Below are 57671 nucleotides of genomic sequence, written 5' to 3' on the forward strand. Positions count from 1 at the left end.
CCATTGCCCCTGTGCGGGATTTGAACCGCCCGGAACGCCTCCGCCGGCATATAGGTAACCGGTACCGTCATCATCTACGAATACTGCCGGATCAAAAAGCCATACAACACCGGACATTCCTGGCGTATTTGGCGTTACCAGCGCTTTTCCGATCGGATCGGTCCATGGGCCGGTCGGGCTGTCTGCGGTGAGAACCCCGATACCTCCGCCGCCGTTTGCGAAATAAAGGAAAAATTTATCCTTACCATTGATCTTTTTCACCGCGGCTGACGGGGCCCATGATGCTCCTGCCCATTTGGCAATCCCCCGGCCGCCATTCGCCCCATTGGCACCCGCTGCGGGAATCGTTCCGTGATCTGTCCAGTTCACCATATCCGCTGAAGATATGACGGATATTTTATTCAAATTGGCAAATGAATTATCCTTAATCGTGCCGTCGCTATTATATTCATAGTCATCGCTTGACATATAGATGTAGACTCTTCCGTTATAAGTCAGCGCAAACGGATCTGCGCCCAGATGATGGTCAATAAGCGGATTTGAATTCCCAACATGTTTTGCAATTGGAGTGCTTACCGCATTCGCATATTCCCCAGGTAAACAGCTCAATAATAAAGCAAGGACCCATAGGCATACCCAACATTTTTTACACATAACTTAACGCTCCTCCTTTTTTTAAAAATTTAGGCAACTTTTACCATCTGAGAACAAATTGCAGTACCCGCAGTAAAAAGCAGACTCCGCAGTTAAGCAACTCAATAATAGAGCTAGTACCCATAAACATACGCTACACTTTTTTCTAATAACTTGACATCCTCCTTTTTCCTTAAAATGTATGATGATTTTTTTACCATTTGATGACAACTGGTCATGGAGAACGGCTCTGGAGTAAGCCTTGCGAACACAGGAGTATGACTCTCGCCTTTTTAATAAAAACGCCGCTGAGTGCCAGGCCAGCGGCGTTTTACACTTAATCATTTACATTTTGTCAAACTTTGCGTCTTCCGCAAACGATCCCATTGACAGTTGTTCTTCAAGAACAAGTCCGTGATGATGCCGTTCTTCAATCCGTTTAATAATAGATCGAATGGCTTCCGCATTTTCTTCGATATTGTGAGGTTCAAAGATCGTCACGTGATCTCCTTTTAATTTGTACTCAAGATAATGCTGTGCTGTTGATTGTGTCCAGCCCCTATCATCGGTTACATCGCCGCATAGCAAATGATGGATGTTGGCGTTAACGGCGCCGGAATTGATCACTTCATTGTGGTACGCAAGATAGCCTCTGATTTTATCCTTAATCGAAGGAATGGTTAATATTTCTCTGTAATAGTCCGGAATAATGTCCATATTCAGATGGACGATCTCTTCGATTTCCTCTTGCGATAAATGAGTTACAGAAGTGGTTATTTTAGAATCCAGCATAATCACATCAGATACGGTGCGGCCTCGCTTCTCCAAAGCTTTGGCAGCCTCAAAAGCCAAATTCGATCCCGAAGAGTAACCAAGCAAAACAAAAGGCCCTTGTTCCTGAATGCGTATCATGCTTTCTGCATATCGGTCAACGATTTCTTTCTCATGAGACGGCTCTTCTAAGAAATCAGCAGCATAGACGGTGCTGACGCCGTCAAGTCTTTTCGCCATTTCATTATAAACGAGTCCATATCCGATTAAAGGCGGGAAACAGAACACAGGGATTGAATCTTCCTGGTTCAGCTTGACGAATACGTTATGATCCGTCTCGGATTCGAAAACTGCCGCTTGAATGGCGCGTGCCATTGTTTCGATGGTAGGAAAATCGTATACGGCTTGATAATGCATGTTGAGTCCCATACCGGCGTTAATTTGATGAATGAGCTGCAATACTTTAAGTGAATGGCCGCCAACGTCAAAGAAGTGATCTTTAATCCCGGGGTCAGGCAGAGCTAAAATATCCTTCCATATATCGGCCAGCTGCTTTTCAATTAACGTTCCTGGCGCTGTGTATTCGGTTCCGGTAAGCCTATTTCCCTCAGGAGCCGGCAAAGCTTTTCGATCGATTTTTCCATTAGCAGTTATCGGCATCTTCTCTACTTGTACAAAATAAGCCGGAATCATATACGCAGGCAGTTTGTTCAGCAAATGACGCTTCAGCTGCGCCGTATTTAATGACTCGTCTCCTGACAAGTAAGCGCACAGCTGCTTTGAGCCCTCTTTTTCAATCGCGATGACGACCGCTTCTTTGACAGCATCGAGTTGTAATAAAGATGCTTCAATCTCGCCGAGTTCTATCCGGTAGCCTCGGATTTTCACTTGATGATCAATTCGTCCCAAATACTCGATATTTCCGTCCGGCAGCCATCTTGCCAAGTCGCCTGTCCGGTACATCCGCTTCCCTGCTTCAAATGGGTGAGCTGCAAACTTCTCAGCTGTCAGCTCCGGACGGTTCAAATAGCCCCGAGCGAGCCCGTCTCCGGCGATACACAGCTCTCCTGCCACACCGAGCGGCTGGAAATATTCCGATCCGGGCTGTACGATGTACAATTGAATGTTGGAAATCGGTTTACCTATCGGAACGGAGTTAAGCGTTTCTCCCGCTTCACATTCAAAATACGATACATCGATCGTCGCTTCGGTCGGTCCGTATAAATTAATGATTTGAGCCTCGCCCGCCGGTGTGATCATGCGATGAAACCCGGCAACGTGCGCAGGCGTCAAAGCCTCGCCGCTTGCAAATACATATTTTAATGACGCCAGCTTTCTCTTTAATTCCTCGTCGGATTTCTGCTCCATGGACTCAAGAAAAGCATGCAGCATCGCAGGCACAAAATGCATAATGGTGACATTTTTCTGCGCAATCGTATCTAAAATGACGTCAGGGTTCTTTTCTCCTCCGTTTGACAGCAATACCGCTTTAGAACCAGTCATCGACCACCAGAACAATTCCCACACCGATACATCAAAGGTGATTGGGGTTTTTTGCAGAATGACATCCTGCTTATCCAGCGGGTAATGTTCCTGCATCCAAACGAGACGGTTGATTACGGATCGGTGTTCCACCATAACCCCTTTCGGTCGGCCTGTTGATCCCGAAGTATAGATAACATAAGCTAAGTGATTCGGTCCGGCTGTCTGTTTCAAGTTTGAACCATCTTCCCAAGAGAATCGCGGATCTTCCAGGTCAAGCACTTTTCCCGTAAAAGGCACGCTTTTCCTCAAGTGACTCTGTGCTAACAACAGCTTCGTATCCGAATCCTCCAATATATAGTGAATCCGTTCTACCGGATAGCTCGGGTCGATCGGCACATACGCGCCGCCGGCTTTTAAGATTCCGAAGAGTCCTACGATCATTTCCAAGGAACGTTCGGCCATAATCCCGACCGGCTGATCCGGCTGCACGCCTTCTGATTGCAATGTCCGGGCAAGTTGATTCGCTCTTTCATTCAGTTCCCGGTATGTCAGCTGGCTTTCCCCGTATACGACAGCCGTTTGATCAGGCGTACGCTGTGCTTGTTCCTCAAACAATTGATGAAGCGTCTTTTCCTTTGGATAATCTGCTTCCGTATCATTAAATGCCTCTATAAGGAGCGAACGTTCAACTCCCGTAAGTATATCCAAGTCTTGGACGCGAATCGCCTGACTGTTCACCATCTGCTTAATGATTTGCATAAAATGCTCTTCCATCCGCTTGACACTTGCATGATCATAGACGTTGCTATTGTATACAAAATGAATGTCGATTTCTCCAGCCGGCATGACAATGAAATTGAAATCGTAATGGGTATGCTCTTCCATATGGAAATTGATAATGTCCAGCGCGTCACGATTCGGTTTCATATGCTCCATTTGTTTCTCGACCGGATAATTTTCAAATACCATGATATGACTGATCAGCTGCTGCTTTTGTTCGGTTTGAGCCTGAATTTCATACAACGGAAATGTATCATACGCCTGAGAAGCCAATGCCTGCTCCTGGCTCATTTTCAACACTTGTTCCACAGTCATTCCAGGCTGAGCGGTAATACGTACGGGAATGGTGTTGATAAATAAGCCGACCATGGATTCAATACCCGGAATTTCTGCCGGGCGTCCGGATACAACCGACCCGAAAACGACATCCTGACTGTTGTTGTATCTTTGCAGCAATAGCCCCCACGCACTTTGAATGAATGTATTCACGGTGACGTGATGCTTGCTTGCAGTCTGTCTGATTTCTTCTGACAGCTGCTTTCCGAGCCGGCATGCAAGCCTTTGTTTTTGATATTTCTTGGCTTGGTTTGAGACAGGTTCTTTCAGTAAAACGGTTTGTCCTTCATAACCGTCCAAATATTTTTGCCAATAGGCCAAAGCGTTCTGATGATCCTGGTCTTCCAGCCATTCGATATATCGGCTGTACGGGGTGACGGCTTCCCGCTCCGGTTGTCTTCTCTCAAGAAGCTCATAATAGGTTTCAAACACTTCTTTCGTAATAAGAGGCAGACACCAGCCATCCATTAAAATATGATGGAAGCTCCATATCAATCGGACTTGGTCGTCCTCTGTACGAAGGATTGATACGCGCATTAACGCATCTTGGGTAAGGTCGAATCCTCTTGCCTTATCTTTTTGTACAAAGCCGGCAATGAACTCGTTTCGTTGTTTATTCTTCATGCTTCGAATATCTTCAACAGTTATTTCGATCGGTTTTTTTCGGAATACGATCTGTAAAGGCTGATCTTTCCATTCCGTATAAAAATGAGTCCGGAGAATCTCGTGTCTTTCCGCCAGCTGCGACAAACTCATTGTAAATGCCTCAATATCCAAGTCGCCTTTGAGGTCAAAAGCGGCTTGTTCAAAGTAAGCTCTGGAAGCCGAATCGATTAAACTATGGAACAGCATACCTTTCTGCATGGGAGTTAAAGGATATATATTTTCAATGTCGCCGATATGCTGTGTTTGCTTAACAAATTGATCTAATTCCTCGATTGTTATGTCCTTCAGCGAAATATCGCTTGGCGTCAGGTGAATGTGTTCTTGAGCTGCGCAATGTTCGATGACTTCTTTTAGGCTGTTCTTTAAGAGAGCTGCACATGTTTCCATTGTTTTTCTTCGATATTGTTTACCGCTGTAACTGATGGCCAATGACAGCCGACCGTCTGAGATCATGCCGTTAATGTCAAGCGTATAGGCAATGGGGTGCCTGTCGCTCGCAATTTTCCCTCCGGAGTAAGGAGATACCTCGATTCCTCCATTTTCGAAATCTTGATCAAATTGTCCGAGGTAATTGAAGCTGATTTCCGGATGTCCGGTCCATTCTGATGCCTTCGGATGATCGGACAAATATTTCATCAGGCCATATCCTATTCCTTTTTGGGGAATCTGACGCAGCTGTTCTTTCACCGTCCTAATCCGCTGGGAGATGTCCCGGTCCGCCTGGATTTGAAGAGAAACCGGGTATTGGGTTGTGAACCAGCCCACCGTACGTGAAATATCAACGTCTTGAAAAACAGATTCCCTGCCGTGTCCTTCCAGATGAACATGAATTTCTTCATGCCCCGTCCAGCGATGAACAGCCATTCCGAGTCCGGTCAGCAATAAATCATTAATGTCAGTCGTATAGGCACGGTTCGATTTTTTTAATAAACGCTCGGTTTCTTCCTCTGTCCATTGGACGATGATCGTTTCCTGGTCTTCGGCCAGACCGGTCTCCTGCTCATTATCCTTTGGCAATTTGTGTTGCGAGATATGTTTCTGCTCAAGCCAATATTGATTTTTCGCTTCAAATTCCGGGCTTTCTGCATAACGTTTCAATCGTTCAGCCCATAACAGATAGGAATCCGTCTTCTTAGGGAGCGTGATCGCTTCTCCGTTTTGGAGCTGCTCATAAGCTGACGTTATATCCTCAAGTAAAATCCTCCACGATACGCCATCTACAACCAGATGATGAATCGCAATCAGCAAATGATCGCCATCCTGACATTGAAACAATCCCAGTTTCATGAGCGGACCATCGGCTAAATGGATGGATTGCTGAATGTCATTGGCTATCATTTCTATCGTTTCGGCAAGGTTGTTTTCTTCGAGTAAAGAGAATACGTCGAGGCTGAATAATTCTCCTTCACTGATCCCGCAGGTTCTGGCTTCGTATTCATGATCTCCCTGAACATAGACCATGCGCAAAGCATCGTGATGCTCGGCAATCTTCTTCATGACTTTCTGAAGCTTCGATTCGTCCAACCCCTCTTTAAAATAAAGCATGACAGATTGATTATAATGGTGCGGATCAGGGTATTGCCGGGCGAAAAACCAATGCTGAATCGGCGTCAATAAAGTACGGCCTTTGATTTCCCCTTGTTCTGCGATTCGGGTAACGGGCTTAATAAAAGGAGCAAGCCCGGAGATCGTCGGGTGTTTGAACAAGTGTTTGATGTCAAGCTTATACCCGGCTTGATATAAGCTTGAGGTTACCTGAATCGACTTAATCGAATCTCCTCCCAGCTCAAAGAAATGGTCATCGATTCCGACCTGTTCTGCGCCTAATACCGATTCCCACACCCCGGCCAGTATTTTTTCCAGTTCTGTCCGCGGAGCTGTATAAGGATTGCCGGTGAGATTTCCCGTTGGAGCAGGCAGCGCCTGACGATCTATTTTTCCGTTGGAAGTAAGCGGCATCGCTGCCAGCTGTACAAAATAAGCAGGGATCATATAGGACGGAAGCTGCCGGGACAGGTGCTCCCGAATTTCGCCTGCGGTTAAAGAATGCTGTGCGGTATAATAGGCGCACAAGGATGTTTCCCCGTTGGTTTCTTGTGCCGTAACGAGAGCTTCTTGAATCGGCGGTATTTGGAAAAATGCGGATTCGACTTCCCCGATTTCAATGCGGTAACCGCGGATTTTCACCTGGTGGTCGATCCGGCCTAAATATTCGATATTTCCGTCCGGCAGCCGCCTTGCTAAGTCTCCCGTCCGGTACATTTTCACCTCTGGTACAAAGGGGTGCTGCAAAAATCTTTCCGCCGTTAATTCCGCTCTGTTCAAGTATCCTCTGGCGATGCCGTCCCCGCTGATATATATTTCTCCCGGGACGCCGGCCGGCACCGGCTTCATGCTCTTATCCAGCACGAAAATGTTCATGTTGTCCGCGGCGGTTCCGATCGGCACTGATTCCCGTCTGTCGTTTTGCGGATCAAAGGAATAAATCATACAGCCGACGACTGTCTCTGTAGGCCCGTATTCGTTAAAAATTTCGATATTTCCGCCGAATTTCCCGCTGATGCTACGGGCGAGCCGCGTGCTTAAATTGTCACCGCCGACAATGAATTTCCGAATGGTGCACTCAGCAGGGATATTTATCTCTTTCAATAACTGTAAGTGCGCCGGGGTCAGCTTGATAATATCCGCCCTTGAATCCTGAATAATGGAATCAAGCAAGGCAGTACTGTTTTCTCCTCCGTAGACAATAATGGCATTTCCTGTAATGAGCGGAGTAAAAACAGACGTTATCGTCAGATCAAAAGCGATGGACGAATATAGGGGAAAGTTGGTTTTTTCCCCTTTGACATAGACCCGGCGGGCCCACCAAATATAATTGGTTAAGCCCTGATGCTCAATTGCCACTCCTTTAGGCTTGCCTGTGGAGCCTGACGTATAAATGACATAGGCCAAATCCTTCGTACTGCTGATCGGTTCCAGGTAAGAGCCGTCTTCGTGGTAAGAGCTTTCCTGATCGAGGAAAACCATTGTGCCCGCAAGTTCCAACTGTTTTTGAAGATGGCTCTGCGTCAGGACGATATCAGCTTGGGAGTCTTCTACTATATACTGTATGCGATGCTTCGGATAATCCGGATCAATTGGCACATAGGCCCCTCCCGCTTTTAAAACGGCCAGTATTCCCACGACCAGTTCGATCTCATGTTCGCAGATAATCGCAGTGAGCCGATCCGTCTTTACCCCCTTTTTCCTTAACGTTCGGGCTAATTGATTGGCACGTTCATTGAGCTGACGATATGTGAATTGCTTTTCTCCGTAAATAACGGCTGCTTGATCCGGTGTTCGTTTCATCTGTTCTTCGAATAACTGATAAACCGTCTTATCCCGCGGATATTCAGTTTTCGCAGTTTGATTGTCAACGAGAAGTGAATGTGTCTCCGATTCTGGCAAAATATTCACTTGACCGAGGGGGAGCTCAGGCTGAAATAATATGACAGAAAATAGCCGGTTTAAATGTCCGAGCACCTGCATCATATACTGACGATCATAGACTTGTTCATTAAAACATAACTTTATGTCAATCAAGTCTTCACCCATAGCAAACTGGAATAAAGCATCTGCAGCAGCCGTTTCTATGAAACCATCAGGATGAATTTGCTCTAGCGAAACGACTGTATCGATGATCGGCAAATGATTTGCATTGTAGTTCAGCCTCAGCTGTCCGGCCATTTTATCAAAGGGAACGTCCTGATATAAGATCGCTTCGTCCAGCGTATGTTTCAATTCATGGAAAATTGATTTAAACGTACTGCCGGAATTGATATGCTGTTTGATTAACATGAGCTGGTCTGAACGAAGATCTTCATCAGTTTCGTCTTCAAAGTTTGGAACCCCTGTAATCACGCCTTCTTCCCCCGTGTATTTGTACAAAAGGGATTCAATTCCGATCAGGAGAACCAGATAGACGGCCATTGGCGTTTGGTTCGTCATGGTCAGGATGCGCCGTGATACATCCGCACTCAATGAACTGTGAATACAGTCAGATCCACTTGTTATATCACGCTTTACTGTTGAGTCGGACATTTGAAACGAAGGGAATGCACTAGGACGGTCTTCCGTGTGAAACATTCGGCCCCAGAACAACTCCTGTTGTTTGAATTCTGACACTCATATCCCTCCAGTTGGTTTCATTCCTGTTTTCAGGCGACTGGCGGCAGCCGCGGCATTCATGCCGGGACAGCCACTGCCCCTGTGATTAGAAATCCAATTCGATTGTGCTTGCGAGATGTTTACTTTTGTTTACTTTTTCGCTTAATTGAATGTCTTTTAAAGGAATGGATGGGTTTCTCATAATCGCCGAAAGGATCATGACGTAATCCTTGGCCAATACAGCAATGGTTTTCTTTTTAAACAGTTTCGTACAGTAATCAAAACTGCCCTGAATCTCATCTTGGTCTATTAAGAAGTTCAGCTGTAAATCAAACTTGGCTGCCGTCTCTGTTTGTTCATAAGGCCTGACTGCGAGAGAGTCCACTTCAATATCTGTTTGTTCGGTATTTTGCAGGACAAACATCGTATCAAACAATGGATTGCGGCTTAAGTCCCGTTTCACACCCAGTTTTTCAACTAATTCTTCAAAAGGATACTCTTGATGTTCAAAAGCCTTCAGCATGGTTTCTTTCGTTTCCGTTATATAATCCAAAAATGTCTTTTCCGCCATCGGAGCGGTGCGGATGGCTAATGTATTGACAAACATTCCGATAATGGGTTCCAAATCCGCATGCGGTCTCCCTGCAATAGGTGTACCGACAACGATATCATCCTGACCGCTGTATTTTGCCAGCAGTATGGAATAGGCCGAGAATAGAATCATGTAAGCGGTCGTTCCGGTCAATTCTTCCAGCTGCTTTATCCCTTGGGTGACAGTCTTATCGAGCGTAAAATTGTGCCTTTTCCCATCAAAGCTTCTAACCGGCGGTCTCGCAAAATCTTTCGGCAGCTCGAATGACGGGAGCTCTTCATGAAATACACCAAGCCAATACTCTTCCTGGCTCTTGATTCGTTCTCTTTGTTCTTTTTGATGTTTCCATTCCGTAAAGTCTTTGTACTGAATACGGAGCGGAGCTAACTCTTTGCCGTCATACAATTGAATCAGTTCTTCGACAAAAATATTCATGGAGGCGCCGTCCGTGATAATGTGGTGCATGTCAAACATGAAAATATGCAGGTCTTGTTCTAACTCGATGAGTCCGGCCCTGAGTAATGGAGCTTGGCTGAGATCGAACGGCCGCACGAAGGTCCGGAAACATTCCTCAACCTCGTCGGCTGTTGCTTTGTATCTTTCCATCGAAAACTCCACTTGCGATTTGATCACCTGCACCGGTTCTCCGCGGACCATTTCAAAACCGGTACGCAGCGATTCATGGCGCTGGATCAGTCTTTGGAAAGCGGTTTGCAAGCGATTCATGTCGAGTTTTCCTTCTAATGTAAGAATTCCCGGCATATTGTAGCTCAGTTCTCCGCCTTCTATTTGTGTTGACAGGTAAACCATCTTCTGCACGGACGATACGGGATAGACATCTTTTGCTTTGGCTTTCGGAATATAGTCCGGTCCGTTGGTTTCAGCTTCTGCAATAGCTTGTGCCATTTCTTCAACTGTCGGACATTGAAAGACTTCTCTTAATGAAATGTTTTTGCTGAATTGCTTATGAATTTTGGCGATGAGCGTCATCCCCCGCAACGAGTGGCCGCCCAAATCGAAAAAGTTATCTTTTACACCTATTTCTTTTACCTTCAAAACGTCTTGCCAGATGCATATCAGCTGCTCTTCCATATTCGTCCGCGGAGCAACGTAGTCAGTCCCCGTTTGCAAACCTGCTTCAGGCATCGGTAATGCTCTTCGATTTACTTTTCCATTGCCGGTTAGCGGCAGTTTCTCCAGCTGGATGAAGTATGAAGGGATCATATATCCCGGTATTTGGCCAGCAAGTTTTTCTTTAAGCTGACTGATCGAGAGTGATTGCTCTGCTGTAAAATAGGCATACAAATCGCTTTGGCCATCGGTATTTTCTTTCGCTAGGACAACTGCTTCCTGTACGTGCTTGAGAAGAGCGGCTTCCACCTCACCGAGTTCAACCCGATAACCGCGGATTTTGACTTGATGGTCCCTCCTTCCCGCATATTCAATGTTTCCCTCGGGAAGGTAACGAGCCAGATCGCCTGTTTTATACATCCGTTGATTCGAGTCATATGGGTGCGGAACAAAAGTTTCGAGCGTCAAAGACTCCCTGTTATGATAGCCTCTGGCCAGGCTCACTCCTGAAATACAAAGTTCACCGACGATTCCGACAGGCTGAAGCGTTCCGGCTTCATTCAAAATGAAAATCTCCGTATTTGAAATCGGTTTTCCGATCGGCTGAAGCTCCTGATCTGTATCAGGATCGACGGTATACATGGTCACAACATGCGTCTCCGACGGACCGTAATGATTATGCAATGTGACTTGGTGTCGTGCCAGCATGTCACGCAGCATCCTTGTCGCGATGAGCTGTTCTCCCGCAGCGATGATGTGATCCACGCACTCGGCAAACGGTTCGAAATAGTGTTTCTCTGAGGCAAGGAGCTTAAGGAACGCTGTCGGGAGAAATGCTGTTTGTATCCCGTGCGTTCTGACAAAATCATTGAGCTGCCGTATGTCACGTTTTGCCTCATTGCCGATGATAAAGAGTGTTCCTCCGCTTGAAAGCGCAGAGAACATTTCTTGATAGCAGACATCAAAGCTCATTGCGGCAAATTGCAGCACTCTGTCAAAGCGAAGCTGCGTATGATCCTGCTCATAAGCGAGCAGATTCGTCATCGTCTTGTGCTCCAGCTGAACGCCTTTCGGCTGCCCTGTTGTGCCTGACGTGTAAATAACATACATTAAATCATTTTCCGAGCAGGAAAGATTAAGATTGTCTGTTCTGCCTTGATATAGTAACGGATCATCAAGCAGAAGCACTTCTCCTTCAAAGAGCGGCGGAATAGCGTGACCTGCACAAGTCAAAAGCACATCGGCACCGCTGTCTTTTAGCATAAAAGCCCGCCGTTTTTCGGGAAGCTCCGGATCGATAGGGAGAAATGCTGCGCCGGCCTTTAATATGGCTAAAATGCCGATGATCATATGTGCTGAGCGATCCGTGAGAACGGCAACAACCTGATCAGTGCAGGCACCCTTATCTTGAAGAACGCGCGCCAGCTGATTGGAACGTTCATTCAGCTGACGATAAGTCAGCGTCTGATTTCCAAACATGACGGCTTCATGATCCGGGTTACGCTCAGCCTGCTGCTCAAAAAGCTGATGAATCGTTGTCGGAATTCGTTTTTCCGCAACTGCAGTATCGTTAAAGAGTTGCTGAATGTCTCTTTCCTCTTCCTTGGTCATCATATTTAAACGAGCCAGCTCGGCCTCAGGCTGTTTAATAATCGAATCAACCAGCTGTTCAAAATGCCCCATCATCCGTTCGATCGTTTCCGGTTTAAACAGAGCCGTCAAGTATTCCAGCGTGAACTGAATACCCGCCCCTTCTTCCACAGCAGTTAAAGTTAGATCAAATTTCGCCATCGTATGTCCGTTTGGATATGGTTTGAAAGTGACGTCATTTATCTCTAACTGTTCCTGCTCCGTGTTTTGAAGCACAAACATGGTGTCAAACAATGGATTGCGGCTCAAGTCTCTGGCGATATTCAGTTGATCGATCAGCGCTTCGAACGGATAATCCTGATGTTCATAAGCTTTTAATGCATTCTCCTTCACTTCGGACAGATACTGAGAGAACGTCTTCCCTTTTTCAGGGTAATTTCTCATCGCCAATGTATTGACAAACATTCCGATAATCGGTTCCAAATCGGCGTGCGGTCTTCCCGCTATAGGACTGCCGACAATAATGTCTTCCTGGCCGCTGTATTTTGAAAGCAATAATGTATAAGACGCAAGGAGCACCATATATAAAGTCGATTCAGTTTGGGATGCCAGCTGCTTTAATCCGTCGCTTTTTTGCTTATCAAGCGTAAAATGCATTGTGGCTCCCGCAAAATCCCGTGCCGACGGCCGGATATAATCGGCCGGCAGATGAAGGACAGGAACGTCGCCGCTGTACAGCTCTAACCAATAGGCTTCTTGTTTTTGAATCTGCTGTAATCTCGCTTCGCCGGTCTGCCATACCGCGTAGTCCTTGTACTGGATGCGCAGGGGCGGTAATGTCTCTCCTTCATAAATCCGGATAAATTCTTTGATCAATACGCTCATGGATGTTCCGTCAGAAATAATGTGGTGCATATCAAACATCAGAATTCCGCGGTCAGGTTGAAGTTCAATCAGCCCTACGCGAAGCAGCGGCGGCTCATCCAGGTGAAAAGGACGAATAAATTGGCGGATATAAAGGTCCGCATCATCTTCTTCCCCTTGGTACCACTCTGCTTCAAACGCCGCGTGATCCAAGACATACTGAACAGGTTCTCCGTCAGCCATTTTAAAACCGGTGCGCAAAGATTCATGGCGCAAAATCAGCGTGCGGAAGGCTTGCTGCAGCTTGTCACGATCAAGCTTTCCTTCCACAGTCATCAGTCCCAGCATGTTGTAACTGAGTTCTCCGCCTTCCAAGTGATTCAGGATGTACAACCGTTTTTGTGCTGAGGATACCGGATAATAAGGTCTTTTTTCAATTGCAGGAATCGCGGCATACCCGGTCAGCTCCGTCTTCGTGATCGTCCGTGCGAGCTGTTCAATGGTTGGGAAACGGAAGACGTCCCGCAAAGGAATTTGGACATGCATTTGCTTTTGTATTTTTGCAATCAGCGCCGTTGCCCGCAGGGAGTGTCCGCCGATCTCAAAAAAGTGATCTCTGATCCCCACCTGCTCTAGTCCAAGGACATCCTCCCAAATTGCTGTCAGCTGGATTTCTGCCGAAGTTTGCGGCGGGACGTACTCTATGCCGCTGTCACGCTTTTTGACCGGAGCCGGCAATAACTGGCGATTCAACTTCCCGTTTGGCGTCAGCGGCATCTTATCCAGCTGCACAAAATGAGCGGGGATCATATATCCGGGTAAATGCCGGGCCATTCTTTCGCGAAGTTCACTGATCTGTATTGTCTTATCTGCTGCAAAGTATCCGCACAAGTAATATTCATCATCTGCATCTTTAAGGGCAGCTGCGGCGGCTTCTTGAATATCAGGAACGTTCAGCATCACCGATTCGATTTCACCGAGTTCAATCCGAAAACCTTGAATTTTCACCTGATGATCAATCCGGCCGATATATTCAATATTTCCATCCGGCAGAAGGCGGGCCAGATCACCGGTTCTGTACATTCGGTCCTCCGGTACAAACGGATCGGCAACAAATTTTTCGTCCGTCAGTTCCGGCAGGTTCAAGTAACCCCGCCCGACACCGTCCCCTGCAATATACAGCTCGCCGTGGACGCCCTTCGGCTGCAGCCGTTTTTTTGAATCAAGAATGTACATTCGGTTTCTGCCTAACGGCTTGCCTATAGGGACATAGTTTTGGCTGCGTGCCCAAGCATCGGAAGAACATTCAATGTTGAACAGAGACGCGTCTACGCAAGTCTCCGTAGGCCCATATACATTAGTAATCCCAGGCGCAGCGCCATGCTCGCCGAATAATTGCTTGAGCTTATTTACCGTCGTTTTGGAAAGAGCCTCTCCTCCGATTAAAAGATGCTGAAGCGTGACTCCCTGCAAATCACCTGCAGCTATCAAAAGCTTTAAGTGGGCAGGTGTTCCGTCAGTGATGTCAATCGAATGCTGCCGATAGTAACGGCATAAGGCAGCACCGTCTGACACTATCTCTTTCGGAACAATAAACAAGGTATGGCCTGACAGCAAGGAAGCATACATTTGCTGAACAGAAGCATCGAAATAATATGGAGCGAGCATGGCTATATTCAGCTCCGCATCATAGGCAGAGTATACTTGGCGGCTCAGCCCTTCTATCAGGTGGATGACCTGGCGATGTTCAATTAACGTGCCTTTAGGCTTGCCTGTCGTGCCGGAAGTATAAATGGCATAGGCCAGTTGACTGGACTGATAAGAGAGTGCAAGACTGCTGTCTTTTTCGTGATAGAAATGTTCCTCCATGAGATCGATACATGTTCCTGAGAAGCCGATGTCATCCTGCAGCTTCCCGCAGTAAAGCAATACGCTGATGCTTGAATCATTTAAAATATAACGGATGCGTTCAGACGGAGAATCAGGATCTATCGGCAAATATGCACCGCCCGCTTTTAAAACTCCCAAGATGCCTACAACCATCTCAAGCGAGCGTTCAGTCATAATGCCGACAAGCTGATCCGCCTGCACTCCTTTTGCCTGCAAGGTTCGAGCAAGCTGATTGGCACGCCGGTTCAGTTCTTCGTAGGTGAATTGTTTACCCTCAAATACAACCGCTGTATTGTCCGGAGTACGATGCGCCTGTTCCTCGAACAACTCATGAATCGTTTTTTCACGCGGGTAATGCATGTCATTAGACTGAAAGCGGCTGAGCAGATATTCTTTTTCTTGCTGAGAGAGAAGCTCCAAATCTTCTATTTTGACAGACGGCTGCCGCAATACTTGCTGCATGAGTTTTTCAAAATGACCTCGGAGCCGCTCCACTTCTGATTTTTCATATTCGTTTTCATTAAAACCGAAATGAACGGCCAGCTGTTTGCCAGGTATGACAACCACATTCAAATCATAGTGGGAGTGTTCCTGCATATGAAAATTCGTAATGTTCAGCTCCGTACCATGATGTCCCGTCTCTTCGGCTTGCTGCCCTATCGGATAATTTTCAAAGATCATGATATGATCAATTAAGTTTTGCTTTTGTTCCGTTTGGGCCTGAATTTCGTATAAAGGATAGGTATCGTACGATTGGGAAGCCAGCGCGTTTTGTTGAACCATTTGCATCGTATCAGCAAAAGTGCTGTCCTCATCGCAGCGGATGCGAACCGGAATCGTATTGATGAACAGGCCGATCATCTGTTCCACATCAGGAATTTCCGCCGGCCTTCCCGACACGACACTGCCGAAGACAACGTCTGCGGACCCGCTGTATTTCTGTAATAATACTCCCCATAACGTTTGGATGAACGTATTTAACGTAACCTGATGCTGATTTGCGATCTGCTGTAATTGTTTTGTCTGTTCGTGATCAAATCGGCAGATCAAATTGGCATAGGCGTATTCTTTTTGTTCATGCTGCGCTATTTTATGAAGAAGCGTGGTTTCACCTTTATATCCTTCAAGATACCCGCTCCAGTACCGCTTTGCCGCTCCCTGATCTTGGCGGTCAAGCCACTCGATATAGTCGCTGTAAGGAACTGCCGATAGCGGTTCTGGTTCCCTGCCTTCCTGTAAGGCGCTATAATGATCAAACACTTCCTTCGTGATAAGAGACAGGCACCAGCCATCCATCACAATATGATGGAAGCTCCAAATCAAATGATATTTGCGGTCTTCCATCCGGAAAATCGCTATGCGCATCAGCGGATCCCGAGCCAAGTCAAATCCTTTTGCCTTATCTTCTCTTTGATAGGCTGCGATTGCATCCTCTCTCAGGTGCTCCTCTATATCACGCAAATCTGCAAAATGAATTTGCGGTGTTTGCGTTTTATAGACAATTTGTAAAGGAGTATCGTTCCAGCCGCTGTAAAAACGGGTTCTGAGCACGGCGTATGTTTCAAATAATCGTTCAAGGCTTGCTTTAAACCAATCAATCTTTAACTCTCCCTGCAAATCGAACGATGCTTGTTCAAAATAAGAACTTGAGGCCTCGTCCAACAGGCTGTGGAAGAGCATTCCTTTCTGCATCGGAGTGAGCGGATACACGTTTTCAACCTCACCTGCATGCGGCAGTTGAATGAGGAGCTGATCCAATTCGCCAATGGACATGCCCTTTAACAAAATATCGCTTGGTGTCAGTTCCGATTGTTCTTTATGAACGCAATGCGTAATGATGGTCCGCAGGCGGCTTTGAATCGTTTCCGATAACCGCATGATCGTTTCTTTTGCGTACTGTTTGCTGCTGTAGCTGATCGTAAGCTTCAGCCGGCCCTCGGTGATCATTCCGTTTATATTCAATACATACGGTCTTTCTTGATTTCCGCTTGAGTCTGAACCGCAAGAATAAGAAGATAATTGAACCCCATGCTGCTGTAAATCTTGGTCAAACTGTCCCAGGTAGTTAAAGCTGATCTCGGGATTTAGTTTCGATGGCATTCCGCCGCTTAAGTACCTTGCTATTCCATATCCGATCCCTTTATGCGGAATTTGACGCAATCCTTCTTTGGTCGTCTTGATATAATCAGAGATTTCTTTGCCCGGCTGCGCGTGCAGCACAACCGGATACAGACTTGTAAACCACCCGACCGTGCGGGAGATATCTATATCCTGTATAATCTGTTCGCGGCCGTGTCCCTCTAAATGAATCGGAATTTGTTCCAGTCCTGACCAATGCGATATGGAAAGACCCAGAGAAGTTAAAAGCAAATCGTTTATTTCCGTGTGATAAGCGCGATTCGCTTGTTTTAATAAGAGCTCCGTTTCCTCTTTCGTCCATTCCACAGCTGCTGTTTCACTGTCTTTTGCAGTTGTATGGGTTTCATGAAAATCTTTAGGCAGCGGTTTGACTTCGGTTTGTTCGATCTTTGTCCAATATTCCTGTTCTTGTTTTATGGTTTCACTTTGCGCGTATTCTGACAGTCTCTTAGCCCATAATTGGAAGGAGTCTGTTTTTTGCGGCAGTTGAATCACTCGCCCGTTCTCGGCTTGCTTGTAGCCGCTAACGATATCTTCCAGTAAAATGCGCCATGAAATCCCGTCTATAATCAAATGATGGATGGCAATGAGCAGATGATCTCCATTTGCGCATTGAAACAACCCGGCTTTCATTAACGGCCCATCACTTAAACGCATACTGCTTTGTATCTCATCAGCCTTGGCTTCAATTGTACGCCCCGGATCGGAATCTTCTTTCAGATTCAGGACTTCTAAGCGGTACAGTCCGCTTTGGGCGATTTCTTCATTCTGTGCCTCACAGCCATTTTCCGTAGTCCGGAACGTCATGCGGAGCGCATCGTGATGTTCAGCAAGCTTTTGCAGGGTTTGACGAAGCTGCGTTTCCTGAAAACCTTCCGGCGCATGCAGCATGACGGCTTGATTGTAATAATGCTGATCTGTCGTTATATGATCAAAGAACCAATGCTGAATAGGAGTCAGGCTGACTTTTCCTTTGACCTCACCTTGATCGGCTATACGCAGATTCTGCTTGATATGCGGACTCAATTCTGCAATTGTTGCATATTGAAACAAGTCTTTGATTTCCATTTTGTATCCTTGCTGATTTAATCTGGAGGATACTTGAATGGATTTAATGGAATCTCCGCCAAGGTCAAAGAAATTATCAAGAATACTGACGTTTTCAGCGCCTAATACCGATTCCCAGGCAGAAACTAATATTTCTTCCGCTTTTGATCGGGGAGCTTTATACTCTGCTCTGTCCTGCAGCTCGAAATCCGGAGCCGGCAGCCCTTTTTTGTTTATTTTTCCGTTAGAAGTTAAAGGCATTTCATCAAGTTCGATAAAATAAGCCGGAACCATATAACCCGCCAGACTGTGTGACAATTGTTTCCGGAGCCGGGCTGCCGTTGTTTGCCCGCCGCTCACGTAATATGCACACAATTGTTTAAACCCGTGGACATCCTCTCTGGCTGTAACGACAGCTTCCTTGATCGCTTCTTCTTGAAGCAGTGCCGCCTCGATCTCGCCTAATTCGATACGATAGCCTCTGATTTTCACTTGTTCATCTATTCTGCCCGCATATTCAATGTTTCCGTCCGCCAGCCACTTCGCCAAATCTCCGGTCTTATACATCTTCGCTCCGGGTTCAAACGGGTCATCGACAAATTTCTCTGCCGTTAATTCGGGACGGTTCAAATATCCTCTTGCCACACCGGCGCCGCTGATATAGATCTCTCCCGGGACACCGATCGGCGCGGGTTTCATATTCTCATCAAGAACGTAAATGCTCGTGTTTGCCGCAGCGGTTCCGATCGGTACCGATTCCCGTCTGTCCTTTGCGGCATCGTAACGGTAAATCATGCAGCCGACAACAGTTTCCGTCGGTCCGTACTCATTGCATATTTCAATCCGGCCTTCGAACTGTTCATGAATGCTGCGGGCTAACCGGGTGCTTAAGTTTTCCCCGCCCACAATCATTCTTCGGACAGCCGTTTGATCGGCAATGTTCATTTCTTTCAAAACCTGCAAATGGGCCGGGGTCAATTTAATGATATCCACCCTCGGGTCCCGCACAATCGATTCAAGCAGAGCTGTTTTATCCTCTCCGTCATAGACGATGATTGCATTGCCTGTGACAAGCGGCGTGAAAATAGAAGTCACCGTCAGATCAAAAGAAATTGACGAATACAATGGGAAGTTGGCTTTCTCGCCTTTTACATAAACCTCTTTCGCCCACCAAATATAATTGGTCAAGCCTCGGTGCTCGATTAGTACGCCTTTTGGCCGGCCTGTGGAACCTGACGTATAAATGACATATGCCAAATGGCTCGCATCATTTATCGGAGCAAGGTCAGAGCCATCTTGGTGATAAGAACTTTCATCATCAAGTAAAACCGTGACGCCTTCATAGGCAAGCTGTTTCCTGACGTCCCGCTGCATTAAAACGATTCCGGCTTGGGAGTCATCCAGCATATACCGGATGCGGTCTTGCGGATATTCCGGATCTATAGGGACATAGGCTCCGCCTGATTTTAAAACGGCAAGGATTCCGACCACCGATTCGATGCTGTTTCTTGTGATGATGGCTACAGGCTGATCCGTCTGCACTCCTTTCGCTCTTAACGTTCGCGCCAGTCGGTTGGCCCGCTTATTGAGCTCTCCGTACGTGAGCTGCCTGTCCTTATCAATGACGGCTGCTTGATCGGGCGTACGCTGCGATTGCTCTTCAAATAATTGATGAACCGGCGTCTGCGGAAACGGCGCGGCCGTGTCGTTAAGCGTCTGCAGAAGGGTTCTTCTTTCGCCTTCCGTTAACAATTCCGCTTGATCCACCCGGATATCCGCATCTGTCACGACTTGATGCAGGATTTGCATGAAATGTTCCCGAACTCGCTCTATGCTTGCCCGCTCATACACATTTGCATTGTATTCAAAAGAGATGTTCATCTCGTCGCCCGGTATAACGGTCAAATTAAAATCGTAGTTGGTCTGTTCTTCCATTTGTACGTTGGAAATCGTGATGGATGTTCCGTTTTGGCGGCCTATACTTTCCATATACTGATCAACCGGATAATTTTCGAATATCATTAAATGTGTAATTAAATCTTGCTTTTGCGTTGTACGCGCTTGAATATCGTACAGTGGGTGCGTCTCAAATTGTTGAGACGCTACAGCCCTTTCCTGCGCCTCTTTCATAAGCCCGGCAAACGTTGTCCCGGCTTCACACCGAAACCGGACGGGAATGGTGTTAATGAATAAGCCGATCATGGTTTCCACGTTTGGAATTCCAGCGGGTCTTCCGGATACAACACTTCCAAACACAACGTCCCGGCTGCGGTTATATTTCTGCAGCAAAACCGCCCATGCCGTCTGCAGCAGCGTGTTCAGCGTGACATGATGCTTGCCTGCCGTCCGCTTCATTTTCGAAGTGAGATCGGAGCTTATGTCACACGTCACTTTTTCAGGAACGTATCGTCCGTCTTCCGCTGCATGGTGATCCTTAGGAAGGCCGGTTTGCTCCTCATATCCCTCCAAGTACTGATCCCAATAAGCCGTGGCCTCTTTCGCATCTTGCCGGCCGAGCCATTCAATATATTGACTGTACGGAGTAATTGACGATTGTTCAGGCTGTTTTTGCTGAAGCAAAGCAAAGTAATTCTCGAAAATTTCTTTTGTAATCAGCGGCAGACACCAGCCGTCCATCAAAATATGGTGGAAACTCCAGATAAAACGGTATGTCTTTTCATCCGTACGAAGGATGAATAACCGCATTAACGCGCCTTTTTCTAAGTCGAACCCCCGCATCTTATCTTCTCTGGCATACTGCTGAATCATCGCTTCTTTTTGAGATTCCTTCATCTCTCGTAAGTCATTGAATTGAAAACCGATTTTTTTCGTTTTGAATATGATTTGGAGCGGCTGATCCTTCCAGCCTCTGTAAAAATTCGTGCGGAAAATATCATATTTTTGCGATAAGCCGTCCAAGCTTTTTGAAAATGAATCAATTTCCAGATCTCCATGCAGATCAAACATCGTTTGCTGAAAATAAGCACCAGAATTCGGATCAAATAAGCTGTGAAACAGCATGCCCTTCTGCATCGGCGTTAATGGATAAATATTTTCCGCTTCGCCTAATTCACGCGTCTGCTCCAAAAGCTGTTCCAGTTCGTCGATTGAGATGTCTTTTAACAGGATGTCACTTGGTGTGAGAGAAGTCTGCTGCCGGCTTACGCAATGCGCAATGACTTCTTGCAGACTTTCTTTCAACCCCCGGGCAAATTGCGCCATAGTAGATCTTTCGTATTGTTTGCTGCTGTAGCTCAGTGTCAGTGATAATGTCCCTTCGGCAATCATGCCATTCAAATCAAGCACGGCCGTTCTCTCTTGGTTTTCGTTCATTGACAACCCTGTGGAAAAAGGCGAGATGCGCAAAGCCTGATGCTTCAGGTCTTGGTCAAATTGTCCCAAATAATTAAACGATATCTCCGGATTCAGCTGCAGGCTGTCGGCTTCCGAGTGCCCGGATATATATTTGATGATGCTGTAATTCATTCCTTTGTCAGGGATACGGCGCAGCCCTTCTTTTACGATCTTGATCCGCTGCGACAGGTTTTTTCCGGCTTCCATCCTCAGGACGACAGGGTACTGGCTTGTGAACCATCCTATCGTGCGGGAAATGTCAGCATCCGGAATAATCGGTTCTCTCCCGTGGCCTTCCAAATTCACGACAATGTCTTCCGTGCCTGTCCACTTGTGAACAGCCAGCCCTAACGAAGTCAGCAGCAGATCGTTGATATCCGTGTTGTAGGCGCGGTTCGCTTGTTTTAATAATTGCTCCGTTTCCTCTTTTGTCCATTGAATCGTCACTTCTTCGCTGTCTCTTAATAACGATCCTTCGCTGATAGTGTCCTTAGGCAATGGCTGAGGCTTTATACTTGAAAGCTCGGTCCAATACGCAATCTCCTCTTCCATATCGGTTTCCGCCGCATATTTGGACAATTGATCGGCCCAGGATGGAAACGAGTCTGTTTTTTGCGGGAGCTGGATCGTTTGTCCGCGTTCTGCCTGCTCATAACCGCTTGCAAAATCTTCGAGCAAAATACGCCAGGATACACCGTCAATCAGCAAATGATGAATTGCAATCAGCAAATGATCTCCGTCCGGACATTGGAACAAACCGAGCTTCATCAATGGCCCTTTGTCTAATACCATGCTGCTTTGAATCTCATTCGCTTTATCGGCAATCGCTTGAGCCGGATCGGTTTCCCCTTTATAATTCATCACTTCCAGATGGAATAGTTCACTTTCATCTGTTCCTGTAATTCGCGGAGCGTATCCATCCGGCGTTTTTTCAAAAATCATCCTCAAGGCATCGTGATGCGACGCGATCCGTTCCATCGTCCGGCGAAGCGGGCCCTCTTTAAAGCCTTCCGCCGAATATAACATGACGGCCTGATTGTAATGGTGTGCATGCGGCATTTTTTGCTCAAAAAACCAATGCTGTATCGGGGTCAGCTTGGTTCCGCCATTCACTTCTCCTTGATCAGCCACCCTGCTGACCGGTGCTGCAAACTGACTAAGTTCAGCAATCGAGGGGTGTTTAAACAAATGCTTCATATCAATCTTGTATCCGGCTTGATACAATCTGGATGACACCTGAATTGATTTAATCGAATCTCCGCCAAAATCAAAGAAATTATCCAAAATTCCTATACGTTCTGCCCCTAATACTTCTTGCCAGATAGACGCCAGCAGTTCTTCTATTGTGTTCCGCGGGGCTATGTATTCGTTTTCCGCCCGCGTATTTTCGTCAGCAGCAGGCAAAGCTTTCAGATCAATCTTCCCATTGGAAGTGAGCGGAATGCGTTCCAAAGGGATAAAGCGGGAGGGAATCATATAATTCGGCAGTTCCCGGGATAATTCTTCTCTGAACTGCGCAGCGGTCAAAGAAGGCTCGCCGACATAATAGGCATACAATTGTTTGGCCCCGTCTGCGTCTTCCCGCGCGACGACTGCGGCTTCACGAACGTTTTCCAGATTGAACATGGCTGCCTCTACCTCGCCGATCTCAATCCGGTAGCCGCGAATTTTCACTTGATGATCAATCCGCCCTAAATATTCGATTCTTCCATCCGGCAGCCATCTGGCGAGATCCCCCGTTTTATACATCTTTTGACCAGGGACATGCAGATGCTCCACAAATTTTTCCTCCGTCAATTCAGGCCGATTGAGGTAGCCGCGGGCCACTCCCGCTCCTCCGACATACAGCTCTCCCGGTACGCCGATCGGCTGGATTTGATGGTGCGCTCCTAAAATATAAGCTTGATGGTTGGCCACCGGGCTGCCGATTGTGATCTGTTCATCAGCGGACTGAACAGGGTGAAATGTAGATACCACGCTGTTTTCTGTCGGTCCGTATTCATTATTGATCCGAATGCGAGGCTGCAGAGAATGCAGCTTCTCAACTGTATCTGTTTCCAGCTGCTCACCGCCTACAACAACATGCTGAACATGGATGAAATCCTCTCTGTTCATCTGTTCGATCATCGTTTTCAGAAGACGGGGAGAAGTTGAGAAATGAGTAATTCTTTCTTGTTTTATGGCATTTTGAATGGCGAAAGTTTCTTTATTCTCTTCATTAGGCAATAGGTGCAAAGTTGCTCCTGAGATGAGCGGGCCGAAGAAATTTAAAATGAACGCATCAAAAACATACGGGTACAAGACAAGTACGCGATCCGCCGGAGAATGCTTGAAAAACGCCTTCTTCCACTGAAGCGAGTTCACAATGCCGCCGTGTTCAACCATGACCCCTTTCGGCTTTCCTGTTGTACCCGACGTATAAATGACATAGGCTAAATGGCTGTGTCCCGCTACTGGTGATAACAATGAGCAATCGGCATGGTATGATGTTTCATCATTCAAATCAATCACCGGGCCGTCAAAAGCGAGACTGTTTTTTAAATGATGCTGAACAAGGAGAACGTCTGCATCCGCATCATGAAGCAAATATTGAAGCCGCTCTTTTGGATATTCAGGATCCAGGGGCACATAAGCGCCCCCTGCCTTCCAAACAGCTATAATGGATACGATCATCTCTAATGAACGATCAGCGAGAATGGCAACTAACGTATCGGGTTTAACCCCGCAATTACGCAATGTTCTTGCCAAACGGCTCGCCTTCTCATTCAGTTCCCTGTACGTCAAATGGTCGTTTTTAAACTTGACGGCCGCATGCTCAGGTGTTCTTTCTGCCTGCTCTTCAAATAATTGATAGACTGTTCTGCTCCCGGAGAAATCTCTGACGGTGTCATTAAAATCAAACAATAGCTTCTGTTTTTCCGCTTCCGGTAAGATCTCTGCCGTATGGATCGCGGCTTGAGGCTGAAACAGAATCACAGACAGCAGCTGATCCAAATGGGATACAATTTGATTGATATAGCGCTCATCGTACAGATTGCCGTTATAAAAAAGCTTCAAATGAATCCCGTTGTTCTCCAAATCAAAGTGAAACAGCGTATCGGTTGCAGTATCTTCTTTACATTGCAAGGAATGAATTTCGTTAAGCGAAACGACGGTATGAATCAAAGGCATATGCTCGTCATTGTATTGCACGCTCAGATGCCGGACCATTTTTCTAAACGGCAGGTTTTGATTTTTCAGAGAATCATTAACAGCTTCTTTCAGCTGCCCGAATACGGTTTTAAATGTGCTCTCGTTTGAAAGCGTATTTTTTAAGAGGACAATGTTGTTAACGGCTGACTGGCCGGCTTTTTGCTTCGATACCGTTGGAATGCCAAGAATCAGGCTCGTGCGATCCGTATATTTATACAACAAGCATTCAATACCCGCCAATAAAATCAGATAGGCCGCCATATCGGAATGATTCGCCATTGTCATGATTCTTTGAGATACTTCCGGAGATAAGGAACGGCAGATGCATTTTTCCTGGTAGCCGGTACGGGCCAACGACGCTTTATCCGCTGCTTTAAAGTAAGGGAATGCGCTTAGGCCGTCTTCTTCATCAAACAGGTTTTCCCAGTACGTTTCTTGAGTTTTAAATACCGACATTGGAGCACCTCATTTTATATATTTTAAAGAAATAATGCTTTTCCCTAAAAGTTCAATTGAATAGAATCAAGCGCGTTCTCTTCTTCCTCATTGCTGCCGCTTAATCCGATATGTTCGATTAGAATGCTTGGCTGTTCCAAAATCGCCGATAGGATGTGTAAGTAGTCGTTTGATAAAACCTCGATTCTGCTTTTCTTAAACAGTTTTTTCGAATATTCAAACAGTCCGTGATAGTTGTCGCGGTCCGCCTGAATCGACAAGGTCAAATCGAATTTGGCAACCGGATGATGAAATGGATACGGCTTGAGTTGAAGGGAATCGAAAGTCAATTCAGCATGATCAAGATTTTGCAGCACAAACATCGTATCGAATAAAGGATTGCGGCTTGAATCTTTTGGAAGATGCAGATGCTGAATTAATTCTTCCAACGGATAGTCTTGATTTTTATAGGCGTTCAGCATGTTTTCTTTTACTTCATTTAAGTAGGCATCAAATGTTTTACGGCCCGCCGGGTGATTGCGAATGACTAACGTATTGACGAACATTCCCACGACCGGCTCTACATCCAGATGAGTCCGCCCGGCAGATGGCGTTCCTACGATAATATCTTCTTGTCCGCTGTATTTGGATAAAAGAATCGTATAGGCTGCCAATAAAATCATATACAGTGTTGCTCCTGTGTCTTCTTCCATTTGGCTTAAACGCTGTTTCAAGTGTTCGGGTATAAGAAATTCAAATGATTCGCCTTCGTAATCGCGTATGGCAGGTCGCTCATAATCCGCAGGTATATCCAGTACAGGAATATCACCGTGAAACTGATCCAGCCAATACGCTTCCTGGCTCTTGATGTTCCGTTTCTGAAGGTCCGATTGCTGCCAAACTGCAAAGTCTTTATATTGAATAGAGAGCGGGCCCGGTTCGTTCCCCTCGTAGATTCGGCTTAAATCTTTCATCAGAATATTGACGGACACGCCGTCAGAAATGATATGATGCATATCCACCACAAGCACGTGCCGCGCAGGTTCAATTTCAATCAGTCCGGCCCGCATCAGCGGCGGTTTGGCTAAGTCAAACGCTTTGATGAAATCAAGCACACGGTCTTCCGCCTCTTCTTCGCTAGCTTGAATTCGTTCTATCGTAAAGTCGACGTTCTGATGAATACGCTGTGCCGGCTCGCCTTCATATAAATCAAAGCTGGTACGCAATGCTTCATGACGCGCGATTAATTTTCGGAAAGCGGCGTTTAACCGTTCGGGATCGATCGTCCCTTCCACTTTCATGGCACCCGTCATATTGTAAGTCAGCTCGCCGCCTTCTGTGTGACTTAATAAATACATCCGCCTCTGAGCTGAAGAAACCGGATAATATGGCATTTCCTTTGCAGCCGGAATCGGTACATATCGATTTTTGTCCATGTGTAACGCCTTGTCAGCCAATTGTTCAATGGTAGGAAACTTGAATATGTCTTTGAGAGACAGATTCACATCCAGCTCTTTGTGAATTCTGGCGGCTAAGGCAGCCGCTCGGATGGAATTGCCTCCGAGATCAAAGAAATTATGTTTGATCCCCGCATGGCTTATTCCGAGCACTTCCTTCCATAAATCTGTCAGTTTGGACTCCGTCTCATTACCCGGCGGAACATATTCAGCTGTCTGTTGCAGACTCGCTTCTGGTGCAGGCAGTGCCTTACGGTTTATTTTCCCGTTGGATGTTAACGGCATATGCTCCAGATGGACAAAATAGGACGGAACCATGTAGTCCGGAAGCTCCGATGACAATTGTTCCCTAAGCTGCGCAGCCGCTATAGGCTTGTCGCTTACGTAATACGCGCATAATTGTTTTAAGCCGTCTTTTTCTTCTTTCACTGTAACCGCGGCTTTTTGCACCGCTTCCGCGTTATGCATCGCTGCTTCAATTTCACCAAGCTCGATTCGGTGTCCCCTGATTTTGACTTGTTCATCAACGCGCCCAATATATACAAGATTTCCGTCCTTCAATCGCTTAGCCAAATCCCCTGATTTGTACATTTTCGCTCCCGGGACATACGGGTTTTCAACAAATTTCTCTTCCGTTAAATCCGGGCGGTTCCAATACCCTCTGGCAACACCCGGTCCGCTGATATATATTTCGCCGATTACCCCGATCGGAACCAGGTTTCTGCTTGCATCGGCCACATAAATATCCGTGTTGGCAGCCGGAGTGCCGATCGGTACAAATTCCCGCTTGTCCCGTACTGCGTCAAAGTGATAAATCATACATCCGACGACAGCTTCCGTCGGTCCGTATTCATTGAAAATGTCCAGCCGGCCTTTAAACTGCTCGCTGACACTTTTGGCCAGACGGGTGCTTAAATTTTCTCCGCCGACAATCATTTTCCGTATTGCGGTGTCGCCAGCGATGTTCATCTCCTTGATGACGTGCAGATGTGCCGGGGTCAATTTGATCATGTCTATTCTTGAGTCCCGCATAATCTCAGAAAGCACAGCGCTTTTGTCTTCGCCGTCAAAGACAATGATGGTATTTCCCGTAACCAGCGGCGTAAATATCGAGGTCACAGTCAGATCGAAAGAGATGGAAGAGTATAATGGAAAGTTGGTTTTCTCACCTCTTACATAAACCTCTTTCGCCCACCAAATATAATCAGCCAGTCCCTGATGCTCAATGAGTACACCTTTTGGATTTCCCGTCGAACCTGACGTATAGATCATGTAGGCCAAATCATGCGCATCGCTGTCCGATTCAAAATTCGAGTGCTCCTCATGGTATGAGTTTTCCTCATCCAAAAGCACAACGTCACCATCATACGGGAATTGATCCAGCAGGCTGCGCTGTGTCAACACAACCTCCGCTCTTGAATCTCTCAGCATATATTGAATCCGTTCTTCCGGATATTCAGGATCAATGGGCACGTATGCGCCGCCGGCTTTCAGAACAGCCAAAATTCCGACAATCAGCTCGATCCGATGCGGGCAGATGATGGCAACGAATTGATCCGCTTGTACGCCTTTTGTCCGTAACGTCCGCGCCAATCGGTTTGCCCGTTCATTGAGCTGTCTGTACGTATACCGCTCATTGCCAAAAATAACGGCTTCATGATCGGGACTCTGTTCCGCCTGCATTTCAAACCACCGATATACCGTTTCCTTATGCGGATACGGCGTCTTTGTGCCATTACACTCCGTCAGCAGTTGATGCCGTTCGGTTTCAGACAGCATAGGAACGGAAGACAATGTCATCTCCGGCTGCTCAACAAGGCTGTTTAAAATGGCGGTATAGTGTCTGGTAATCTGTTCAATGGTGTCTTTTGTGAATCGTCCCGGTTTATAATCAAAATGCATCTCTATCTGTTGACCGGCATCTTCGATCGTGAGCATCAAATCATATAAAGAGACTCCTGGATTTCGTTCTTTCACTTTAAATGTACATTCATTGTGCCGGATTTCATGAAATTCAATGTTTTGAAACACAAACATCGTGTTAAACAGAGACTTTCCGGTTGTTTCCCGCTGTACATTTAATTTCTCCACAAGCCGGTCGAATGGATAGTCTTGGTTTTCGAAAGCGTCAAGCGTCTGCCGCTTTACTTCTTCCAGATAATCCGTAAACGTTCTATTGGCGTGCGGCTTCGTCCGGATTCCGATGGTTTGTATGAAAATACCGATGATTTTTTCGATATCCGGATGATTTCTTCCTGAAGCAGGCGTGCCTACGACAATGTCTTCTTGTCCCGTATATTTATGAAGCAGCACATTATAGGCGGCCAGAAGCACTGTATAGAGAGTGGTTTCCGCCTTTTGCGCCAAATCTTGAAGCGAACGGATGACATCCGGCTGTAAGGAGCATGTCACACGCTGTCCCTCAGAAGACCGTTCTGCCGCTTTGGAACCGTCTGTCGGAAGGTCAAGGATGGGAATTTCGTCTTGAAATTGTTCCAGCCAATATGTCTCCTGCCGCTTCATGGCATCGTCATTCAGCCGTTGGTTTTGCCATTCTGCGAAATCTTTATATTCAAATTCAATGTCCGGTAATGGTTTCTGATGATATAAAGCCAGCAATTCATTTGTAAGGATGTTGACGGAATAACCGTCCGAAATGATATGATGCATATCGATGAGCAGTTCGGCCTGCTCGTTTTCAATCTTGATCAGCTCCGCACGAACTAACGGAGCTTGATCCAGGCGGAACGGTTTTACAAACCGGTCTGAATAGGCATCAAATTCGTCCCGGCTCATTGTCCGGACATGAACGTTAAAATCAACTTCGTTTTCAAGTTTCTGAACGATATCGCCATCTATAATGTCGAAATACGTGCGAAACGCTTCGTGCCGCTGCATCACTTGTTGAAGAGATGAGATCAGGGCCTGCTCATCGTACTTCCCTGTTATTGATATGTGGCCGAACATATTTTGCGCCAGCTGATCCGGTTCCAGTTGGTGCAGGAAATATACTCTTTGCTGTGCCGGCGATGTCGGGTAATACGCTTTTTTCTCGGCAGCCTTCATCGGGAGGTGCACGACTTTCGTTTCGTTCTGAATGAAACGTGCTAATTCCTTAACAGTCTGGTGATTGAAAAATTGTCCGATGGAAACCTTTTGATGAAATGTCTTCTGAACTTTGGAAAGCATAAGCGTTGCCTGGAGTGAGTTTCCCCCCAGAGCCAGGAAGCGATCTGATCTGCCAACCCGTTCAAGGCCGAAAAGTTCCTCCCAAATCCGCGCCAGCTGCCGTTCCGTTTCATTTACCGGCGCCTCATAGGCTTCAGTAAAATTTGCCGTATTGCTTCCTATTGAAGAGATCCGCTTCTGGTGCTCGGCGTAAAGTGCTTGTAAATCATGCTGTTCTTCATCGGAAAACATCATCATGGCGTTAAGAGGGATTGAATCTCCCTCAACCATTTTTTGCAGCAATTTTGTAAAACCCGTTCCCCACTTTTTCATGATTTCCGGACTGATGACGTTCGTATTAAAGTCGAAATCAAGAACATATTCTTGATGTGCGTCTGTTATGTTCAGAAATAAATCGTACAGGGTGCATTTTACCGGGTATGCAACGGGCTCCGCTTCCGCCTTTCCAAAATGCAGTTTTCGAAAAGGCCTGTCTAAATTAAAGATAATACGCATATCCGGCACTTGATCGTGCGGAAGCTCTCTGGCCACCAGTGTCATCGGGACGGCTTGGTGCCGCATTGCAAGATTCACGCTTTCTTTCATACTGCCAAGATAACCGGATAAAGTGCTTTCTGAAGAAGACGTGTTCTTCACCGGAATCATATTGACGCAATTTCCAATCAGATCATGCTGTTTCATATGCGATTGACCTGCTGCGGGGACCCCGATCACAAGGCCTGACTGTTTGGTAAGCCGGTGCAGAAAAAGATGAAATGCACCCAGCATCGTCACAAATACGCTATTTTTCATCTGAATGCTTAATGACCTTAAAGCCTCGCTCAATGGCCGTCCAAGCCTGACGGTACACCGGTCTCCCTCATACCCGTTCGGATAACGGACAGAATCTGTGCTTGGCAGAATTGGCTGCTGTATCGGTTCAGAAAAATGACGCCGCCAATAACGGACCCCTTCTTCATAATGGCCGCTGTCAATCTGTGCCTGCTGCCAGTCTAAGTATTGGCGAAACGAAACATCTGCCTCTTTCGGTGAAATCGGTTTTCCTTGTACTATTGCCGCGTAGTTGCTCTCCAGTTCTTGAACAAAAACGGCGATTGACCATCCATCGGCAATGATATGATGGAACGTGAGCACAATCAGATGTTCATTGTGAGCCGATGTAAGCACATGGATTCTAAACAAAGGCTTTTGTTCATGGAAATGAAACGGCCGCTTGGCATCTTCTGTCAGCCATTTTTGGATTTCCGGCTCCCGATGTTCATGCGGGTGACTGGTAAAATCAATGACAGGTATATCTATATTCATCCGTTCCAGCACTTGCTGTACCTCGTCATCGGGATGAATCACCGTACGTAAAGCTTCATGACGGTCAACGATATGCCGGACGGCTTGTTTTAATGATGTATACTGCAGTTCGCCCTTCACTTTCAGCATAATGGACTGGTTTAAAGCGGCGGAAGCTTCATTCCCGTAATGGGATGCCATAACCAACTGCTTTTGTTCAGGTGAAAGCTCGCGCGTCCCGGACTTTTTACGGCCTCCGCCATCAGGGGAATCCGGGCCTTCCGGAATAAATCCGCCTCGGCGAAGATCCTCCACCGTGTCTTTCACCGCTAGAATAATATTTTCGATATCATCCGCGGTATGCGCCGCAGACAAGAAGCAGTTGCGTCCCTCCCATACATAGACCCCTTTATAGTTGAGATGGTAAAAGAACAAGTCATTATCAAGCGATGAGACAAACCGGAATAAAGAACCGAATCGAACCATGCGGATAGGCACTTGCGCTTGTTCGAAGCAGCGATTCAGCTCATCGACCAGGTAGGCTGTTTTTTGATTAAGCTGCTCATACAGATGCTCTCCTTCGGTTTGTAAATGGCGAAGGACGGCTAATGACATCCTCATGGTAAGCGGGTGAGTATTGAAGGTGCCGGCCACAAACGTGCGTTTCGCCTCGTCTTGCGGGTAGGAATCGTCCCCATACTGCCAGGTACCCCCGTCGATCGCATTCATGAACTCAGCTTTTCCGGCAACTACCCCTAATGGCTGTCCGCCGCCGATGATTTTTCCGTAGGTCACTAAATCAGCCTGAATGCCGAACCATTCCTGTGCGCCGCCAAGACCGATCCGAAATCCGGTAATAATTTCATCCATAATCAGAGCTGTTCCGGATTGCTGCGTGATCGCCCGCAATTCTTTCAAAAATGCCTGCGGCTGCAAATCCGGTCTGCGGCTTTGTACCGGTTCCACCAGTACGGCTGCCAATTCATCACCAAGACTGCGGATCACGTCCAGCGAATCGGGATTGTTGTAATGTAAAATAATCAAATCATCCATAAAGCTCTGCAGTATGCCCGGAGCCAGCGGATTCGCAGACGCAGCCCCGCCTTTTGTGCCGGCAACCCCTAATACGCCGTCAAACGTGCCGTGATAAGATCCCGAGAACGCCACAACTTTCTTTCTTCCTGTTGCCGCCCGCGCCAAACGCAGGGCAACCATGACGGCCTCTGTTCCGGAATTATAGAAAGCGACCCTTTCCACTCCGGTACATGTGCGGATCCGGTCGGCAACTTCACCGGCGACATCTGACATCGGGCCGAGCGGAGGCAATGATGAACGGGTTGAATCATCGATAACCTGTGTAATAAAGGAAGGATGATGCCCGAACAGGTTAACCCCGAATCCCATGGTGATATCGATATATTCATTTCCGTCAATATCCCACATTTTAGAACCGTCAGAACGTTCGGCGATAATCGGGTATACGATTTCCTTCCAATACGAACGGAAGCTGGACAAATTGCGGTTGTTTGCATGAGCAAATCGGGTGTTGTCCGTATATTGTTTGGAACCTTTCGTTTTATCGGCGTATTTCTTGATGAAATCTTCTAAGTATTGTTTTTGCCGTGCGGTATAGTGCCCCTGATCATTCAGGTTCTGAGGCTGAAAAGGAACATAGGGTTTCGCTTCTTGAGCCGCTTTCTTTTCTGCAGTGACGGTCGGATGCCCCTGCTTGACAGAAGGAATTGATTTCTCTTGCGCCTTAGCGTATTCTTTCTCATCGGAATGATGCCCGCTGTTTCTCAACAAATTAAAGCTATTTAATTGAGCTTGCAAGGTATCCTGAATTAATTGATTCTGAGAAGCGATTATTTTTTCGAGCATATGCTCTTGATGACCTTCTCTGCGATCCGATTCAGACTGCGCTTCTGAAATGACCTGTATTTCCTGCGCCGGAACATTCTCTTGAGGCGGAGCGGATGCAAAGGACGATGGAACGGTATCAGCCAAGTAATCTATGACACTTTGAAGGTTGGTCAACGTATCAAAAAAACGATCCATCGGGATATCTACCCCAAATTCGTCCGCGATGGCTTTTTTGACCTGTGACAGCATGATAGAATCCATTCCGAGCCCGATAAAATGAGCATTCAGATCGAGTTCCTCCGCTCTGATCCCCGAAGCATTGCTGATTACAGTTTTCAGGAAGGATTCAATGTGCGCCTTCGATTGATTGATATTCAATGCCGCTTCTCCTCTCTTTTCGTCCTCGTTTAAGCGCAATTGGTCAGCTTCAGCCCAGCATCGGCTCCGTTCAAACGGATACAGGGGCAATGGCGTCTTTTGTACAGTTTCACCGGAATAAAGCGCGCGCCAATCGATAACGGCTCCTTGCACAAATAATTCGGCTGCGCGATGCAGCCATGTGATCCGTTCATCTTGCGTACGTAAACGCTGCTTAATCAGAGCGGCTGCTTGTTGATTCAGCTCTTCTTTATGAGCAGGCAGCATTTCCTTCATATTCTTGTAACCGATGTATACACCGGGAAGGTTTCTGTCTCCCTGAATCAGGCGGGTCAGCTTATCCGATAGTTCTTGTTTACCGGATACAATCATGGCAATGCCATGATCCAAATGAGCCCTGCCCGTACTGGCTGTATAGCAAATGGACTTTAATGAGGCTTGGCTGTCATCCGATACATATTGCCGGTACTGCTGTGCGAGTTCATAGAGTGATTTTTCAGTATGAGCGGATAAAACAAATAGGAGCGGCCCATGTTCATCCTCGGGCGCATACTCACTTTGAGAAATATATTCTTCCAATACCACATGAGCGTTCGTTCCGCTAAAGCCAAATGAGCTGACTCCGCCTCGCAGCGGCTCATCACCGGATGTGAACTCCGCAGCTTCCTGATTCACATAAAATGGTGATGAGTGAAAATGAATGAGCGGATTAGGTTCATTAAAATGCGCTAACGGCGGATTTTTCTTGTGATTCAGCATGAGGACAGATTTGATCAGCCCGACGATGCCTGCCGCTTCAAACAAATGACCGATGTTCGATTTAACAGAACCAATCGCACAAAATTGTTTTTTTGCCGTATACTTTTCAAACGCTTTACAAAGTCCGTTAAATTCAACCGGATCGCCGAGCTTCGTTCCGGTGCCATGCGCTTCGATGAAAGACAGTGTTTCAGGAGCAATGCCCGCGTCTTTCCAGGCCGTCTCAATGACCTCAGTCTGAGCTGCCGGATTCGGTGCTGTAATCCCGGCGGTTGTTCCGTCTTGATTCATCGCGCTTCCCTTGATTACGCCGTAAATATGGTCTCCGTCGCGAACAGCATCCTGCAAAGGTTTTAGCAGGACTGCGGCCGCGCCTTCACCTGTGCCCGTGCCGTCTGAATCTTTGCTGAACGTTTTCGTGTACCCGTCCGAAGATTCCATATCAAGCCCGATACAGATCGGCAAGAGCGATGTCCGGATACCGCCGGCAAGAGCCATTTCACAATCGCCGGACATTAAAGATTTACATGCCATATGAACGGCGGCAAGCGATGAGGAGCATGCCGTATCCACTGTGACCGCCGGCCCTTTTAAATTTAAGAAATAAGCGATTCGGCTGGCTAGCACGGAAGGGAGATTGCCCACGATATATTGATGAAGTTCCTCCGGATAATTCGCAGAAAGGAGACGTTCATAATCGTAGCCCACCTTCGAGTACCCCGCATATACCCCGACACGGCTCCCGTTCATGCTGCCGCCGGCATAGCCCGCATCTTCAATCGCATGCCATGCAGACTGCAAAAACAGTCTTTGGTTAGGGTCCATAAACTGAGCCGCTTTAGGAGCTAAACCGAAGAACGAATAATCAAAGCGGTCGATTTCATCTAAATAGCCGCCCTTCACAAACTGACTCTCATTGAACTCGCTTTGGATGGACTTTAAATAATCCGCCGCATCTTTCAGCCGGGATTCGGGGTATTCTCGAATGCTGTGCTCACCTTTTTCAAGCAGATTCCAAAAATCACTTTTCGTTGACGCTCCCGGGACATTGAGCGACATCCCGATAATGGCGATATCTTTCGGTGTCACATGGCTTGGTTTCGCTGCCGCGTCCTGTTTGATTTCAGCCCGGCTTTCAGACAGATATGCCGCTAAATCAGTGATAGAAGGATACGTAAAGAGATCTGAAACGGCAAGCTCGCGTCCGAATTTCTGTTCTATGCGCTCGGCAATCTGCGATAACTGTAATGAATTTGCTCCCATATCAAAATAACTGTCAGCGAGGTGAACCTTTTTCCCGTTGAGCACTTCGGAAAAGATAGACAGCAATTCCGTTTCTATCTCATGAATGGGTGTCTGTCCGGATGTTTCCGGGCTGCTCTCCAAACATTCATTGATGGCGGCAGACTCTGTTGAAAAATTCCCTGCCTCATACTGTCTGGCAAGTTCGTAGCGTTTAACCTTTCCGCTGGTTGTTTTAGGGAGTTTTCGGATCGGAAGGACTTCTTTTATGCTCCAGCCGCCCCGCTTGTACAAATGCTTTTTTATCTCTTTGACAAGCGGTGCGAATTTTTCAGGTGATTTTTTGTAAACAACAAAGAGCACGATTTCTCCGCTTTGTGTCTTTTGATCATATACACCGCAGGCGGCAACCCTTCCTAAGTCAACCTCTTCCATTTCAATCGCGACCCGTTCAATATCGTGCGGGTAGATATTTTTTCCGTTCACGAAAATAATGTCCTTTTCTCTTCCGGTTACGACTAAGTTACCACTTTCACTAATGAATCCGAGGTCTCCCGTTTTTACCCAGCCCTCAGAAGTCAGCGCTTTTTCCGTACTCTCTGGGTTGTTATAATACCCTTGCGTCACATTGTCTCCTTTGATCTGGATATGGCCGATGATTCCGTCTTCTACTCTTTCATTTGTTTCATCGGAGATCCGAAGCTGACAATAGTCAATAGGTTGTCCCACCTCAACGAATGAAGCGCAATTTTGGTCCTCTTTGCTGACTTTTACAGCTCTTTCACCAAGATTTAAATAGTCACGATGCAAATAAACGGGAACGAATTCTTTACCTATTTTAGAGAACGCTGCGCCAACCGAAGCTTCCGCTAAACCGTAAACATTCAAAATGGCGGATCTTTTCAGATTGAATGCTGCGCATCTTTTCAAAAATTCGTCACACAGCTCCGGCAATATCGGTTCTGCACCGTTTGCGATGACCTTGATGTGGGATAAATCCCAGTCTGGTTCGTTTTTGAGAAATTTAAGGAAGTAGTTGTACCCGAAATTAGGAGATGATAGAATACTGGCTTTATGTTCATGAGCTTTTTTCATCCAAAGAATAGGTCTGCGAATAAATAACTCTGTAGGCATTAGATTTTGATTGATTCCGGTTATGAAGGGAACAAGGTGGCAGGCGATGAGCCCCATATCATGCGTTAAAGGCATCCATGATAAGAAAGAGTCTTTCGAATGAATGGCTAGGGCAGTCCCAATGGCGCACGTGTTATGTATTAAGTTGTGATGCGTTAACATGACTCCTTTTGGGTCTCCTGTCGATCCGGAAGAAAATTGGATAAAGGCGAGTTCATCCGCATCAGGTTCATAAAATGAAGCGGGGTAATCGTAGGTTTGATCTTGAATGATGTCAGATTTTTCGTTTAATTGATGATGGAAATCCTGTAAATCGTGTTCTGCAGCGTATTTCTTTATTTTGTCCAATACTTTTTCAGAGGCAATCAGAAAGGGATGATTTAATATATTCCAAATGCGCCAGACCTTCAGTTTATGGTCATCATCTTCTCCGATACTGACCGGAACCGGGATCATTCCTCCTAATATACAAGCCCAAAAAGCAACGACAAATGATTTGTTCTCTTGGATTTGAAATACAATTTCCTGCTTCGGCTTAATGCCGAGATGCTGTAAATAGCCAAGATACCCTTGCGCCTCTTCAAACAATTGGCGGTAAGAGACAACCGTCTCGTTTTTATCGGATTCGATAAAACGGATCCCGCGATCAGAGATACTGCTTCTTTCCCGAATGACATCTACTAAGGTTTGGAATTGACTGGTATACATAGGTCCCCTCCTGGGCGCTTTATTTTAAAATCCGCAATTCTTCCCAAGCCGGAAGCTGTTTAGCTTCACAAATTAATTTGCATAAATGGATCGAATGTTCGAGTTCTTGTTCTGAAAGCACGTCTTCATGCCTTTTCATTCTCTCTTTCAGCTCTTGGATTTGCGTAAATAATGGCGTCGTCATAGTGGAATAAGCCGCTGAATCCTTGTTGTAATTTCGCGCAATGACGGATTGAATCATCAATTTATTCAGTTGTTTTTTGCGTAAATGGACAATATGTTTCTTTCTTTCCGTTGAATTGGAAAGCGGGGGAACATCAGATGTCTGTCCTAAGGGATAAGGTACAATGTGATTCGTTGTTTTTCTCAGCAGACCGGCTAAGACATTGTTCGGACCCATTTCGATGACTTCTGTGACTCCATGTAAAAGCAAGTAATGCATCGATTCTGTCCATCTAACCGGCATCGTCATGTGCTGCTTGAGATGTTCGCTGATCGAATTTCCGCTGCTGTAAGGGCGCGCGGTGACATTTGAAATGATCGGCCATGCGGCATCTCGGAAGGAATAGCGGTGTAAAACAGTCTGGAATTGTTCGGAGGCTGATCGTATCATCGAACTGTGAAAAGGCGCACTGACATTTAAATAAGTGTATGCCGCACCCTTTTCCTCCGCCATCTTGATGACACGTTCCACAGCTTGCCGGTGTCCGGAAATCACATGCTGCTGTTCTGAATTCATGCAGGCTACACCTGCCGGAAAGTCTTCCGTCGATACTTTCGAACATATTTCCTGCAACGTTTGGAGAGAGAGCTGTGTCACGGCGGCCATCGTCCCCTGCTGCTGGGGATCCGCATTTTGCATAAGAATTCCCCGCTCCCTTACAAGTGTAACGGCATCCTGAAAAGAAAGGGCGCCGGCACAGACAAGCGCTGAATATTCGCCTAAGCTATGGCCTGCCAGGAAGCGGGGCTCCACCCCTATTTCCTGCATATACACTTGAAAAGCAATCACACTGACCGTTAAAATAGCGGGCTGCGCGTTCATTGTCTTTGTCAATTCATTCATATCTCCGTTAAAACACAGTTTTTTTACATCCAAGGAGATCGCATCGCTCGCTTCTTCAAACAATCTCTTTGCGAGCACAAAATCATTCCAAAATTGTTTGCCCATTCCTACAAATTGAGACCCTTGTCCAGGAAATAAAAAGGCAAGATTGTTCATGAGATTCCTCCGATCATATTGAACAGGGGATACAATATCCTACAAAATATCCCTTTATCTAACATCCTAGCATGATTATAACAAATGTGTATAGAATACTTTCGGAGGAGTTATTGTTCGTTTTCACAAACGAATTAGATATATTTATTCATAAAATAAAACATGGGGGTTTCACCGAAAATCAGTCTTAAAGAGAGATGATGAAAGCCGGGGTGGAGCCTGTTACCGGCTCTTCTTCACTTCGGACGCGCTCTTCATGTTTCATATGTTTTAGGGCTATTGGCATTATTGTGTCAGAAATTACATATTTTCTGTTTATTGTAAAAAATCATTTGTATATCTGTGAAAGATTGTAAACTGATTGCGCTTGATTATAAATGTGGTGCAAGAGATGGATCTGGATGGGGAAAATCCGCAAGGACGAAATACGCCGCAGAACATGCGAATGACCCTGCCCGGATACCGATTGACGCAGTAAATCGGCCTATTGAGTGAACAAGGTTTTCAGGCATAAAAAAACAGCCGTTCAGAGCGGCTGTTTTTTTAAAAAGTATAAGAACTATTGAGCGGTATACCCGCCATCCATGACTACGGCCTGACCTGTGACCCCTTTTGCTTTGTCGCTGGCCAAAAATACGGCGTAATCAGCGATTTCCTTCACTGACAGCAGCCGTTTTTGGGGAACGAGCGGAAAGATGACGTCCTCAAGCACCCGCTCGTACGGTACATTCCTTGTTGCGGAAATGTCCTTTAACTGATTGCGGACAAGCTGAGTGTCCACATATCCCGGACAAAGCGCATTGACGGTAATGCCGTCAGCCGCGCCTTCAAGTGCGCCGACTTTCGTTAAACCAATGACGCCGTGCTTGGCGCTGTTATATGCCGCTTTCCCGTGAAAACCGATCAGTCCGTTGACAGACGCCATATTAATGATTCGACCGAATTGCTGTTTTTTCATAATGGGAAATGCATGCTTCATTGCGATAAATGGCGCAGTCAGCATGAGACGAATGAGCCGTTCAAACTGTTCGGTGGGAAATTCCTCGATGGGCGCGACATGCTGAATGCCCGCATTATTCACAAGGATATCGAGACGTCCGAATTGTTTCTCGACCGTCTGCAGCATGTCGGCCACTTGCTTTTCATTTGTTACATCGCATGTGATGCTGACTGCTTCACAGCCTTCATCTGTCAGTCTTGCCGCCGCTTCTTTCCCCGCTTGTTCGTTTACATCAGAGATGATGACGGCTGCTCCTTCACGGGCGAATTCTTTTGCGATTTCAAGCCCGATTCCTCCGGCTGCTCCTGTTACAACGGCTGTTTTTTCAATAAGCAATGAATGCATGACGGCACCTCCTCATTTTGGTCTGACCCCGTTTTTTAACGACTGGCTGACAGTAAAATGACCTTCTGTTTTCTCAAAGACCTCCTCTATTGTTACACCTTCCTGCAGTTCGGTGAGCGTCATACGGCCATCATGAAAATCGAATACAGCCAAATCTGTGATCAGCCGATCGACCACCTGCCTGCCGGTTAAAGGCAGCGTACATTCCGTTCTCACTTTAGATTCCCCATATTTATTCACGTGCTCCATAATGACAATAATCCGTTTTGCTCCGTGGACCAAGTCCATGGCGCCGCCCATTCCTTTGATCATTTTTCCTGGGATCATCCAGTTCGCCAAATCTCCCCGTTCGGAGACTTCCATCCCGCCGAGGATCGCTACATCAATGTGGCCGCCGCGAATCATGGCAAAGGATTCGGCACTGTCAAAATACGAGGCTCCCTTTACTTCGGTGATGGTTTCTTTTCCCGCGTTGATCAGATCGGGGTCCTCCGTTCCTTCCGCCGGATAAGGCCCGATCCCGAGCAAGCCGTTTTCAGACTGAAGCAGGACGTTATAATCATTCGGTATCTCATTGGCTACAAGCGTCGGCATCCCTATCCCCAAGTTCACATTCATTCCGTCCTTAATTTCTTTTACAGCCCGTTTGATCATTCGTTTTCTGCTATCTCTCATTCTGTCAGCCTCCTTTATCATGCTTGCCGGACGGTGCGGCGTTCAATCCGTTTTTCATGAATCCCGCCGAGCAGCACGTGCTGCACAAAAATACCCGGCGTATGAATTTGATCCGGATCAAGCTCTCCGGCATCGACGATTTCTTCAGCCTCTGCAATCGTCACTTTGCCTGCCATTGCAGCGAGCGGATTGAAATTTCTCGCCGTCTTTCTGAACATCAGGTTGCCCAGAGGATCGGCTTTCCAGGCCTTTACGATGGCGGTGTTCCCTGTAATCCCTTTCTCCAGAAGATAGGTGCGCCCGTCAAATGTCTTATGTTCTTTTCCCTCGGCTACTGATGTTCCGACGCCCGCAGGTGTGTAAAACGCCGGAATGCCCGCCCCTCCCGCGCGAATTCTTTCTGCGAGCGTTCCTTGGGGCACCAATTCGACTTCCAGCTCTCCGCTTAAAAACTGCCGTTCAAAGGTTTTGTTTTCTCCCACATAGGATGCGACCATTTTTTTGATCTGCCGGTTTGCAAGCAAGAGGCCTAACCCCCAATCATCAACACCGCAGTTATTACTGACAACGGTCAAGTTTTTTACGCCGCTGTCCCTGATCGCGAGAATTAATTGTTCCGGAATGCCGCACAGGCCGAAGCCTCCTGCGATGAGGGTGTCTCCGTCCTTGATCAGTGCAGCAGCATCTTGATAAGAGTCCATCACTTTTCCTTTTCCCATATTCGTTTCCCCTTTCTGTTTTGGCTACACAAGGCCCGTCAGACTGTAAATGGCGATGATGACAAACACAGCGGCTGTTTTAATGACGGTAATGGCAAAGATATCCCTGTAGGATTGGCGGTGGGTCAACCCGGTGACCGCGAGCAGCGTAATGACGGCGCCATTATGCGGAAGAGTGTCCATCCCGCCGGAGGCCATCGAGATCACCCGGTGCATGACCTCCGGCGGGATGTGGAATGTATTGATTGCTTCTGTATACGCTGCTGACATCGTGCTTAAAGCGATGCCCATTCCTCCTGATGCCGATCCTGTAATCCCGGCAAGCGCAGTGGTCGTCACCGCTCCGTTGACGAGCGGATCAGTAAACGTCTGCGATATGCCGCTGCTGACCATTTTAAAGCCGGGAAGCGCCGCAATGATGCCGCCAAATCCGTATTCGGCTCCTGTATTCATCGACGCCAGCAAGGCACCCCCGATGCCCTCATTCAGTCCTTCTTTCAAATTGAAGAGGACTTTTTTCCAATCGAACAAAATCGTTGTCATGATTCCGATGAACAGTGCGAGTTCTACTGACCAGATCGCAGTGACGGAGGAAAGGTCAATCTTCCCGAACGCTTCTAAGCCGAGCGGCGCAAAATCAAATCCGTCAGGGTACCAATGCGGGAGCCACATCGTGAAGCATTTGTTCATGACTCCCACAAGGATAAGCGGAACAAAGGCGAGCACTTGCCGCGCGGGGCTGGGTTGCGGTAAAACAGGCGTATGTGTTTCATTAGCCAGACTTGAGGATTCCTCTGCAGCGGAAACTTCAGATTGAAATCCAGCATAGCCTTCTCCGGCATTGGCCGCTTTTTTGCGCCGGGATTCTAAATAAATCATTCCGGCCGTAAGCACAAATGCTGCACCAATCAGTCCGAGCCAGGGAGCGGCATAAATGTTTGTTTTAAAAAAAGCGGTCGGAATGACATTTTGAATTTGCGGTGTGCCGGGAAGCGCATCCATTGTAAATGTAAAGGCGCCCAATGCAATCGTACCGGGTATCAGACGCTTGGGAATATCAGCTTTCATAAATAGGTTTTTAGCAAACGGATAAATGGCAAACACCGCTACGAAGAGACTGACGCCGCTGTACGTTAAAATCGCACCCATTAAGACGATGGCGAGAATGGCTCTTTTTGCTCCCACAAGCTTGACGATTGTTTTTGCAATCGACTCGGCGAGCCCGGATATTTCAACAACCTTGCCAAAAACGGCCCCTAAAAGAAATACGGGAAAATACAGCTTAATAAATCCTACCATCTTCTCCATAAATATATTCGAGAAGAAAGGAAGTACGAAGCTTGGATCTGTCAGGAGCACGGCAAACAGCGCGCAAATCGGGGCGAATAAAATGACTGAAAAGCCCCGGTAAGCAGCAAACATCAGCATGCCTAATGCTAATAAAATAATAACAATGTCCACAAATCCCCCTCTTTTCTGCTCAATATTAGTAAGCGCTTACAAAAAAACGAGAAAATAAAGCAAAAAACATGCCGGTTTTGCACAGTTTCTGAGGCTGAAAAAATGTGCATCATGGTGAATGTTCTGTTTTGGCGAAAGAAAGGGAGACTCTTGCTGTATTAGATTGATTGGCTGAGCAGTGAGTTTTTTTAGGGATAGTGAGATGGATCAGAGAGGATTTTTGCTTTATAAATATGTATTCTTTTTTCTTTCACTTATTTCCTGCAAGAGGAACCGATAAAATCCGGCCCTCCTGCATGGTCATTCAGCCAATGACAACCGGGAGCTCTTTGAGCGACCTAAAACCAATGAGCTTGCGGTATTCAAGGCGGTGTGCAGCCAGCCGAAGCTTAGGCATCCGCTCAAACAGTGTAAGAATTGCAATTTGTGCTTCGATGCGCGCTAATGAGGAGCCTATGCAAAAATGGGCGTTCTTTCCGAATGCAAGATGCGGGTTCGGCTTTCTTTGGATATCCATTTTGTGAGGTTGATCGAATATGCTTGGATCGCGATTGGCTGCCCCTAAAAGGATATATACCTGCTCTCCTTTTTTTATGGTCTTCCCATTTATTTCACAGTCTTCTGAAGCGGTGCGTGCCGTCAGCTGCGCGGGGCTGTCGTAGCGCAGACATTCCTCAACTGCAGTTTCAATAAGCGAGGGGTTTTCTCTCAGTGCGCTAAGCTGTTCAGGGTGTTTCAATAAAGTAAACACACCGTTGCTTATGAGGTTTACCGTCGTCTCGTGTCCGGCTATGACAAGTAAGATACATGTCGCGAGCACTTCCTCTTTTGAAAGCTGCTCCTCCATAATAAACCTGCTGATCAAGTCTTGCTGAGGGTGCGCTTTCCGCTTGTGAATCAAATCTCTGAAATATGACGTCAGCCTGCCTGCGGTGTCGCTTGCTCTGACTAACGTCTTTCTTGATCGGGTAAGATCAATGGCGTGAATGACGTCTGCCGTCCATTGTCTGAATTGATATCTCTCCTCTTTCGGCACTCCGAGTATCTCCGCAATGATAAGGCTTGCCAATGGAAAGGCAAACTCTGAAACAAGGTCCGCGGTTTTTTTGATTTGGACTTGATCCAACAAGTCATGAACCGTTTCTTTTATACAGGGGCGAAGTGATTCCGCCGTCTTTGCGGTAAATTCTTTACCGATAAGCATCCGCATCCGTTTATGGTCTGATTGATTTTTAAATAACAGCATATCGTGCTGGATATGCGATAGATTTTGATATTTCGTTGAAGCTTCCGGAAGAGGAATGCGGTTTTTAAACCGAATGTCTTTCAGAATCGCTGCCGCTTCTTTGTACCCGGTGACATACCAGCCCGGATATTTTAATACGGTTCCTTTATAAACAGGATCAATGGATCGCAGTTTGTCATAAAACGGGTAAGGGTCATTCCAAAAATCCGAATCCGCATGGAGAGACGGATGTGCAATCGATAGGTCCGCCGTCATCTTATACCTCCGTATTGCAGGCGGATTGCAGGCCGGCTTTCATTTCTTCAACGGATTCGACTTCAAAACCTAAATCATGAAGCATTTGATGATCCTCTGTTTCATGCTGCCCTGCTGTCGTTAAGTAATCTCCGACGAAAATCGAATTTGCGGCGTAAAGTCCCAGCGGCTGCAGCGAACGAAGGTTGACTTCCCGGCCTCCTGAGATACGGATTTCTTTTGACGGATTGATAAAACGGAACAAGGCAAGCACTTTCAGGCAATACACCGGATGTAATTCGCTTACCCCTTCTAACGGAGTTCCGTCAATCGCATGCAGAAAATTAACCGGGATGCTGTCGGCGTCAAGCGCTTTTAAGCTGTTCGCCATATCAATGACGTCCTGTTTCGTCTCTTTCATGCCGACGATGACACCAGAACAAGGTGACATCCCCGATTGTTTCGCCGTTTCCACTGTATTGACTCTGTCGTCATACGTGTGGGAGGTCGTAATGTTTGAGTGATTCCTTTGTGATGTATTGATGTTATGATTGTACCGGTCTACTCCTGCCTGTTTCAGCCGCTCTGCCTGTTCCGGCTTCAGCAGACCGAGACATGCGCAGATTTTTAAGCCGTACGTTTCTTTAATTTCTTTGACAGCATCAACAACTTGATCCACTTCTCTGTTTGACGGTCCCCGGCCGCTGGCGACGATACAGTATGTCCCTATATTCAGGTCGTGGGCGCGTTTTGCCCCTTTAAGCAATATATGCTTATCCACCATCCGGTAAGACTCAATCGGCGCTTTTGATATTGAAGATTGTGAACAGTACCCGCAATTTTCCGGACACAGGCCTGATTTTGCATTCATAATCATATTCAGCTTTACTTTTTTTCCGTAAAATCGTTTTCTGATATGAAAAGCGGCATGCATCAGCAATAAAAGATCCTCATCAGGACAATTTAAAATGGCCAGCGCTTCTTGATTCGTTACTTCCGCCCCGTCCAGCACTCTCTCTGCAAGCTCCATCCATTGATTCATGTTTATCTCCCCATTTGTGTCAGATTCATGAAAGAGGAAACATCTATATGTTTCTCGATCATGTGTTGAATGTTTTCCGGTGAAACGTGATCCAGCTTCGGTGTGATTCCCAAAATCGGAACTTTGCATAATGTTTCAATCATGCTCGGGTTTGTCTTTTCGTCCAGCCCCGGCCGGCTCTTTACGCCGTTGATCATAATGCCGAGAACCTCTATCCCCATGTTTTTCGCATATTCAACGGTTAAATATGTGTGGTTGATGGTTCCGAGATCAGGCCTGGCCACAATCACCGCCGGCAATTCCATGGCTTTTATCAGATCACTGACTAAGTAATTTTCACCAAGCGGGACGGAAATGCCGCCTGCCCCCTCAACGATGAAACACTCATGACGATTTTTGATCTTACTCCAGTGGGCCATGACATCCGCCATGCTCACGGATTTCCCCTCAAGCATGGCGGCCGTGTACGGCGCAAGCGGCTCTTTCCATTCAAATGGCGTGATTTCTTCATGAGACAGTGCGGTTTGTGACATGTCTTTCAAGAGCGAGGTGTCACTTTCCGGATGAGTCCGCGGCACACCGCTTAAAAACGGCTTAAACACTCCGATATCCGCCTGTTTCTGCCGGAATGCCGCGGCAAGTCCGCAAGAAACGATGGTTTTTCCGACGCCGGTATCTGTTCCTGTAACAAAAAAACTTCTCATTTGTTTATATTCAGCTCTTTTCTAATGGAATCAAATGCTTCTGTCAGCTCGTCTATATCCTGTAAGCTGCGATCCGCCGTAACGGTCAGCCTGATTCTGCTTTCGCCTTCCGGAACGGCGGGCGGGCGGATGGCCGGGGCGCAGATACCCTTTTTCTCCAGCAGCGCAGCGGCTGAAACCGCTGTTTTTGCATCACCGATGATAACGGGGATAATCGGTGTATCTCCGCCTCTTACGGTAAAGCCCATATCGGCCAGACGCATTTTTATCATTTTGACAGACGACTGCAGCTCACGGCGCGTATCGTGCATATCTGATATGATGTCAAATGCCGTATGCGAAGCCGCACAAATTGACGGCGGGAGGGCCGTCTGAAAAATAAACGTCCGCGCCTGATTCAGCAAAAAATCAATGAAAATGTTTGATCCCGCGGCAAAACCGCCTTCCGTTCCTACAGCTTTGCTTAATGTGCCGATGACAACATCAGGACAAACACCGAAATAGTCACTGGTTCCCCCGCCGTTTTCCCCCAGTACACCGGTTGCATGCGCGTCATCTGCTATCACAAATGCCTGGTACTGCTTTGCAAGCGCCATTATGCGGTCAAGAGGCGCAATGGTGCCGTCCATGCTGAAGACGCCGTCTGTGACGATAAAGCGGCGGTTCCGAGCCTGGACGGAGGCAAGTTTTTTCTCAAGATCAGCCATATCAATATGGCGGTACACGATGGTTTCCGCTTTTGATAAACGGCAGCCGTCAACAATGCTCGCATGGTTCAGTTGATCGCTTAAAATGACATCGCCTTTTTGAGGCAGTGAGGCAAGCACGCCGATATTTGCCAAGTAACCGCTTGAAAACAATAAAGCCGCTTCCGTCTGTTTAAAGTCCGCGATTGTGTGTTCCAGTTTTTCGTGCCACACAGTATTTCCTGTCGTTAACCGTGAGCCGCCGCTTCCCGCTCCGAACCGGCTCAGCGCCGTTTGCGCGGCTGTGATCAGCCGCTCATCTTTTGACAGGCCTAAATAGTCATTGGACGCCCAGGTCTGCCGCTTTTGCCCCTTGGTTTTGAGAGCGGTTTCCTGTGTTCGCAGCGTCCGATACAGCCCGTCTCTTTTCACCGCATCGAGCCTTCCGAGGAGCCATCCGTCAAAATCCACGGCCGGTCACCTCGGCTATCGCATCTTTCATAATGGAGATCATGGCTTGTAACTGATCGGTTGTGCTGGCAAGCGGCGGCAGAAAGGCGATGACGTCTCCGAGCGGCCGTGTCAGCATACCAAGCTCTCTCATTTTCAAGGACACCTTGTATCCCATCCGCTTTTCAGGCGGATAAGGCTGTTTTGTCCCCTTATCCTGCACAAGCTCTATGCCGCACATGAAACCGAGCTGGCGGACATCGCCGACATGAGGAAGCTGCTTCAGATCATGAAGAAATTTCGCTGCCGTTTTTGATTTTTCGGCGACTTGATCAACGATGCGCTCTGATTCGAATAAACGCAGATTTTCAATTGCCGCGGCACAGCCAAGCTGATTTCCCGTATAGGAATGGCCGTGGAAAAATGTTTTCATTTTGTCGTAGTCATCGTAGAAGGCTTCATAAATGGCTTCTGTGGCAAACGTCACAGCGATCGGCAAATAGCCTCCCGTAATGCCTTTCCCTGCCGCCATCAAGTCCGGCTGGACATTTTCATGCTCACAGGCAAACATTTTTCCGGTGCGGCCGAACCCCGTCGCCACTTCGTCAACGATCATTAACACATCATATGCCGTACACAGCTTTCGTACGCCTGCCAGAAAGCCTTCAGGCATGACGATCATGCCGGATGCGCCTTGCACCATCGATTCAATCGTAAGTGCGGCAATCTCTTCGTGATGCTTTGCAAGCAGCTGTTCGAGCGCGTGAAGGCATTCATCCCGGCACTGTACGGGGTCGCCGCTTTCAGATCTGTATACATACGGAATCGGGGCTTTGTAGCTTTCAAACATCAGCGGGCCGTACACATGGTGGAAGAGTTCAATGGAGCCGACGCTGACGGCTCCGATCGTATCGCCGTGATAGCCGTTCTGCATAGAAATAAACGTCTGTTTCTCGGGTCTCCCTATGTTTTTCCAGTATTGAAAGGCCATTTTCAGAGCGATTTCCATTGCTTCCGCTCCGCTGTCGGAGTAAAAAACGCGTGTCAGCTTTTCCGGTGTGATGCCTGTCAGCATCTCGGCAAGTTCTGTTGCGGGAACGTTCGTCATACCCAGCAAGGTTGAATGAGCGATTTTTTCAAGCTGTTTTTGAATCGCTTCATCCATTTCTTTTTTGCGGTGGCCGTGTACATTGAGCCATACTGAAGAAAAGCCGTCATAATATTCTTTGCCGCTGATGTCTTTCAGCATGATCCCGTTTCCGCTTTCAATGATTAACGGATCTTCATCGTAATCTTTCATTTGTGTGAAAGGCAGCCAAAGATGCTGTTTGCTTTTTTCAATCATTGATTGTTTCATATGTTCCCCTCCCGCTGAATGAATACAGGCTGCTTCTCTAAAAAATGGATACAGCTCTCCGTATCTATGGAGCCATCTGTAAAGAAAATCCGGCATCCGCTTTCATCTCCGGCATTCTTCATCTTGGCAATCCGCTGATATCCCAGCTTCTTTGCGGCAACGTAGCCTGTTATGTAATCAGGGTCATCCGACCAGCACAATTCAGCAATAATCCCCGGATGTGCGCAAACTTTTGCCGCGATGGCATGTGCTTCTTTTATTCGTGAATGTTCCGGCATGTTGTGCGTAAAAGCCCATTTTTGAAAATCATGTGACGGCCAATCCACTCGGGATACCCGCACACCTCTATTTCCTCTGCCGTCAATGCGTTTTCCTGCCCGGATATCAAACAGGACCGCTCCTCTTGCTTCTGCATATTCCGCAATGTTTTCGTACGCTTTCTCTATCATGTGCGGGGGAATCCCCGCCTTTTGCAGAAGCTTGAGGGCGATTGCTTGTCCTTTTTCCGGCGTGTCTGTTTGATGGAAAGCAACCGGCAAAGGGCGGATCGTTTCGATCGGTTCATTAATGCTTTCAAGCTGAATCTGCATAAAATCAGGTATCCCTCTTGAGTGCGAGAAGCCTTTATGTAATAAGCCATCTACCGCTTCCTGTAAACCGCTGTAAGTGATGAGCCGTTCTCCGCCGGAAATGTGTTTTCCGCCCTGCTCATGGGGGGCGTTTCGGGAAGCTCTCATTCTGACGCTGTAATAGGTCTCTTCCCGCATTAAATCTCCCTCCTTTCTCTTACTTTGAAATTTAATGTTAACCTAAATAACAAAAGGTTAACACTTATACAGAATATTAGTGTCTTGTACGTAATATGTCAACCTAAACTATCAAACTGTTAACTTAATGAGTTTTGCAAAGCCTCATTACGTTTTCATGTTTTGTTCATATTTTAGTAATTGTTTATTCAACACTGTCCGCTAAAGTAATCCATATCAACAAATATGACAGCCATCTGATTTTTTTATGAAGGGAGGTCAACACCGGATGCCGTTATGCTGAAAGAAAAAGTAAAGACAGCAGGCCGTTTTTGCACTGTAGGCGTCGGCAATACGCTGATCGATTTTGGTGTCTTCTTTCTTCTCGCCGCTTGTCATGTCCCCTATCTTCCGGCGCAGATCTGCTCCTATTCGGCAGGGATCATCAACAGCTATGTATGGAACCGGAAGTGGACGTTTCGTGTAAAACGCAAGGCTGACGGGAAAGAGATCATGCGCTTTCTCATGATTAATCTTGCCGCGTCGGGAATCACCTTTTTGCTGCTTTACGCGTTTCAAAAAGGCGGCTGTTCGCTATTGGTGAGTAAGTTCGCCGCCACTATCGGCGGAATGATGATGAATTTTATCGGAAACCGAATCTGGGTATTTGGAGATTCGCTGAAAAACATACAGGATCAGGAGTGAAGATGAATGAGAAAAAAAGTGAGAAAAGCGGTCATTCCCGCAGCAGGTTTAGGAACGAGATTTCTGCCGGCGACTAAGGCGCAGCCGAAAGAAATGCTGCCGATTGTCGACAAACCGGCCATCCAATATATTGTCGAAGAGGCCGCAGCGTCAGGAATTGAAGATATATTGATTATTACAGGGAGAAACAAACGCTCGATTGAAGATCATTTTGACCGGTCGGCGGAATTGGAATTCGATCTTGAGGAAAAAGGCAAGACGGAGACGCTGAAGGAAATGCAGCGGATTGCCGATTTGGCCAATATTCATTACATCCGTCAGAAAGAACCGCTCGGATTAGGACATGCGGTGCTGTGTGCGGAGCATTTTATCGGAGATGAGCCTTTTGCCGTTCTATTAGGTGATGATATTATGGTATCTGACACTCCCGCTCTTTCACAGCTCATCGACGTCTATAACCAACACGGCACAGAAACGATCGGCGTACAGCCCGTCGATCCTGCTGATGTCAGCAAATATGGTATTATACAGACGGGGCGGCAGGGCGGTCATGTGTACCAGGTTGAGGATCTGATTGAGAAACCGGCTGTTGAAAAGGCGCCCTCTCATATTGCCGTGATGGGCCGCTACATATTAACCCCTGCTATTTTTAAAACGCTGAAGACGATCGGAAGAGGCGCGGGCAACGAAATCCAATTGACAGACGCGCTGCGCGAAGTGTGCCGCACCCGAAGCATTTACGCGCGGGAGCTTGAAGGAAGCCGGTTTGATATAGGAGATAAGTTCGGCTGTTTTAAGGCCGGCACGGAGATCGGGCTTCTGCGGGAAGAAATGAGACCGAAACTTTTAGCTTATTTAGAAGAGGTGTTAAAAAGAGAATCTGAAGAAATCGTGCGTTAAAAAATAATTTGTAACCATTTTGCTTGTCAATCAGTCATATAATTGGGTAAAAAGATAAAGAGGTTGTGAACAGTGTGGGCAATTTTATTAGTGAAATATTATCCTGGCTGACAAGTATGGGCTATTTAGGGATTGCGCTCGGATTAATGATCGAAATCATTCCGAGTGAAATCGTTCTGGCTTACGGAGGCTATATGGTGTCAGAAGGCACGATCAGCTTTATCGGCGCCATTGTCGCCGGTGTGATCGGGGGAACGATCGCGCAGTGCTTTATTTACTGGATCGCCCGTTATGGGGGACGGCCGTTTTTGGACAAGTACGGCAAGTACTTACTTCTGAAAAAGCATCATGTTGATGTTGCGGAAAACTGGTTTCGCCGTTATGGCGCCGGCGTTGTGTTCTCGGCGCGGTTTATCCCGGTCGTCAGACATGCGATTTCCATCCCGGCCGGCCTTGCGAAAATGCCTCTTTCCAAGTTTGTCATATTGACGACGCTTGCCATTATTCCGTGGTCTGTCATTTTCGTTTATCTCGGGTATCAGCTCGGGGGACAGTGGAAAGACGTAGACAGCTATGCCGGAATGTATACAACTCCGATCATTATATTGGCTCTCGTATTTATTGTTGTTTATTTTGTTGTGAAGAAAATGAGATCAAGACTATGAAAAAAGACTGCATAAGAGCGGCTGCGAGCCGGATCTATGCAGTCTTTTTTTATTTATACCGGGTATACGGGGTGTTTCCGGTGTGTGAATGTCAGTTGTTTGGACATGTAAGCAGTGAGGCGTTTATTGAGTTCTTCCCGCAAGGAATCAGCAGGAACAATGCCGTCAATCACCATTTCAGAAGCAAGCCGGTAAAGGTTAATGTCTTCCTTATATTCATCACGCTTTTCTTGAATAAAAGCCGGCCTTTCTTCAGGGGCTAGCTCGCTGATTTTGTTTGCGTAGACCGCATTCACCGCTGCTTCAGGACCCATTACGGCAATTTGCGCAGTCGGAAGCGCTAAACAGCAGTCCGGTTCAAAAGCAGGCCCCGCCATCGCGTATAATCCGGCACCGTAGGCTTTTCTGACGATAACGGAAAGCTTCGGAACAGTCGCTTCCGCCATTGCGGAGATCATTTTTGCGCCATGCCTGATGATGCCCGCCTGCTCAACCTTCGTTCCGATCATGAATCCGGGAATGTCTGCTAAAAACAGAAGCGGAATATGGAATGCATCGCACAAAGCGATAAATTTTGCGGCTTTATCCGCCGAATCGAGAAATAAAACCCCGCCTTTTACACGCGGCTGATTGGCGATAATGCCGACCGGCTGTCCGTGAATCCGCGCAAGCCCCGTTATTAATTCCTGCGCAAATAACGGTTTAATCTCAAAAAATGAGTCTTCATCAATGACACGTTCAATTAAATCCATCATGTTGAACGGTGCGTTTTGATGTGCCGGGATGACATCTGAGAGCGGTTTTTCAAAAGCTTTCGGGTTCTTAGATTTGTTGACGGGCGCTTTTTCAGTATAATTTGCCGGAAAGTAGCTGAGATATGTCTGCGCCATCATGATTGCTTCCTGTTCCGTCCGGGCGAGGAGATCACCGCAGCCTGATACGGAACAATGCATACGGGCGCCGCCCATTTCTTCAAGCGATACTTTCTCGCCGATCACCATTTCTGCCATACGCGGGGAACCTAAGTACATGGATGCATTGCCCTCAACCATAATGACAATGTCGCAAAAGGCCGGAATGTAAGCGCCGCCCGCAGCGGAAGGGCCGAACAATAAACAGATTTGCGGAATGCGGCCCGACAGCTTTACTTGATTATAAAAGATGCGGCCGGCTCCCCTTCTGCCCGGGAACATGTCGACCTGATCCGTAATTCTCGCACCTGCGGAATCGACTAAGTACAAGAGCGGACACTGAAGCTTTTCCGCCGTCTCCTGAATGCGGATGATTTTTTCCACCGTTTTCGCGCCCCACGAGCCCGCCTTTACGGTTGAGTCGTTTGCCATCACACAAACGGTTCTGCCGCCGATGGTTCCGATCCCGGTAACGACCCCGTCAGCCGGCAGTCCGTCTGACATGCACTCGGCGAAAAAAGCGTCTTCAACGGATATGCCGTCATCGAATAAAAGCTTCAGCCTGTCTCTTACAAAAAGCTTTCCCTTCTTTTCGTTGCTTGCGTGATATTTCGCGGCTCCTCCCTTTTCAATCGTTTTGCTGCGTGTCTGCCGTTCTTTTTCGTAATCCATCCGAGTCCCTCCATGTTTTATTTTCCTTTGTATTCAGGGGGTCTTTTTTCTTTAAAAGCGCGCAGGCCCTCTTCTCTGTCAAGTGTGGGGATGACTTGTTCATATGCTTTTCGTTCGATTTCGAGCCCTGTATTGAGATCTGTCTCCAGACCCTTGTTTATCGCGGCTTTTGCTTGTCTGACGGCGATCGGCCCATTAGCGGCGATGCGGCCGGCCAGTGCTTTTGCATTTTCCATTAGTTCATCGGCTTTACAAACATGCTCGATCAGCTTCATGTCTTTTCCCTCTTCGGCAGAAAGCCTTCGGCCGGTATAGATCAATTCTTTTGCCGCGCCGGGGCCGATAAGCCGGGGCAGTCTCTGCGTTCCGCCCGCTCCGGGAATGATCGCAAGCCCTGTTTCAGGAAGGCCGAGGCCCGCCTGGCTGACGGCTGTTCTGATATCGCAGGCGAGAGCGAGTTCAAGGCCTCCTCCGACAGCGGTTCCGTTCAGCGCTGCAATGACCGGCTGCGGGAGAGCTTCAATGGATGCGGCCGTTTCACCGATACGCCTGACGCTTTGCTTAACTTGTTCATGATTCATCCCCGCTCTTTCTTTTAAATCAGCACCGGCGCAAAATGTGTTCCCGGTGCCGGTGAGAATGACACAACGAATGGATGGCGAGTTTTTGATGTCTTCAATCACACGCTGTAAATGATCAATCATGTCTGAAGACAGCGAGTTGGCCGCATGCGGGCGGTTCAGCGTGATCAGACCGATCGTTTCTTGACAGACGGAATACAAGACGCAATCTCCCATGGCTTCTCCTTTCTCATTTCGTTCTGAATGCCTGCAGGTTTCTGCTTGGCAGGTCTTTGCCTATTTTATCCGCGATCCAGCCTGCGGCATAAAGAAGTTTATTCATGTCCGTCCCGGTATCAATCCCCATTTGTTCGAGCATATAAATGACGTCTTCTGTGGCAGCGTTGCCTGCTGATCCAGGGGCGTACGGGCAGCCTCCAAGCCCGCCTGAGGAAGTATCAAAGGATGTGATGCCCATATCAAGAGCGGGAATGATATTCGCTAGAGCCGTTCCTCTTGTATCATGGAAATGGAGTGCGATTTTTGAGGCGGGAATTCTCGGCAAAAGGGCTTCAAGCACGGCTATGACCTGCAAGGGGTTTGCCGCGCCGATCGTGTCGCCGAGCGATATTTCATCAACACCCATTTCGAGCAGGGTGTCTGACAGGCGGATGACTTGTTCGACCGGCACGTTCTGTTCGTACGGACAGCCGAACACAGTGGACAGATAAGCTCTCGTCGCCATTTTTTCAGCTTTTGCTTCAGTAATAACCCGCCTGAGCTCTTGAACGGTCCGGTCAATCGGTTTGTTTACGTTTTTTTGATTATGGGTTTCGCTTGCAGATAAAAATACACATGCCTGATCGATTCCGCCTTCTGCCGCATGCTCCAGTCCGATGAGGTTCGGAACGAGAGCCGCGTAGACCGTATGTTCAGATCTGGCAATGCCTTTTGCGACGTCCAGGCTGTCACGAAGAGCCGGAATCCATCTCGGATGCACGAATGATGTCACTTCGATATAGGGAAGGCCTGTTTTTGACAGCATATTGATCCACTCAATCTTATCTTCTGTATCCACCCACGCCGATTCATTCTGCAAGCCGTCACGCGGTCCTACTTCATTGATGCGGACATGTTTCGGACAGTTCATGCTGCACCTCCCGTTTTATTGAAGTTCAATCAGGACCTCTCCTTCATCAGTGAAATCACCTTCTGATTTTTTCACTTCTTTCACCGTACCCGCTGCATCAGCGATAATCGGAATTTCCATTTTCATAGATTCCAAGATGGCCACTTCCTGTCCTTCTTCAATGACATCACCCGGCTTCACATGAATTTTCCACAGGTTTCCCGCCATTTGAATTTTTATGACGCTCATTTGGACGCCCCCTCGTTCATTGTTTGTAAAAAACCGGTTGTTGCCTCGCCCTTTTCAAACACTTCTGAATGAGCAATTTTTGTCAGCAGCGGAATGTTGGTTTTAATCCCTTCTACATGATATTCGCCAAGGGCGGTTTTCAGTTGTTCAATGGCTTGTTTTCTCGTATTCGCCGTGACGACCATTTTGGCAATCATCGGATCGTAAAACGGAGAAATGACGCTTCCCTTTTCGACGGCGCATTCGTGTCGCACTGACGGGTGTCTTAAAACGGAAAAAGACGAGATGGTACCGGGTGACGGGTAAAAGGTGACCGGATCTTCCGCATAGATCCGCACTTCTATCGCATGACCGCGGTGGTTGATATCTTTCTGCGAGAAAGGCAGCGCCTGCCCAGCGGCAATTTTCAGCTGTTCTTCCACAAGATCCAGTCCTGTAATTTCTTCTGTCACCGGATGCTCCACTTGCAGTCTTGTGTTCATCTCTAAAAAATAGATTTGTTTCTTTTGGTCGACGAGAAATTCTATTGTGCCTGCATTTTGGTAGCCGATCGATTTTGCGGCTTTAACGGCGGTTTCACCGAGTCTTTGTCTTAATTCATCGTCAACAAACGGTGACGGCGCTTCTTCTATCACTTTTTGGTGGCGCCTTTGGACTGAACAGTCACGTTCAAACAGATGAACGGTGTTGCCGAAAGAATCTGCGAGTATCTGAATTTCAATATGACGGGCATTTTCAATGACCTTTTCCATATACATTGCGCCGTCTCCAAAAAAGGAGGCGGCCCGCTTTTGATTGCCTTCAAACGCTTTGGCCAGCTCTTCTTCTGAATGTACGATCTGCATGCCGATTCCGCCTCCCCCTGCAGACGCTTTCAGCATGACCGGAAAGCCGATGGCACGGGCTTCGGCTAAGGCGGAGTGAACATCGGGCAATGGCTCTGAAACACCGGGAACGATCGGGACCTTTGCTTTTTGCATCGTTTTTCGGGCTTCAATCTTGCTGCCCATCTTGGCGATGATATCACCGGGCGGACCGATAAATGTGATTTGTTCCTTCTGGCAGCGTTCGGCGAACAGGCTGTTTTCTGACAGCAGCCCGTAGCCCGGATGAATGGCGTCCGCTCCGGCGGATTTGGCGGCTTCTATGATTCTGTCGATATGTAAATAGCTTTCATTTACTCTCGATTTACCGATCGGATAGGCCTCATCAGCCGCTTTTACATGCAGCGCGTCCCGGTCGGCTTCTGAATACACAGCTGCCGAGGGGATGCCGAGACGTTTGCAGGTGCGGATAATTCGTAAGGCGATTTCTCCTCTGTTGGCAATCAGGACTTTTTTAAACAAATGTGAAGCACTCCTTTTTCATTAAGTTAACTTGAGCTCTTCAATCGTTTTTTCCCGCAGCTTGAATTTCTGAATTTTTCCTGAGGCTGTCATTGGATATTCATCTGTAAACAAAACGTACCTGGGGACTTTATAGCGGGCGATATGTTCTTTGCAAAAGGTTCTGATGTCTTCTGCGGAAGCGGTTTGTCCGTCTTTGAGCCTGACCCATGCCGCGGCCTCTTCTCCGTATTTCGGATCAGGCACGCCGACGACCTGAACGTCTGCTACCGCGGGATGCCGATATAACATTTCCTCAATCTCGCGCGGATAGATATTTTCGCCGCCCCTGATCAGCATGTCTTTCAGACGGCCCGTGATTTTGCAGTACCCGTCCTCGTCCATGACCGCCAAATCACCTGTATGCAGCCAGCCGTCTTTGTCTATCGCTTCTTCGGTCGCTTCTTGATTTTTATAATAGCCTTTCATGACATGATATCCGCGGGTGCAGAGCTCTCCTTGTTCGCCCCTGGCGGCTTCTTGGGATGTTCCGGGCCGAACGATTCTGACTTCGATATGGGGAAGCGCGCGCCCCGCTGTTTCCACTCTTCTTTCAAATGAATCATCCGTTCTTGTCTGCGTAATAACAGGTGATGCTTCGGTCTGTCCGTAGGCAATTGTAATGTCAGTCATCCCCATTTTGCCGATCACTTCTCTCATGACTTCCGCCGGGCATGGCGAGCCTGCCATAATCCCGGTTCGGACGTGGGAAAGATCATATTCAGAAAAACGGCTGTCATTTAGGAGGGCGATAAACATCGTCGGTACACCGTGCAGAGCGGTGCAGGCTTCTTGCTCCACCGTTTTCAGAACGGCCGGCGGAGAAAACTGTTCGATCGGAATCATCGCCGCACCCGCGGAAACACATGCCAGCACGCCGAGCACGCACCCAAAGCAGTGGAAAAACGGCACGGGAATACATAAACGGTCACATGAAGTAAGCTTCATGCATTCTGCGATATTGGCCGCGTTATTTACGATATTAAAATGTGAGAGCATGACGCCTTTCGGAAATCCGGTCGTACCTGATGTATATTGCATATGAATGCAATCATCCTTTTTCAGGCTGTCCATCCTTCCGTCAAGCGCTGCATCCGTTACAGACTCGGCATTATCCAGCAATGAATCCCAACGGTGCATCCCGGGCGGGCTTTTATCACCGATATATAACACCGTCCGTAAAAATGGATAACGTTTCGAACGCAGCCTGCCGCGCTTACAAGTTTTCAGCTCCGGAATCAGCTTATTCACGATTTCAACATAAGATGTCTGCCGGTAGGAATCCATGATTATCAGGGCCGAGACGTCTGAATGTGCCAGCAGGTAATCGAGCTCTGCGATTTGAAAATTGGTATTAATGGTGACCAGAACGGCGCCGATTTTCGCTGTTGCAAATTGCGCCGCGAGCCATTCCGGAATGTTGGATGCCCATATGGCCACATGATCTCCTTTTTCAACTCCCAGCTTCATCAGCCCTTTTGCGGTTTGCCGGCATAACCGGTCAAACTCGGCATACGTATAACGAAGGCCACGCTCAGGGTAAACAACCGCTTCACGATCCGGAAAAAGCTTCGCGGTCCGCTCAAGCAGCTTTCCGGCTGTT

The 57671-nt window shown here is 47.3% G+C and carries 24 protein-coding genes (2 of these 24 running past the window's edge); 3 read left to right on the forward strand and 21 right to left on the reverse strand.

All coding sequences use genetic code 11. The annotated features are described in order from the left end of the window. The 15 genes from JNUCC21_RS09645 to JNUCC21_RS09715 form a co-directional block, all read right to left on the reverse strand. Nucleotides 1-654: the 5' portion of a glycoside hydrolase family 43 protein gene (locus JNUCC21_RS09645; protein WP_369878780.1), read on the reverse strand. Its footprint begins 885 nt before the window's first position; the window shows 654 of its 1539 coding nt (coding positions 1-654); the start codon lies at nt 652-654; its stop codon lies beyond the left edge, outside the window. Between the two features lie 324 nt (nt 655-978). After that, nucleotides 979-8835 (reverse strand): amino acid adenylation domain-containing protein, encoded by a 7857-nt coding sequence (locus tag JNUCC21_RS09650; protein ID WP_369878781.1) that lies wholly within the window; start codon nt 8833-8835, stop codon nt 979-981. A gap of 88 nt (nt 8836-8923) precedes the next feature. Next, complete coding sequence (locus tag JNUCC21_RS09655) at nt 8924-25012, reverse strand: non-ribosomal peptide synthase/polyketide synthase (protein ID WP_369878782.1); 16089 nt, start codon at nt 25010-25012, stop codon at nt 8924-8926. A gap of 44 nt (nt 25013-25056) precedes the next feature. After that, entirely contained in the window at nt 25057-37005 is an 11949-nt protein-coding gene (gene bamA, locus JNUCC21_RS09660) for a bacillomycin D hybrid PKS/NRPS BamA (RefSeq protein ID WP_369878783.1), read from the reverse strand. Nucleotides 37006-37024: 19 nt separating this feature from the next. Further along, nucleotides 37025-38227: a bacillomycin D biosynthesis malonyl-CoA transacylase BamD gene (bamD, locus tag JNUCC21_RS09665; protein ID WP_052827501.1), complete on the reverse strand. Its 1203-nt coding sequence runs from the start codon at nt 38225-38227 to the stop codon at nt 37025-37027. A 559-nt stretch (nt 38228-38786) separates the two neighbouring features. After that, on the reverse strand, nt 38787-39572 hold the full coding sequence (locus JNUCC21_RS09670; RefSeq protein WP_007410137.1) for a 3-hydroxybutyrate dehydrogenase: 786 nt from the start codon (nt 39570-39572) through the stop codon (nt 38787-38789). Between the two features lie 12 nt (nt 39573-39584). Next, nucleotides 39585-40247: a CoA transferase subunit B gene (locus JNUCC21_RS09675; RefSeq protein ID WP_014305098.1), complete on the reverse strand. Its 663-nt coding sequence runs from the start codon at nt 40245-40247 to the stop codon at nt 39585-39587. Between the two features lie 17 nt (nt 40248-40264). Next, on the reverse strand, nt 40265-40966 hold the full coding sequence (locus tag JNUCC21_RS09680) for a CoA transferase subunit A (protein WP_061890643.1): 702 nt from the start codon (nt 40964-40966) through the stop codon (nt 40265-40267). 24 nt (nt 40967-40990) lie between these two features. Then, nucleotides 40991-42427 (reverse strand): GntP family permease, encoded by a 1437-nt coding sequence (locus tag JNUCC21_RS09685; RefSeq protein WP_015417576.1) that lies wholly within the window; start codon nt 42425-42427, stop codon nt 40991-40993. A gap of 304 nt (nt 42428-42731) precedes the next feature. Continuing rightward, nucleotides 42732-43928, reverse strand: coding sequence for a cytochrome P450 (locus JNUCC21_RS09690; RefSeq protein ID WP_150941239.1), 1197 nt, complete (start codon nt 43926-43928; stop codon nt 42732-42734). Nucleotide 43929: 1 nt separating this feature from the next. Then, nucleotides 43930-44949 (reverse strand): biotin synthase BioB, encoded by a 1020-nt coding sequence (bioB, locus tag JNUCC21_RS09695; protein WP_369878784.1) that lies wholly within the window; start codon nt 44947-44949, stop codon nt 43930-43932. A gap of 2 nt (nt 44950-44951) precedes the next feature. After that, entirely contained in the window at nt 44952-45653 is a 702-nt protein-coding gene (gene bioD / locus JNUCC21_RS09700; RefSeq protein ID WP_136396413.1) for a dethiobiotin synthase, read from the reverse strand. Continuing rightward, the gene (bioF, locus tag JNUCC21_RS09705; RefSeq protein ID WP_369878785.1) at nt 45650-46810 is read right to left on the reverse strand and encodes an 8-amino-7-oxononanoate synthase; all 1161 of its coding nucleotides are present in this window, start codon (nt 46808-46810) and stop codon (nt 45650-45652) included. The genes bioD and bioF overlap by 4 nt, the downstream gene beginning before the upstream one ends. Continuing rightward, complete coding sequence (gene bioA, locus JNUCC21_RS09710; protein ID WP_369878786.1) at nt 46800-48146, reverse strand: adenosylmethionine--8-amino-7-oxononanoate transaminase; 1347 nt, start codon at nt 48144-48146, stop codon at nt 46800-46802. The genes bioF and bioA overlap by 11 nt, the downstream gene beginning before the upstream one ends. Then, complete coding sequence (locus JNUCC21_RS09715) at nt 48143-48913, reverse strand: 6-carboxyhexanoate--CoA ligase (RefSeq protein ID WP_369878787.1); 771 nt, start codon at nt 48911-48913, stop codon at nt 48143-48145. The genes bioA and JNUCC21_RS09715 overlap by 4 nt, the downstream gene beginning before the upstream one ends. A gap of 276 nt (nt 48914-49189) precedes the next feature. Between JNUCC21_RS09715 and JNUCC21_RS09720 the strand changes: the two genes are divergently transcribed. The 3 genes from JNUCC21_RS09720 (at nt 49190) to JNUCC21_RS09730 (ending at nt 51162) form a co-directional block, all read left to right on the forward strand. Beyond that, nucleotides 49190-49597: a GtrA family protein gene (locus tag JNUCC21_RS09720; protein ID WP_014418060.1), complete on the forward strand. Its 408-nt coding sequence runs from the start codon at nt 49190-49192 to the stop codon at nt 49595-49597. Nucleotides 49598-49603: 6 nt separating this feature from the next. Further along, the gene (gene galU, locus JNUCC21_RS09725) at nt 49604-50497 is read left to right on the forward strand and encodes a UTP--glucose-1-phosphate uridylyltransferase GalU (protein WP_369878788.1); all 894 of its coding nucleotides are present in this window, start codon (nt 49604-49606) and stop codon (nt 50495-50497) included. 74 nt (nt 50498-50571) lie between these two features. Next, complete coding sequence (locus JNUCC21_RS09730; RefSeq protein WP_007410125.1) at nt 50572-51162, forward strand: DedA family protein; 591 nt, start codon at nt 50572-50574, stop codon at nt 51160-51162. Nucleotides 51163-51215: 53 nt separating this feature from the next. Here the strand turns inward: JNUCC21_RS09730 and JNUCC21_RS09735 are convergent, their stop codons facing one another. The 6 genes in view from JNUCC21_RS09735 to JNUCC21_RS09760 are tightly spaced (at most 21 nt apart) and all read right to left on the reverse strand, a layout consistent with a single transcriptional unit that may run on beyond the window. Beyond that, on the reverse strand, nt 51216-52745 hold the full coding sequence (locus JNUCC21_RS09735) for an acyl-CoA carboxylase subunit beta (RefSeq protein WP_032865964.1): 1530 nt from the start codon (nt 52743-52745) through the stop codon (nt 51216-51218). 17 nt (nt 52746-52762) lie between these two features. Beyond that, nucleotides 52763-53542 carry an enoyl-CoA hydratase gene (locus tag JNUCC21_RS09740; protein ID WP_064107333.1) on the reverse strand — a complete coding sequence of 260 codons (780 nt, stop codon included), beginning with the start codon at nt 53540-53542 and terminating at the stop codon, nt 52763-52765. Between the two features lie 13 nt (nt 53543-53555). Then, nucleotides 53556-54455, reverse strand: coding sequence for a hydroxymethylglutaryl-CoA lyase (locus JNUCC21_RS09745; protein WP_007410122.1), 900 nt, complete (start codon nt 54453-54455; stop codon nt 53556-53558). 15 nt (nt 54456-54470) lie between these two features. After that, nucleotides 54471-54683 (reverse strand): acetyl-CoA carboxylase biotin carboxyl carrier protein subunit, encoded by a 213-nt coding sequence (locus tag JNUCC21_RS09750; RefSeq protein ID WP_007410121.1) that lies wholly within the window; start codon nt 54681-54683, stop codon nt 54471-54473. After that, nucleotides 54680-56029 carry an acetyl-CoA carboxylase biotin carboxylase subunit gene (locus tag JNUCC21_RS09755; RefSeq protein WP_039251335.1) on the reverse strand — a complete coding sequence of 450 codons (1350 nt, stop codon included), beginning with the start codon at nt 56027-56029 and terminating at the stop codon, nt 54680-54682. Before JNUCC21_RS09755 ends, JNUCC21_RS09750 begins: the two co-directional genes overlap by 4 nt. 21 nt (nt 56030-56050) lie before the next feature. Next, a protein-coding gene (locus tag JNUCC21_RS09760) for an AMP-binding protein (RefSeq protein WP_031379066.1) crosses the window boundary here: on the reverse strand, nt 56051-57671 show its 3' portion. It continues 20 nt past the right edge of the window; 1621 of the gene's 1641 nt are visible here — the last part of the coding sequence; the start codon falls outside the window, past its right edge; its stop codon occupies nt 56051-56053.

The sequence above is a fragment of the Bacillus sp. JNUCC-21 genome (genome assembly GCF_041222765.1).
GTDB lineage: Bacteria > Bacillota > Bacilli > Bacillales > Bacillaceae > Bacillus > Bacillus velezensis.

What these genes read in the sequence shown, in the direction of transcription:
- JNUCC21_RS09655 (WP_369878782.1), bottom strand. Translation starts at nt 25,012, where the DNA reads ATGTCGGTATTTAAAACTCAAGAAACGTACTGGGAAAACCTGTTTGAT.
- bamA (WP_369878783.1), bottom strand. Translation starts at nt 37,005, where the DNA reads ATGTATACCAGTCAATTCCAAACCTTAGTAGATGTCATTCGGGAAAGA.
- bamD (WP_052827501.1), bottom strand. Translation starts at nt 38,227, where the DNA reads ATGAACAATCTTGCCTTTTTATTTCCTGGACAAGGGTCTCAATTTGTA.
- JNUCC21_RS09670 (WP_007410137.1), bottom strand. Translation starts at nt 39,572, where the DNA reads ATGCATTCATTGCTTATTGAAAAAACAGCCGTTGTAACAGGAGCAGCC.
- JNUCC21_RS09675 (WP_014305098.1), bottom strand. Translation starts at nt 40,247, where the DNA reads ATGAGAGATAGCAGAAAACGAATGATCAAACGGGCTGTAAAAGAAATT.
- JNUCC21_RS09680 (WP_061890643.1), bottom strand. Translation starts at nt 40,966, where the DNA reads ATGGGAAAAGGAAAAGTGATGGACTCTTATCAAGATGCTGCTGCACTG.
- JNUCC21_RS09690 (WP_150941239.1), bottom strand. Translation starts at nt 43,928, where the DNA reads ATGACGGCGGACCTATCGATTGCACATCCGTCTCTCCATGCGGATTCG.
- bioB (WP_369878784.1), bottom strand. Translation starts at nt 44,949, where the DNA reads ATGAATCAATGGATGGAGCTTGCAGAGAGAGTGCTGGACGGGGCGGAA.
- bioD (WP_136396413.1), bottom strand. Translation starts at nt 45,653, where the DNA reads ATGAGAAGTTTTTTTGTTACAGGAACAGATACCGGCGTCGGAAAAACC.
- bioA (WP_369878786.1), bottom strand. Translation starts at nt 48,146, where the DNA reads ATGAAACAATCAATGATTGAAAAAAGCAAACAGCATCTTTGGCTGCCT.
- JNUCC21_RS09715 (WP_369878787.1), bottom strand. Translation starts at nt 48,913, where the DNA reads ATGCGGGAAGAGACCTATTACAGCGTCAGAATGAGAGCTTCCCGAAAC.
- JNUCC21_RS09720 (WP_014418060.1), top strand. Translation starts at nt 49,190, where the DNA reads ATGCTGAAAGAAAAAGTAAAGACAGCAGGCCGTTTTTGCACTGTAGGC.
- galU (WP_369878788.1), top strand. Translation starts at nt 49,604, where the DNA reads ATGAGAAAAAAAGTGAGAAAAGCGGTCATTCCCGCAGCAGGTTTAGGA.
- JNUCC21_RS09735 (WP_032865964.1), bottom strand. Translation starts at nt 52,745, where the DNA reads ATGGATTACGAAAAAGAACGGCAGACACGCAGCAAAACGATTGAAAAG.
- JNUCC21_RS09740 (WP_064107333.1), bottom strand. Translation starts at nt 53,542, where the DNA reads ATGGGAGATTGCGTCTTGTATTCCGTCTGTCAAGAAACGATCGGTCTG.
- JNUCC21_RS09745 (WP_007410122.1), bottom strand. Translation starts at nt 54,455, where the DNA reads ATGAACTGTCCGAAACATGTCCGCATCAATGAAGTAGGACCGCGTGAC.
- JNUCC21_RS09750 (WP_007410121.1), bottom strand. Translation starts at nt 54,683, where the DNA reads ATGAGCGTCATAAAAATTCAAATGGCGGGAAACCTGTGGAAAATTCAT.